Raw genomic sequence first — 42,968 nt, 5'->3', positions numbered from 1 at the left:
CACGGTGGAGCAGGGACTGGACACGGCCGGAAAGAAACTGAGGAACCTGGCCAAGAACAACAAAGACATCGACCTAGGTGCTGGCAGAGGACTCTGCGCTGTCCTTGTAGTAGTGGCCGCGACCGCCGTGACAACCGCGGTCACTGTTACATCGGTAGTAGTTAAATCGAAGGCGACGTTCTGGGTATCGCCAGCCGGCAGTTCGATGGGCAAGGACGAGGTGGTGGCGGATCTGGCGAAGCAACTGCGCATCTCCTGAACTTCCCCGTGAGCGCAAAGCGGGCCTCCGAACGGTGGTCCGCTTCCCACCTGATCGATGATGAGTGGAGTAATACTGTGATTGGGGTAGATCGCAGGAGATGGAGCCTGCCTTTGAGGAGTGGCCGACAGCGTAGTGTTTCAGTACCTCGTTCGTGGATTTTGATCAGCTGCACATTCTGGGCCTTGGTCGTTCTGTACGTGGCACAAACCCATCTCCCTAAGAATGTCTTGGAGCTACCCGGCCAGGAAGAGGCGACTCCCGCCATTAGGTCTCTCGCGGCGCAGGGATGGAGTTTTTTCACGAAGTCACCACGGGACGTCGAGTTATTTCCTTACGTGTTGCACAACGGAGAATGGAAAAGCGCCTCACTAGCTCCCCACTCGGAGCCGCGAAATGCGTTCGGTCTGAACCGGCGATCTCGTTCGCAAGGAATCGAGATTGCGCTTCTAATGACTAAAGCATCGAAAACATCTTCGAGGAAGTGTGAAAGCTCACTGGGCGATTGTTTGCACTCCGCCTTGCCAAAGGTGAAAATTTCCAACCCCTCACCTGATCCGACTCTGTGCGGAACGATCGCCATCGTGCAGCAAAAGCCAGTTCCATGGGCGTGGCGCGATTTAATGACCGAGCGACATTTTCCGACGCAGGTGACTTCCTGGGAGGTCGTATGCTGACCCACCGAATTCCCGTCCCATGGACGAATGTGTACGGCCTCGCCAGAACACTTATGGCTCTTGGAACCGCTGCCACACTGGCCCTGAGCAGCACAACAACGCTATTCCGTCCAGTTGCGACTTTAGGTGATTATCCCACATGTAAAGGAATTTCCTCTGCAGGCGCCTTCTGTCTTGTACCTGAAGATCACATCGGATGGGTTCAGTGGCTGTGTGTCAGTTTTCTGATACTTGCTGCTTCCGGATGGCGGCCCCAGCTTACTGCCCTGCCGCACGCCTACATCAATTTTAGCGTCTTCACCGGCATCGCCATCGGCGACGGAGGAGACCAACTAGCAGCGAACCTTTCCTTGCTCCTCGTACTTACTGCGCTGGGCGATCGCCGCAAGTGGCACTGGGATGTCGCGGCGGAAGCGCCAGTCACGTCAAGTACTACTCGTGTTTGGGCGCTTATCGGAGTCACTTCCCTGGCCGTGGCACGGCTGCAGATGTGCTTCGTATACTTCCAGGCATCCATCGCGAAGTTGCCACACGCTGAATGGGCGGATGGCTCCGCTATGTATTACTGGATGAACGATTCCGCCTTCGGCGCCCCTGGATGGCTACGCCCCTTAGTAGAGCCCCTCGTAAGTAACCCAATGGGTGTCGCGATACTGACATGGGTGCCCCTGGCTATCGAAATTTCCCTCGCTGCCGCATTGTTACTTCCCCAGCAGATTCGATGGATTTTACTCGCCGCGGGAGTAACCTTCCACCTATCGATCGCCCTCATCATGGGCCTGTGGAGTTTCGCCCTATCTATGTGGGGCGGACTTGTCCTGCTATGTATGCCGTTGGGGGGAACCATTCGTCGACGTTACTCACCAACCCGAAAGTTAGAAGAATCTGGCGAGCCCTCGGACAAGCAAGATCGCACAAGCTCAACAGTTTCATCCGAAGACAATCCCATTTCCCTTGCCAAAACGGTTAGGTGACGGCATATCTGCAACAGGTCTGCTCGTTTCTCAGACGCGTTGGATGCCACCACTGCTCCGCGCCCCCGGCGCAGGTCAATCAGACCGTCCCTCCGAAGTAACTGGTACCCCCGTAGCACAGTGTGCATGTTGACGCCGAGCGACTCAGCCAACTCTCGGGCGGCAGGCAACCGGTCACCTATTTGCAAAGATCCCTCGACAAGAGCCCGGCGTATCGCTGAAGCGATCTGGTCAGCAATCGGTTGAGCGGTGTTCGGATCGATCTGTATCCGCACGCCAATCTCCGTCTCTCCGGTTCGCAACGCAGGTCGGCTGCCTGCCCTGTCTATCGACTGCAGCGATCATGTCGCCACAACTGTGCCATCCGACGCTGAGTGGGCAGTGCAGAATGAGCCAGCCCCGCTCGCTCCAGTGCCTAGTTGTATTGACCTGGAGGATTGTTAACGCGACTGATGGGTGGCTTGCCTCCGAGTGCGGTGTGGCACCTGTGATGGTTGTAGCTGTGCAGGAAGGTGGCCAGTGCGGCGGTTCGGTGAAGGTCTGGCACCTGGCTTGCCTAAAGCGTGTTGCAGAAGGCCGCGGTGCAGGCATTTTCCCTGACGAGTGGGGCGTTGAGGCTGAAGTCGTTGTGGGTTGAGACGTTCACAGGTCTGCGGTGCGGCAGTTTCAGTGGCTGTTGAAGTCGTGCGGGAGCGTGGCGGCGATGGCCTGGTGGCGGGCAGCCGTGGTGCTTGCCGCTGGCGGGCCGTGTGCTTCTGGGGCCGTCCGCTATCGCACGAACTTGCGATGCGTCAGCTCGCGCCGCTCTTTGGCTCTGAATCCGCGACGGTCTGCCGGGTCATCCAGCGACTGCGGCCCCTCCTGGCCATCGAACCGGTCCATCAGCACGCGGACGCAGTGGAAATACTGTGGTCGTGGAGGGCACCCTGATTCCCGTCCGGGACCGCGGGGACGGCTCCTCAAGTCGTAGCTACCGGTTCTCAGCAATCGTGCCGGACCAGGCATGGACGCCCGCACCCCCGCCCTCACCTACGCCGACGGCACGCCCCGCACGCTGTCCCTGCTGCTCGCCGAACTCCACCCCAACGCCCTCCCGGCTCCCACCGGCAACCCAATGGGCGGGGCCAGCGAGATGCCCGGAGCCATGGAAGACGGCTGGCCCGGCTTCTTCCACCGGGCCCACCGCCTCCTGCCCGCCGACGGCCTCCTGCTCCTGGTCACCCGCCAACGCCGGGACGACGGCATCCTCACCGACCCGCTCGGCTCTCTCATCGCCTGCGCCCGCACCGCCGGGTTCCGCTACCTCCAGCACGTCGTCGTCGCCCACGCCCACCCCGCCGACGACCGTCTCGTCCCGCTCCTCCCGCCGACGCCAGCCCCGGCGTCATCCACAGCGACCTGATCGCCCTCACCGCAATCCACCACACGTGAACGCGAGGAGCCCAGTCGTGACGCTTCCCCTCTCGGTGTGGAACACCGCCCCCACCTCAGCTCCCGCCCAGCGCAAGGGCCGCTACGTTCCCGGTTCGGCCGCCCACCCGGCCAAAATGCTCCCGGCCATCGCCGCGCACGCCATCAAGACCTACACACAACCCGGCGACCTTGTCCTCGACCCGATGTGCGGCATCGGCACCACCCTCGTCGAAGCCCTCCACCTCGGCCGCAATGCCCTCGGCATCGAATACGAACCGAAGTGGGCCACCCTCGCCTCACTCAACGCACGCTCCGCCGCACAACAAAGCAGCACCGGCACCGGCACCGTCCGCTGCGGCGACGCCCGCCACCTCATCGACCTCGCCCCCACTCATACCCGCGGCGAAGTGGCACTCGTAGTCACCTCACCCCCCTACGGGCCCAGCGTCCACGGCCAGGTCCGCTCCACCCGGGACACCGGCGAACGCGGCGTCGTCAAGAAGCACTTCCGCTACGGCCACGACCGCTCCAACCTTGCCCACGTCTCCACCACCCACCTCCTGGAGGCGTTCACCCAGATCCTCACCCAGTGCAGAACCATGCTGCGCCCCGGCGGCACCGCGGTGGTCACCACCCGCCCCTGGCGCGAACGCGGCGAACTCATCGATCTGCCCTCCGCCGTCCTCGCCGCCGGCAAAGCCGCCGGCCTCACCCCCGCCGAACGCTGCGTCGCCCTCCTCACGGGCATCCGCGAGAGCCAGCTCGTTTCCCGCCCGTCTTTCTTCCAGATGAAGAACGTCCGCGAGGCCCGCCGCCAGGGCATCCCCCTGTCAGTGATCCAGCATGAGGACGTCCTGATCTTCACCCGGCCGGGACAACACGACGCACCCACCACGACGACGCAGCACTGCCGCGGCGCAACGGTGCGCGGGTCCAGAACTGACCACACCTCGCCCTCCACCGCAGCCGTCCGATCCCGCACCTGCGCCCCGAGGGACGGCCGTGGCGGTCACTGATCGTCCACTCGGCAGCCCGTTCTCCGGTGCCAGCGGCCTGGGCCTCAGGGCCCAGGCCGCACCCGTCACCCGGCACGCGGAGACCACCCCGCACGCCGCTACGGCCCCATCCCCTCCCCGCCACTTGCCCCCCCAGCGATGTCATCACGGCACTCAACTCAGGTTGGTTCAGAATGCCCGCAGCCTCCTCTCCCTCTGCGCCGGAACCCACCCCTTCGCCACAGGCAAAGACACACGACCGCGGGCTTGACGACGCCCCCGATACCGAGCGTCCATGGTCGACGCCCGGCACGGCAGCCGGGCCGGCACGGCCGGCACCTCGCCATACGCCGCCACCCGGAGAACCGAGAACGCGGGAAGAACCCCGGTTCTCGTACGAGGCGGTGCGCCCATGACGCGAGGCGGAAGCAACCGGCTGCTAACCGTGGAAGAGGTCGCGGCGTGGCTCAGGGTCAGCGAGGCCACCGTCAGGAACAAGTACCGCGCCTGGGGCATCAAACCCCAGAAGGTCGGACGCCTCCTGCGGTTCCGCGAGCGTGACATCGCCAACTACCTGGAGGAGCACTACGGGTGAGGCCGGGTGCCCGAAGCGAGCGAGCAAGGAGTCAGGCTCGATGGCCACCGTCTATCAGAGGTGCAAGAACGACAAACGCAACGTGAACTACCCCTGCGAGAAGTCCCGATGCGGGCACCCGTGGACGGTCCGCTACCGCGAACCGGGCGGCGCTGAACGGCAGCCCAGCTTCGAGAAGAAGTCTCAAGCCGACGCATTCGCCGACAGATTGCAGCACGATAAGTACCAGGGCCTCTACCTCGACCCCAAACGCGGAGAGATCACCCTGCGCACCTACGCCAAGGAGTGGCTTGAGCGCCAGGTCATCAGCGACTCCACCTACCGCAACTACGAAAGCTTCCTGCGGATTCATCTACTCCCTTGCCTGGGCGACAAGACGATCGCGGGTGTGGAGCGAAAGGACATCGAGGCTTTCGTCGCGGCGCTGGGGAAGAAGCTCGCCGCGAGTACCGTGTGCGACCGCATGAAGATGGTCACCAGCCTCTTCCAAACCGCGATCAAGGAGAAGAGACGGGCGGATGACCCAACTCAGGACATGAAACTGCCCCGCAGCGACGCACGCGGTCGACGAGGACGACATCCCGACCTTGTACGAGGTCGATCTCATGGCCAAGCAGATTTCCCCCCAGTACCGCCTGACCGTGTACCTGCAGGCCGGGGCGGGCCTGCGCATCAGCGAGACCCTGGCCTTCACCCCTAACTGTGTCCGCTCCGACTTCCTGCGCGTGCGCCGACAGGTCAGCTCGAAGGCGCACCGCGACGACTGTAAGACCCGCTTCATCCCGCTTAAGCACCGAGCCGAGGGGGAGTACCGGGACGTTCCCCTACCGACCTTCCTCTCCGAGGAAATCGATATGCACCTACGGGAGTGGGGAACGGTGATGACGGCGGGGATGGACGTCCTGTTCACCCCGCGCGACCGGGGCAAGGGCGCCATGCCCACGGCGAACACCTACGCCTACCACTTCAGGAAGGCACTGAAGGCCGCGGGCATCGTCAAGCCGGACGGGAGCCCGAAGTACACGCCGCACGGTCTGCGCCACTTCTTCGCCTCCACCGCCCTCGCCCACGGCATCCCCATCCACGAGGTCTCCCGCTGGCTGGGCCACAAATCGATCAAGACCACCGTAGACGTCTACGGCCATCTCGTCCCCGCCTCCTGGGACCGCTGCCGGACCGTGATGCAGACCGCACTACGCCCCGGATCGCCCACGGCCTGATCGGGCACGAACGGACTCAACTTGTCGTCGCAGTCGGCGGGCAATGGCGCTGCGAGTAGATCGTCAGCGTGCGGCCAGACGTTCAAGGACAGTGAGCCAAGGTAGGAACCACGTGCGCGGATCCGGTGCTCGTCCCAGGTGGTGGCCCACTCGCTGATGTCGGTATTCGGTGGTGCGCTGAGCAGGGTGCCGTGGGTGAGACGCAGCAGGCTGTGCGCGCTGAGCCATTGCCGCTTGTCCTCCCATGCCATGTTTCCCAGGGTGGGGTTCAGGCGGGCGGTGACCAGGGTCAGGTTGCCGAGAGTGTGGACCAGTTCGTCGCGGTCGGAGCCTTCGGACTGATCGTTTTCGAGGGGCGGCCAGTTATCGCGCCAGCTCTGCGGCATGACATGCTCGATAGTCAACTTCGCGCCCACCTGCTGGCCGAGGGGGACGACGAGTTGTTCGGTGTGGTCGGTGCGAAGCTCGTCTTCCAGCGCTTCCAGGAGGATGCGTACGCCGCGGCGGTACAGACGGGTGTAGATGGGGTCTTGTTCCAACGAGGCACGGAACTCATGGTCGCTCGGCCAATGGCGGTGGGCTCCTTGCATCGCCGAGAGGGCTTCGATAACCGCTTCGTCTGCGTGGTCGGGCTGCCGGGCTGCAGCTGCGACCAGGTCACGGAAGACGTTGTTGTGGTCGCGGTTGCTGAGATTGAGCAACGCCCGGCGAACGAGGTAGCTGTCGATAGCGCGGATCGCCCGTAGACGACGCTCCAGTGGCAGCACGGTCTCGTCCAGGCCGTAGAGGAGAAGAAGCAGGGGCATCGGAGTGGAGGTCTGAAGGACCTTCATCCGGTACAGGAAACGGCCCTCGACGCCGTGCTGCGGGTAATCGTCGATCAGGTCATAGATCTCGGCATATCGCGCCAGTTCGGCGAAGACGTCCTCCGTAGGGACGGCCGCCGAGAGCAGTCAGCGCTCGAACTCCTTGAACAGGGTGGAGGAGGTGAACTCCCGCTGTGTTCGCATAGTGAGCCAATACGTCAGGAACACGTCGAGGCGGCTTCGCGTAATGCGGCCAGTCGTCTGCTCCGTGCGCCATTCGTCCTGGTCGAAGGGCGCCCAGTACGTTTTGTAGAGCCGGTCGACGTCTACTCCGGCACGTTCCGCATTACGGAATAGAAGGTTCTTGATCAGATCCGCGTGCTCCAACGGTGTACCGCGGCTGTTCAGCGTCTCGAAGACGACCTGCGCGTCGTCGTGCTCTTCCAGGTCGATGATGACCAGACGCAGCTGTTCCCGCAGGGTCTGCACCAGCGTCCCCAGCCGCTCCTCAGGTTCGGCGGCTTCTGCCAGCCAGGCATCGATCTCCTGCTGAAAGTAGGTGACGGCTTCGGCGAGCCGTCCTGCCCCGCCCTGACCGAGCATGACGGTGCGGAACTCGTCGCGGTCCGCGTTGGTCGGCCACACCTTGTAGAGGTGATCGGGGTGCTGGGCGCGGTCGAACAGATCCTCGTCGTTCTCCAGGAACTTGCTCAGCAGCCGCACGGACCGCTCGTGGTTGAGAGCCGCCGCCGACAGACGGGCCGCGAACAGGAACAACTGCAGAGTTGTCAGACGCTGCTGGCCGTCAATGACCTGCCGAGTCTCCAGACTTGACGACAGGTACGGCGTCTCGTCGAAGACAACCGCGCCGAGAAAGTGCGGAGCCGCCGTATCGCCGGTCAGGGCCGCCTGCTCGGCCCGCTCGACGGTGCGGCGAATGTCCTCCCACAGAGCTGACCAGTTGTCGTCCCGGTTCCACACGTACGGCCTCTGGAACAGCGGCACCGTGTAACGGATGTCCCTGCCGAAGATCCGACGCAGGTCGACTGTGTCTGCTCTCATGGATCGAGGTCCCCTCTTCGCTCTGCGGTTAACACCGTAGCGATCACCACCACAGTCGGCTGGCCTGATGCATGAAATTCGGTGGCAAGACAGCAGAGGGCACAAACGGAGAACGGAGTGCCGTCGAGTCTCCCGCCGGGTGTCTTGGTGACATAAGCGGTGCAAGGAGAATCCGGGCCTTGCATACACTGATTCCGGTCCAGCTCGGCTCTGGTCCGCAGCGGCGCGTACAGGCCACAAGGGGAGGCACAGCACTGTGGAACCACTGAGCGACGAGGACCCGAAGGAGATCGGGGGCTTTGCCCTCGTCTGCCGGATTGGGGCCGGCGGCATGGGGCAGGTGTTTCTCGGCGAGTCCGCAGCCGGCCATCAGGCTGCCGTGAAAGTCATCAAGCCCTCCGTCCTAGACGAGGACACCCGCGCGCGCTTTCTGTCCGAAGTGGACAGCCTGCGCACCGTATACGGGCCGTTCGTCGCGGCTTTCGTCGGAGCCGACGCAGACGCGGACCAGCCCTGGCTCGCCGTGGAATACGTCCCCGGTCCGGATCTGCGCACTTTCATCACCGAGCACGGCCCCCTGCCGCTCGCCGAGACCGCCAGCCTCGGTGCGCTGCTGGCGGAGGGCCTCGGCACGGTGCACGACGCGGGGCTGCTTCACCGTGACCTGAAGCCGCAGAACATCCTGCTGTCCCCCTACGGGCCCAAGGTGATCGACTTCGGTCTTGCCGTTCTCGCGGAGCGGCGCACCACGCTGACGGCAACCGGTTTTGTCGTCGGCAGCGTGCTGTGCATGCCGCCGGAGCAGGCCCGGGGCGAACATCAGCTGGGCCGGGCGGCCGACGTCTACGCGCTAGGTGCGGTGCTGTTGTTCGCCGCGACCGGACACTACCCCTACGAGGGGCCGACCTGGCAGGCCGTCGCTCTGCAGATCGAAGACCCGACGACTCCGCCCGACCTGACGGGCCTGTCCCCGGAGCTCGAACCCCTGATCACGGACATGCTCGCACTCGGCCCCGGCGCTCGGCCGACTCTGCCCGAGGTCATCGAGCGCCTTGTGCGCGTCATCCACGATCAGGGCCTGACCGCTCTCCAGGCCAAGCGCCGTCTCACAGACCTGACACCCGAGATCGTCGTTCCCCAGCTCCCCGCACCGGGCGTCGAGCTCGTGCCTGGTGTCGGCATTCCCCCTTACACGCCCACGGCCGTCGATGTGGCGGCGGTGGAGGACGATGAGCAGGCGGGCGCGTCGGTATCGGCCGGCTCCGGGGAGCACGCCGTTGACGACGAGTTTGGCAGGGAATCCCGGAGCACCGGTTCCACCGCACTGCAGGACATAGTCCCCGGACCGGGTGGAAACCCGGCCCGGGGCGACAGGGCCACCGGCGTCCGCCCCTCGGCACCCCTGCGGATCGCCGAGCGGATCCGCGCCGCGTATGCACGCGAGGCACGCTTCTGAGCTGCTCGGGTTCGCTTGCCGAGGCCCGAGCGGCCCACTTCGCCTCCGTGACAGACTTGCGGTCGCAGGACCGCGCGACGAACGGGAAGAGGAAGGGGCCGCGGGTGACCGACCAGGGGGCGACGCAGAACGGAACACGGTTCCCGCCGGGGGCGCAGATCCTCGTACGGGACGAGGAGTGGCTGGTCCGCAACACCACCACGACTGACCACGACGGGGAGCGGATCGAAGCGGTCGGCGTCTCCGAGTTCGTCCGGGACGAGGAGGCCGTCTTCTTCAGCGGGATCGACTGCGTGGAGCTGCTCGACCCGGAGAAGACCCGCCTGGTCCCCGACACCTCCTCCTACTTCCGGCGCAGCCGCCTGTTCCTCGAAGCCGTCCTGCGCAAGACGCCGCTGCCCCAGTCGGAGCGGGGGCTCGCCCTCGCCGACCGTTTCCTGCTGGACCCGCTCGTTTACCAGCAGCGCCCCGCCGAGCTCGCCCTGTCCATGCGCAACCTCCGTCCGCGGGTGCTGATCGCCGACGTCGTGGGTCTCGGCAAGACGCTGGAGATCGGCCTGACCCTCGCGGAGCTGATCCGCCGCGGCCGGGGCGAGCGCATCCTGATCGTGACCCCGCAGAGCATCCTGGAGCAGTTCCAGCACGAGCTGTGGACCCGGTTCTCGATCCCCCTCGTGCGGCTCGACTCCCTCGGCATCCAGCGCATCCAGCGGGAGATCCCGGCGGGCCGGAACCCGTTCACGCACTACAAGCGCGTGATCATCTCCGTGGACACGCTCAAGAACATCGGCCAGTACCGGCACCACCTGGAGCGCATCCGCTGGGACGCCGTCGTCATTGACGAATCGCACAACCTGATCAACCCCGGCAGCCAGCGCCGCGCCCTCGCCGAGATCCTCGCTCCGCGCACGGACGCCCTGCTGCTCGCCAGCGCCACCCCGCACAACGGTGACAAGCGCTCCTTCGCCGACCTGATCTCGCTGCTGGACCCGGCCGCCATCGCCGACCGCGACCACTACGATCCGGCGGAGGACCTCGGCCATCTCTACATCCGGCGAACCAAGATCAGCCCCGAGGTGCGCGACGAGATGGGCACCGAGTGGCCCGATCGCGGCCCCACCGTCTCCCTGCACTGCGCCGCCACCGAGGCGGAGGAGCGGATCTTCGCCGAGCTGGCCGAGCACTGGCTTCCCGCCCCGCCGACGAGTACGGAGTTCGGGACGGCCGACCAGGACCGTACGTCGGTCGCCACCGAGCAGCTCTTCGCCTACCAGCTGCTCAAGACGTTCCTCTCCTCCCACTTGGCACTCGGGGAGACGGTCGACAAGCGTCTCGCCACCCTCGGTGAACGGGTCAGCAGGGCGGAAAAGAGGGGGCTGCGGCCCGACCCGGGCATCGCCCCGGAGCAGGCAGCCCTGACCCGGCTGCGGGACATCGTCGCCGGCATGGGCGACGGCACCGCCCCCGGTGACTCCGCGAAACTCGACGCGCTCGTCGAGCAGTTGAAGGAGATCGGCGTCGGTCCCCGGTCCACCACCCGGGCCGTGGTCTTCTCCGAACGCGTCCGCACGCTCACCTGGCTGGCTGAGGTCATCCCCGCCCGTCTGGGCTTCCCGGTGGGGGCCGACGGCACGGCGAAGGCCGTCACCGTCATGCACGGCGGCCTCAGCGACGACGAACAGGCCAAGGTCCTGGAGGCGTTCGGCCTCGCCGACAACCCGGTCCGGCTGCTGTTCACCGGGGACGTGGCCTCCGAGGGCGTCAACCTGCACCGCCAGTGCCACCACCTGATCCACTACGACATCCCGTGGTCGCTGATCCGCATCGAGCAGCGCAACGGCCGTATCGACCGGTACGGGCAGAAGCACGAGCCCCAGTTCCGGGCGCTGATCCTGACCTCGGCCGTTCCCGGCGCCAAGGACGACCGCACGGTCGCCGAGAAGCTGCTCCGCCGCGAGGAGGAGGCGCACAAGCTGGACGGCACGGCCGAGGCCGTGTCCGGTCTCTACCGGGCCGAGGAGGAGGAGCGCCGGCTCATCAAGGAGCTGGTCCGGGGCGGCACGGTCGAGGACTTCCTGGAGGCAGGCCCGGCCGACGACACCGCCCTCGCCGACCTGTTCGGCCAGGTGGACACGATCACCGAGCAGGAGCTGCCCGCCCGCGCCGAGCTGATCTCGCTCTTCGAGGGTGACACGGCCGCCTTCGTCGACACCGCCCTCGACGTGGTCTACGAGGAGCGCGCCGAGGACCTGATCGGCCTGTCGTCCGGCACCGACGCCAAGGGCGGCGCGTACTTCTCGCTCTCCCCAGCCAAGGCCCCCGACCTGCTCCACCGCCTCAAGGCCCTGCCACCCTCCTATCTGAAGGAGCAGCGCGTCGCCGAGCGCATGCTGGTCACCTTCGACCGCGCCCTCGCGCAGCGCAAGCTCACCGAGGCCAGGGACAGCAGCACCACCATGTGGCCGGAGGTCTCCTACCTCACCGACATCCACCCGGTGGTGGAGTGGCTGACGGACAAGGTCCTCGTCGAGTTCGGTCCCCAGGAGGCCCCGGTCATCACCACACCCCACGTCGACGGGCCGGTGTTCCTCGTCCAGGGCATCCACTCCAACGCCCTCGGCCGCCCCACGGTGGTGCGCTGGATGGCCGTGACCGGGCTCGGTACCGACGGCGCGGGGACGCCAGAGGTGCGTCCCATGGCGGACGCGCTGCGTGACGCGAAGGTTGGTCCGCGGCTCGCCCGCACCGGCGGGCCGCGTGACCGGGACGGGCTCCAGGCCCTCGTCCCGGCCGCCGTCGCCGCCGCCCGCGCACACCTGGAGGCGGGAAGGGCCCAGTGGGAGGAGCGGATCAGCGAGCCGCTGGCCGCCTACCGCGCCCATGTGGCCCAGTGGCGCACCGAATCCTTGCTGCCCGGCATCACGGGCCGCCGGGAGCGCCTCGTCGAGGAGACCGCCGACGAACTGGCCCGACTGCTGGACCAGTTGCACACCACCGGCCGCCCGTTGCTCCGCGTCCTGGCCGTCCTCGACCGCCCCGGCGACCCGGATGCTCCCGGCCCGGACGACGACACCGGCTCCTCGGGCGGGCCCTTCGCATCCGACGCCCACTCGTCCGACGCCCAGGCGGAGAACTGACGTGACGTACGACTCGCTGGTCAACCACGGCGACTACCTCTCGGCCCACTATCTCGCTGAAGTCCTCCCCAAGGATCTCAAGGCCAAGGACGGCCTTCTCGCTCGCTGGGCCGCCTTCGAGGAGCAGGAACGCCGCCAGCACGCCGACGCCCTCGCCGAGGCCAGGCGCCAGGGACTGGGCCCCGACTCCGTGACCCCGCGCGCCCGTACACCCCGCGAGGGACTGCGCGCCCTGCACGGTCCGTACTTCGCGGGCCGCGCCGCCCTCGCCCAGGACGCGGAAGCGCTCGCCGACCCCGGCGCGCCCGAACCCGAGGGTTGGCGGAAGCGCTTCACCGAGAGCCACCTGGACACCCTGCACGCCCTCGGCTACACCGACGCCCACGAGCAGACCGTCACCGTCCACCGCGCCGACCGGGCGTACACCCTCCAGGTCGCCCACGCCGAACCCGGCCTGTACGCCGTCTCCTGCGGCTGGACCACCGAGCCGGACGCCGCGCTCGACCCGGACGGCGCCGGACGCCTGCTCCACCCGGTGGACCTGGAGACGTCGGCTGCTCCTCTCGAGGACGCCAAGGCCCTCACTGACTTCCTCTTCGCCTGCGACACACCCCCGCGCTACGTCCTCCTGCTCGTCGGAGGCGTCGTCGTCCTCGCCGACCGCCTCGCCTGGCCCGAGGGCCGCTACCTGGCGGCCGACCTCGACGCGGCGCTCAACCGGCGCGACGACCGCCACGGCGGCGAACTCGACACGCTGGCCGTCCTGTTCGGCGCCGACTCGCTGCGTGTGCCCGCCGAGGGCGGCACGGCTCCGCTCGCCGGCTTCCTCGACAAGTCGAGCAAGCACGCCGTCGGCGTCTCCACCGAGCTGCGCGAGGGCCTGCGCCTGAGCGTCGAGTGGATCGCGAACGCGGTCCTGGAGCGCCTACGCGATCCGGAGAACGGCGTCACCCCGGCCGACCTCGACGACCCGGCCCGCCTGGCCAAGGAACTCAGCCGCGAGTCGCTGCGCTACCTGTACCGCATCCTGTTCCTCCTCTACGCGGAGGCTAGCCCCGCCCTCGGCATCCTGCCCTCGGACTACCCCGAGTACGAGCAGGGCTACGGCCTTCAGCGCCTCGGCGACCTCGTCCTGCGCGACCTCGTCGGCGAGCGCTCCCGGCGCGGTTTCCACCTGTACGAGTCGCTGGAGCTGCTCTTCGGCAAGGTCGAGCACGGCCACCGCCGCTACGGCACCGAGTCCGAGGACCTGGCGGCCGAGGCGGCCGCCCGCGAGGCCGCCGAGGCGGAGCGGGAGGCGGACCGGCTGCTCACCGACGGCGCGATCACCCGCGCCGAGCACACCGAGCGCGTTCGCGAGGCCGACCGCACTCGCCGCGCCGCCGCCCGCAGCACGAGCGCGGGCCTGCGCTTCGAGGCCCTGCGCTCCGAGCTGTTCACCAAGGAGGCGGTCCGCCTCATCGCGGACGACCAGATCGAGAACCCCGCTTACCGGGGCGGCGAGGGCGAGAAGCGCCGCCCGTGCCTGGACACCCGGCTGCGCAACGAGACCCTGCACAAGGTGCTGCGCCGCCTGATGCTCACCCAGGGCCGAGGCAGGGAGCGCGGCGGGTTCATCTCGTACGCCCAGCTCGGCATCAACCAGCTCGGCGCGGTGTACGAGGGCCTGATGTCCTACACCGGCTTCATCGCGGAGGAGGAGCTGTACGAGGTCGCCAAGGGGGGGGACCCCTCGGGCGGCAGCTGGATGGTGCCCGCCTCACGCGTCCAGGATTACGCGGACGACGTCTTCGTACAGCGGACGAACCCGGAGACCGGCCGCCGCGAGCGGGTCGTCCACCCCAAGGACACGTTCGTCTACCGCCTGGCCGGCCGCGAGCGCCAGACCTCCGCCTCCTACTACACGCCGAAGTCCCTCACCGAGGTCACGGTCGAACTGGCCCTCAAGCACCGGCTCGACCAGGACGGCACCGTCACCCCGGCCAGGGAACTCCTGGAGTGGAAGATCTGCGAACCGGCCCTCGGCTCGGGCGCGTTCCTCAACGAGGCCATTGACCAGGTCGCCGCCGAGTACCTGCGGCGGCGCGAGCACGAGCTGGGCCGCCGGGTGGACCCCGAGCTGCGGCAGATCGAACTCCAGAAGACCAAGGCGTACATCGCCCTGCACAACGCCTACGGCGTCGACCTCAACGCCACGGCGGTGGAGCTGGCGGAGGTCTCCCTCTGGCTCAACTCCATGCACCCCGGCATGCGGGCCCCCTGGTTCGGCCTGCACCTGCGGCGCGGCAACTCGCTCATCGGCGCGGGCCGGAAGGTCTACAAGGCCGAGGCTTTGACGGGCGGCCAGTGGCTGGCGAAGAAGAACGCCCTCCCGCCGACCGACCTCCCGTTCCGGGAGGGCCCGCTGCCCGAGGGCGCGGTGCACCAGTTCCTGCTGCCCGCGATCGGCTGGGGCGCGGTCGCCGGTGAATCGGAGGCGAAGAAGCTCGCGGCGGACGAGGCCAAGGCGCTGACCACATGGCGCAAGGGCGTGCAGAAGGCACCAAAGGGACCGAAGCCGTTCCAGGAGCGCGGCGACGAGACCGACGAGGCACGGCAGAAGCGTTACGACCGTTGGCGCAAGGCGGCCGAGAAGACCGAGTTGGGCCGCTTGCAGGGCCTGGCCCGCCGCGCCGAGTTCCTGTGGTCACTGGTCGCGATTCGGCTGGAACTCTCCGAACGGACGGTCGCCCGACGCGTCGACGTGTGGGGCGCGGACTGGCTGGAGCAGTCCGCGGAGGCGGAGGACAAGCAGAAGGTCCTCGACGACCTGACCCGGTACGGCACCCCGTACTGGCGGCTGAAGACCGTGATGGACGCGTGGTGCGCGCTGTGGTTCTGGCCGCTGGACAAGGTCGGCGAACTCGACGGCAGCGGTGTGGTGTACGAGACGGGTGGGGCCCTCGTTGACGAGGAGTCGGTGGCGGGGCTGCTGGGCGGGGGGCGCGCGGTGGCCGCCGCGGAGCAGCCGATGGACCCGGTGACGCCGGTGGAGTCGGCCGGCCCCGCTCCCGGCGATCAACTGTGGCAGATGGCCGGACTGTTCGACGACCCCGACGGCGAGCAGCAGGAACTGGGCACGGGCTCCGACTCTGGGGCTAGGCCGAAGCGGAGCACGTCGCGCCCTCGCAGGAGTGGTGGCGGGGAGCAGGAGCGGAAGACCGTCCCGCTCCAGAGCCTCGGCGACTGGCTGGACTTCCTGGAGAGCGTCCTCGGCAAGGTCGACATGCCCGAGAACTCGCTGCTCTCCGGTATCGAGAACCTCAGTCCCGATGAGGCGCTGGAGCTGCTGGCCGATGTCGAGGACCGCCTGGAGGGCTTCCTAGGCATGCGACCGGCCCGACTGCTGCCGTTCCGCTACCCGTGGCTGAACACGGTCGAGGACATCGCCGGCACGACGGAGAAGGACATAAAGGCGGAGGACGGGCACGGCTTCTTCCACTGGGAGCTGCACTTCGCGCATGTGTTCCGGGGGCCGGGGGGAGGGTTCGACCTTCAGGTGGGGAATCCGCCTTGGGTGCGGCCCCGGTGGGAGGAGAACCCGGTTCTCGCCGAGTACGAGCCGTGGTTCATGCTCACCGAGAAGCCGACCAAGGCGGATCGGACGCGGCGCCGTGACCAACTGCTGGAGTCGCGGCGCGCCCGCGCGTATGTGCTCGCCGAGCTCGCGTCGACGAGCGGCATGGGCGAGATGCTGGGTTCGGGCCCTGTGTACCCCCTGCTCGCGGGGACCCAGCCGGACCTGTACCGGGCCTTCATGTGCCAGACGTGGCAGCACATGGCGGCCAAGGGCTCTGTGGGCTTGGTCCACCCGGACTCGCACTTCAGCGGTAAAGAGGAAGGGCGACTGCGTGAGGCCGCTTACACCAGGCTGCGGGTGCACGGCGACTTCGTGAACCAGGGCAACCGATTCTTTCCGCCCCCTGTCGGCCACGCCAGTCACTTCGGCGTGCACGTCTATGGACAGGAAGGCGAGATCGGCTTCGACCATCTGTCCTGGCTCGTTTCCGTGGATGCCCTGCGACTGTCGGCCGAGGATGACGGAACGGCTCCGGACCCTGGGATCAAATACGGCGCGAGCTGGGATGAACGCCCGCATCGAAAGCGGATCGTCCGAGTGGACGAGGCGATGCTCACCTGGTGGCAGAAGCTCACCGGCGACGAGTCACAGCCTGTACGCCAGGCTCGGCTGCTGTCGCCGGTGAGTACGGCGGAGGCGCAGGCGATCGAGGCGCTCGCGGGCTACTCACTGCGGCTCGCGGAGTACGAGCCGCAGATCAGCAGCGGCTACCACGAGAGCGGAGCCAAGGCGGCCGACCTCATCGACTACAACACACCAGACGACTCGGGTGTGGTCCGGCGGCCCGACGACTGGTCCGAGGTGATCCTCAAGGGCCCGCAGATCGGCCTGGCCAACCCCATGTTCAAGCAGCCGAGTCAGGGCAGCGGTGACCTCCTGGGCCTCAACCCGATGACGCTGGCGGACGACGCGGTGCCCGAGTCCGAGTACGTGCACGTCGCCAAGCCCGAGGTGTACCGCGCCGCACAGGATGTGTGGAGCGACGGCAGGACGCTGGAGCAGCTCAAGGAGTCCGAGCGTGAGGTGACGCGGGCGCGGAACACGGCAGCCGGGCGCTTCGGTGTGGCGGCGTCGGACGTCACCGAGGAGCAGCTGGAGGCGGAGCTGTTGCGGCGGCTGCGGAGGCCGTATACGGAGTTCTATCGGGTGGCGTGGCGCGAGTTCATTGCTCCGGATACCGAGCGGAGCTTGTACACGGTGATTGCTCCCCCGGGGCCCGCGCACATCCACGCGATCAGAAGCGCCACGTTGAGCGACTCCCGGACCACTGCTCTTATGGCTGGGTTCTGGTCCGGCATCCCGGTCGACTATCTGCTACGTACTACGCGTGTCAGGCATCTCGATGTCGCACAGGCTCGACGGCTTCCCGTCCCGAGTAGTGACCACCCGCTGGCATCTCCATTGCTTCTCCGAACGTTGAGGCTGAATTGCCTGACCTCCGCCTACGCGGAGTTGTGGGAGGAGCTCTACGAGCCGACCTGGCCCGGCTACGAACCCTGGGTAGTGGAGTGGCCGGATATGCAGTCTCTCCACGCGGTCGGTCCAAGGTGGGAACGGGCAACGCCGCTCCGGAGCGAGCGGGCGCGAAGGGCCGCCCTGGTGGAGATCGACGCCTTGGTCGCTGTTTGGCTCGGGGTGAGTGCAGACGCGCTCGTGGCCATGTACAAGTCCCGGTTCCCGATCATGCAGGACTTCGACGCCGTCACTTGGTTCGACGCGAATGAGCGCAAGATCGCCGGTGGCCGTCACACGTTCGGCTTCGGCCAGACCAAGGAGCACTACGAGCACTTCGTCGCCTACCAGAAGAAGGAGCGGCACGAGCCGCCCGAGGGCTACACCGCCCCCTTCTACAAGGCTGACCGCGAGAAGGAGATGCGCGAGGCACATGCCCACTTCTCCGCGCGGCTTCAGGAAGCCGTCGACAAGGGCACATGGACGCCGCCTGCCCGGTGAAAGACAGAGCCCGCACCGGAGTTCCGGCGCGGGGCGTTCGCCGTGAAGGTCAGCCCTGGGCGGCGTAAGTGATGAAGTCGCTCCACGCGGCGGGGGAGAGGGTGAGCTCGGGGCTCCGCTGGTCCTTGGAGTCCCGGATGTGGATCGTCTGCGTGCCCGTCGCCACCTCGACGCAGGCGTCACCGTCGGAACCGCTGTAGCTGCTCTTGAACCAGGCTCGTTCGTCGGTGCTGCTCATAGCGCTCCTCGCAGTTGCTTCAGCAGCGCTCGCCCACCGGTGGGCCGTCCTCGACCGCGTCCCCGTCGGCAAGACGGTCGTCGCCGAGCTGGAGCTACGAGGGTGACGGCGCCGACAGCCCCGGACGATCTCGCTGACAGGCCACGACGCCGTCTATAGGCTTTGCCGGGCACGGCATCGGGCGGCGGAGGGCAGCGGGGAGCATGGCGGACCTGGAAGACAGCGGCGGCGGCCGGGATCGGTCGGCGGGGTCCCGGGGGTACGCCGTACCGGAGGATGTTGACGGCGGGCCCGGCACGTCGTTCCTGCCGCTGGGGCCGGCCTTGGAGATTGGGTCCGACGGCCGGCCGACCGGCGTCGAGCTGGAGCTCCCCTCCGACGAGGAGGACACGGAGGAAGGCCCCTACAGCGACGCCGACGGCATCTCCGCCCCGTTCCGGCCCGATAGCATCAAGATCCACACGGAGACCACCACCGTGGACCTGCTGCTGTCCCGGCTGCGGGAGGGCATGATCGACCTCGCGCCGGACTTCCAGCGCCGGGCCGGGATCTGGAGCGACCGGGATCAGAGCCGTCTGATCGAGTCGCTGCTGCTGCGCATCCCGATCTCCAACTTCCACATGGCCCAGGACGACGAGGACAGGTGGGCCGTGGTGGACGGCGTCCAGCGGCTCACCGCCATCGCCCGGTTCATCGCACCAGAGGTCACCGATGGCCTGGGCCCGCTGACCCTCCGGGGCCTGGACTACCTCTGGAACTTCCATGGCAACACGTACCGGGACCTGACCGGTCGGCTGAAGATCCGGCTGCGCGAGACCCAGCTCACCGTCCACATCATGCAGCAGGGCACTCCAGACGCCGTCAAGCACAACGTGTTCTCCCGGATCAACACCACCGGCATGCCGCTGACGCAGCAGGAGCTGCGGCACGCGCTGGTACGGGGGCCGGTCCGGGAGTTCCTCGCGGACCTCGCCGAGGACCCGTGGTTCGGGGAGGCCACCCGGTGGAGCGTGTCCAACGAGCGAATGGCCGACCGGGAGATGGTGCTGCGTTTCCTCGCCTTCCGCCTGACCAATCCGGCCGAGCACACGGAGAAGGACTTCGACCGCTTCCTCACCGACGTGATGTACCGGGTCAACAACCTCACCGAGGAGCGGCGGGAGCAGCTGACACGGGAGTTCCGGGTGGCCATGCGGTGCGCGCGGGACCTGTTCGAGGAGCACGCCTTCCGCAAGTGGCATGGGGGGAAGCGCAGTTCCCCCGTCATCAACAAGGCTCTCTTCGAGACGATCTCCGTCCATCTCGCGCTGCTCGACGATCAGGAGCGGGACAGACTGGTAGCGTCGCGGGGGATCTTGCTCGACCGGTTCGTCGAGCTGCTGGAGGACTGGGACTTCGACCGGTCGATCTCCATCGGCACCGGGGATCCGGCGAAGATCCGCACGAGGTTCCAGTACGTGGCACGGTTGTTCCGGGGGGTAGCCGAACAGTGATTGACCGTCTGACACTGCACAACTTCAAAGCGTTCCGCGACGCGTCCTTACCGCTGGGCCCGCTCACCCTCCTCACCGGGCTCAATTCGTCCGGCAAGAGCAGCGTCCTCCAGGCGATCGCGCTGCTGCGCCAGTCGTACGAAGCGGGCGACCTAGCGGTCTCTGAGTACCTGCGCGAGGCGCAACGAGCCGGACTCCGGCACAGCGTCGTAAACCAGGGCTTCCTGCTCAACGGCGAACTCGTGGGCCTCGGCACCGGTGACGACGTCCTGCACGAGGACTTCGCGGAGGAGGAGGCCCGGATCGGCCTCACCGTCGACGAGGGGCCGTACCGCTACGGCTGGACCGTCGAGTGGGCCGCCGAGCAGAACCTGCTACCGCTGCTCGACGTGGACCTGCCGGCTACCTCCGAGGGATCCGCCGCACCGACCGGTCCCGAGTCCGTGGCCCCGTCGTTCCTCACCGGCCCCTTCCAGTACCTGCACGCCGACCGGATCTCGCCCGCCGAGTTCTACCCGCGCGACCACCACGCGGCCATCGGTCGGGGCTTTCTCGGCGTACGCGGCGAGCACACCGTCAACTTCCTCCGCCACCACGCCCGGGACGAGGTCCCCAAGGGCTCGCTGCACCATCCACGTGCCGAGTCCGACCTCCTGCGCGACCAGGCCGCCGCCTGGATGGGCGACCTGTGCCCCGGAGTGGACATCCAGGCCGACCCCATCGAGGGCGCCGACGCCGTGCGCCTCTCATACGGGTTTCAGGGCGCGCTCGGCCCCACCCGGCGCCGCCGGCCCAGCCACGTCGGCTTCGGCCTCACCTACGTCCTGCCGGTCGTGGTGGCCTGCCTCACCGCCCGTCCCGGCTCCCTGGTCCTCCTGGAGAACCCGGAGGCGCACCTCCACCCGCAGGGCCAGACGCAGATGGCGACGCTCGCCGCCGCGGCCGCCGCACAGGGCGCGCAGGTGATCATGGAGACGCACAGCGACCACGTCATCAACGGCGTGCGGCTCGCCGTCAAGCAGGGACGGATCACCCCCGGACAGGCGGTGTTCCACTACTTCCGCGGCGACGGCACCGGTGTGGAGGTCGTCAGCCCGCGGGTCGACGCGGACGGGATGCTCGACCAGTGGCCCACCGGGTTCTTCGACGAGCTGGAGAACACGCTCGACCAGCTCATCGGCTGACACCCGCCTGGGGAGGGCGGGGCAAGGCCCCACACATCGTCGCGGAGGGGGAGACGTGCCGCAGCTGTTCCTGAACGAGAAGTCCTGCGAGTCGAAGGCAGATCCGGAGCGGGTCAACCGCGCCATGACCGAGATGGTCAGGGCCGTGCTCGCGGTGGCCAGGGAGGACCGGGCAGGGACCCGGCTCTTCTCCCGGGAGCCCGTCAACGCGTTACAGCTGGCCCAGGGCCATGCCATCGGCAAGTGGATCGGCACCCCGGGTGCCAGGGACCTGTGGGTGCGCCTGCTCCAGATGCAGACCAAGTGGCCCCACCGGGAGGCCTTCCCCGAGGGGGAGACCCACTCCGACGTGGAGTACCGGCATGACGGACAGGCGGTCGAGGGGCTCGGGTCGGCGCACCTGACCGGTGGTCTCGGGGTGTCCCTGCCCGTGGAGCCGTGCTGGGACGCCGACCGGCTCACCCTCGTACGGGAGGAACTCCTCGACGACGAGGACGGCGGCTCCGCCCTCACGGACGTCGAGGTGGAGCACGCCGCCAGGCGGGAGCACGTCGCCACGCACCTGTCGTGGATCCGGCGCGGCGCGGACAGCGTCCGGCAGAAGGCCGTCGAAGGCCTGCGGTCCGGCACCGAGCTGTGGCGCCTGAAGGCGGAGCTGTTCCCGCACCTCCAGTTCACACGGCTCGCCGAGCAGTACTTCGTCGAACTGCCCGAGGTGTGGGTGCAGCCGGTGGGGGAGCGGCTCGGAGAGCTCCAGGATGCGGTCAGCGACTGGAACCCGGACCGGCAGCCCATCGCGCCCCAGTGGCGTTCCTACGTGCGGACCGAGTTCGAGGCCCGCCGGCGCCTGTGCTGGTTCACCGACGACGACGGCGAGAACCGCCTGTTCGACTGGCATTGCGACTTCCTGCCTTCGCCGGGCCGGATGCACTTCCGGCTGCTCCACGAGGAACGCACCCTGCGCATCGCGTACGTCGGGCGGAAACTCGGCAAGTGAGCCGGGCCCGGGTTCGCCCCACCTCCCCCGATACCGTGGGCGGTGAACGGGCGCCCCCGGCATGCCCGTCCCGGCACGACCAGCACCAAGGAGGACAGCGCGTGCGTCCCACCCTCGCCGCCGACCAGGTACGGGCCAGCCTGAGCCAGTACCTCGCGACGACGTACGCGCTGGCCGACGAGAGCACCCGCCGCGCGCTGGAGAACTTCCTCGGCGACGCCGACGACGGCATCTTCCGCGGTCCTTACCTCCGGGTGCGCACGCCGTTCCGGACCGCCGAGGGCGAGAACTGGAAGCGGCACCTGACCTGGCACCCCGAGCTGACCCCGTACCGGCACCAGGAGGCCGCCTGGGAACGGCTGTCGACGCTGCACGGTCCGGCGCGACCCACCCTCGTCACCACCGGCACCGGATCCGGCAAGACCGAGTCGTTCCTGGTCCCGCTGCTCGACCACTGCTACCGGGAGCGGCTGGCCGGTCGGGAGGGCGTCAAGGCGATCCTGCTCTACCCCATGAACGCGCTCGCCACCGACCAGGCTCACCGCATCGGCGAGCGGCTCGCCGACGTCAAGGACACCCGGCTGCACGACGCCGGGGTGCGGGCGGCGCTCTACATCGGCGACACACCGTCCCAGGACTTCAAGCAGGCCAACCCTGCGATCGCCGTCGACCGCGATGAGATCCGGCGCACCCGGCCGGACATCCTGATCACCAACTACAAGATGCTCGACCTGCTCCTCCAGCGGCCCGAGGACCAGCGGCTGTGGCAGGACTCCGCGCTCGCGTACGTCGTCCTCGACGAGTTCCACACCTACGACGGCGCCCAGGGCACGGACGTGGCCATGCTGCTGCGCCGGCTCGGATCCGTCACCGGGCTCGCGCAGCCTGGCCGGCCGCTCGGGCCGGTCTGCCCCGTCGCCACGTCGGCCACCCTCGGCGCGAACGGCCCCGGCACAGACGGGCGGGGCACGGGCGAGCGGGGCGGGACCGGGCGGCCGGGCGGCGGTCCCGGCATGCTGGAGGTCGCCGAGCAGGTCTTCGGCGTGCCGTTCCCGTCCGACTCGGTCGTCGGCGAGGACCGGCGCTCCACCAAGGACTTCACCGGCGAGTGCGACTTCACCCTCCCGTTCCCCCCGCCCGAGGAGGTCGCCGGCCTCGGCGACCCGACCCGGGACCCGAGCGCCATGGACGACCTCGTCGCCGCCTTCACCGGCCTGAACGGACCGAGCCCCGAGGAGCTCGGGGCGGTGCTGCGCCGCCACCGGCTCACGGCCGCCGTCCTGGAGATCCTCGACGGCACCCCCAAGACCCTCGCCGAGATCACCGAGGTGCTGCCCCGCTACGCCTACCACTGGGGCATGGCCGTGCAGCAGCGGCCACGGATCGCCGCCCAGGCCCTCGCCCGCTACGTCGCCCTCCTGTCGTACGCCCGCGATCCCGAGCACCCCGGACGGCCGCTGCTGTCCATCGAGGTCCACCACTGGGTGCGCTCGGTCTCCCGCGTGCTGCGGGGCATCAGCGCGGCCCGCGCCGAGTTCCGCTGGGACGACGAGCGCGTGACCTCCGGCGGCGCACTGGCCCGCAAGGACCAGCGCACCGCCGCCCGGCCGTCCCCGTACGACGGAGAGGGCCCCGCCGTACCGCTCGACGCCGCCGAGCAGGTCGCCGTACCGGCCGGCGACAGCGCCCCGCCGCCCGCCGAGATCTTCCTGCCCGCCGTGTTCTGCCGCGAGTGCGGGCGCTCCGGCTGGGCCGCGTACTCACCGGAGGTCGACCCGGCCGAGCTCGACCTGACCGCCACGAAGATCCGCCGTGCCTCCGTGAGCCGCGACAAGCGCCGGGTGCGCAACATGATTGCCGCGACTCCCCAGGAGGTGCACGAGGCCGCCTTCGCGGCCGGGGCGGAACAGCGGCGCGGCGGGCCCGCCGTGCTGGTCCTGGAAGGCAGCGGCGGACGGCTGCGCCCCCTCTCGCCCGAAGCCGACTTCACCAGCCCGGCGGACGGCGGAGGACCCCGCCGGCCCGCGCCCCTGCACAACGCCGCGTTCGTCCACGTCGACCTCGACGGTGACCGGGCCGCAGAACGCGACCAGTGCCCCGCCTGCCGCACCTTCAACTCCATCCGCTACCTCGGCACCGGCCTCGCCGCGCTCGCCGCCGCAGCCATCACCCAGCTCTTCACCGGCGGCGAACTGGACAAGAACCTGGGCGAGAACAAGACCCTCCTCTTCAACGACTCCGTCCAGGACGCCGCCCACCGCGCCGGATACGTCGCCAGCCGCTCGTACACGTTCTCGCTGCGCGCACTCCTCGCCAGCCGCATCGGCGAGGACGAACCCACCACCCTGAACGACCTGGCCGCCGACCTGGTCGCGGACGTCGTCGACAGCAAGGCGGTGCAGGCCGCCGTCATCCCGCCGGACCTGCACCTGATCCGCGGCGTGGACACCCTGCTCACCGGCCGCAGTCGCGGCTCGCGGCCCACCTGGGAACTGATCGCGCAACGCCTGGCGTTCGCCACCGTCATGGAGTTCGGACTGCGGTCCCGGCAGGGCCGCACCCTCGAACTCACCCGCACCGTCGCCGCCGACGTACCCCTGACGGACCCCGACGCCGTAGCGGACCTCGTACACGAGATCCTCCTCACCACACCGGGAGAGATCGCATTCCCCGACGGATCGGCGCCCGGCCCCGACCAGTACCTCGGTTTCGTCCGGGGCCTGCTCGAACGGCTGCGCATCCGGGGCGCCGTCCGGCACGCCTGGCTGGACCCCTGGCTCGACCAGGCCGGAGTGCGCCGGTGGGCGATCTGGGGCGGACGCGAACCCGGCATGCCGGCCTTCCCCCGCGGCGTCTCCGCGCCCGCCTTCCTGCTCGGCTCACCCAAGCAGGGCAGCGAGGACTTCGACGTGCTCACCGGCCGGCTCGGCTGGTACCAGGACTGGGCCGTGCGCGCCCTCGGCCTGCGCCGGGAGGCTGCCGCCGGCTTCCTCGCCCGGCTGCTGCCCGCGCTCGCCGACGCCGGCGTCCTCTCCGCACGCACCGCGCTCGACGGCGCCACCCGCGTCTACGGACTCCAGCCCGGCCACATCCAGGTCCGCCGACTCGCCGACGACGTCCTGCCCGACGCCACCGCGCACTGCCCGCGCTGCTTCTGGGAACAGACCATCCACCCCGACCTCGCCGACCGGTGGCACGGACAGCCGTGCCCCCGCTACCGCTGCGGGGGGACCCTCGGCACCGGCCGTGACCTGGACAGCGGCCTGCGGCAAAGGGACTTCACCGACGACTTCTATCGGCGCATGTACCGCGACGCCGGGGTCTTCACCATCAACACCGCCGAGCACACCGGCACCCTCAGCCGCGCCAAGCGCGAAGCGGTCGAGAGGGCCTTCCGCGAGGGCACTGACGTCCACTACGCCAACCCGCAGGTACTGTCCTGCACCCCCACCCTCGAACTCGGCATCGACATCGGCGATCTGTCGGCCGTCGTCCTCGCCTCACTTCCGAAGGGACCGGCCAACTACATCCAGCGCGTCGGCCGGGCGGGCCGCTCCACCGGCAACGCCTACCTGCTCACCATGGTCGACCGCGGCCCGCGCGACCGCTACTACCTCGAAGAACCCCGGATGATGATCGCCGGGGACGTCATGCCGCCCGGCTGCTACCTGTCCGCGGCCGAGATCCTGCGCCGCCAGTACCTGGCCCACCTCCTCGACCTCGCGGGCGCCGGACGGCTGACTGCTCCCGACGGGACACCCCTGCGGCCGCTGCCCGGGCGCGCCACCGATTTGTTCGGGGCCTCGGCCTGGCAGGCCGAGTTCGCCGAGGCCGCGCTCGCCGACGGCGGGCGGCTCGTACAACGCTTCCTGGACCTGTTCCCCCCGTACGACGAGAGCCGCGGCACCGGCGTCAGCCCGCAGGCCCGCGCCGCCCTCGTCACCTTTGCGACCGACCCCGGCGAGGAGGGACTGGCAGGCGCCCTGCGAGCCGCGTGCCGGCGCTGGGAGGACCGCCGGGCCGACCTGCAGCGCCGCAGCGAGGCCATCGACCGGGCCCACGGACTGCTCGTCGCCGGTGACCCCGACCACGAACGGCAGGGGCGCGAACTGCGTGCCGAACGCCGGGACATGGCACGCGTCTCCCGCGAGATCAGCCGCACCACCGCGCACGGCGCCCTCGTCGATCTCGGCCTGCTGCCGAACTACAGCCTGATCGACTCGGCCACCGAGCTGGAGGCCACCCTCACCTGGACCGAGAAGACCACCGACGGCACCGGCGAGAAACGCAGCAAGACCCTCCGCCACAGCCGTCCCGCGCGCTTCGCGCTCTCCGAATTCGCCCCCGGCAACCACTACTACGCCCAGGGCTACAAGCACCGGGTCACCGGACTGGACATCGGCAGCCCCGACCGCCCGGCCTGGCTCTGGTGGCGTGTCTGCCCCGACTGCGGACACGTGCGCACCCACCGTGCCGAACAGGACGCCTCACCCTGCCCCCGCTGCCGGTCCGCGGCCATCGGAGACGTCGGCTGCCTGCACAAGGTCCTCGTGCCGCGCCGCGTCACCTCCCGGGACGAACGCGACGACGTCCGGGTGCGCGACGACAGGGACGAGCGGGACGAGCGGCACTACACCGTCGTCCCGGCCGTGGACATCGACGCGGGCGACGTCGAACAGGCGTGGAAGCACGAACACGCCACCTTCGGATGGGAGTTCACCCGCGAGGCGCACATCCGCCACATCAACGTCGGAGCGACCCGGGTCGACGGCGGGGCCGACACGGCCTTCGCCGGACAGGAGGTCCGCCTCAACCCCTTCTGGGTCTGCGACGCGTGCGGCTTCGCCGACCCCGACGGCGGGCCCGCCGCTCACGACGCCGGCGACCCGTCTGCGTACGGCAAGTACCACCGGCCCTGGTGCCGCAGACGGCGCGCCGGAGCCGACACCGCACGACGGGGCGAGAGGATCCTGCTCGCCCACGAACTGCGCACCGACGCACTGCGCATCCTCATCCCCGCCGTCACCGCGCACACCCGGGAACGGCTCGCGTCCTTCAAGGCGCTGCTGCTGGCCGGCATCGCCCGCAGCTACGGCGGCGACCCCGACCACCTCGCGGTCGTCACCGACTCCATGCCCGAGGAACGCGGCGAGAGCGCGCACCGCCGTCATTTCCTCGTGCTGTACGACACGCTTCCCGGCGGCACCGGCTACCTGCACCGCCTCGCCGGCCAGGGCGGCCTCAAGAACGTCCTGGAGGCCGCTCGCCAGGTGATCGAGACCTGCGTGTGCGTGGGACAGGGCCGCCCAGCCTGCCACCGCTGCCTGCTGCGGCACGTCACCGACAACGAGTACGCACTCGTCTCTCGTGAGCACGCCCTCGACATGCTGGGCGACCTGTTCGGCCGCACCGCCGACCGGTGGAGCGTCGTACCGGTAGCCACCACCCGGGACATCACACTGGTGCCCCAGGTGGAGAGCGAACTGGAGGCGCTCTTCCGCCGCGGACTCCTGGAATGGGCCGAGCGGATGGACGAGGTCAGCGTCCGCACCGCGCTCACCGCGGACGGCACCAGGGACACGACCCTGCGCTTCACCGCACCCGACGGGACCGTCCGCGGCTGGCAGATGGAAACCCAGACCCCACTCGGCTTCACCCGGCCGGACGTGGTCTTCCGCAGCACCGACGAGGACCGTCGCGTGGCCGTCTACCTCGACGGATACCGCTACCACGCGAGCCCGGAGCACCTCATCGCCGAGACGGACGCGGTGAAACGCACCCGGCTGCGCGCGGAGGGCTGGCAGGTCTTCCAGCTCACCTGGGACGACGTGCAGGCCTGGACGGGACAGACCAGACCGCAGGCGGATCCCGTGTGGAAGCCGTACCCGAACACCGCGCAGAAGACGGCCATGGACGTCCACCGGCGCATGCACGCCGGGGACACCCGTGACCTGCCGCGCCTGGTGTGGGCCAATCCGGTCGAGACACTGATCGGCTACCTCACCGACCCCGACCCCGACGTGTGGCGGCGCCGCGCCCAGAGCGCGCTCGCGGGCTTCGCCGCCGTGTCGGCGACCAGCAGAGCCCTGGCCGACGGCGAGGAGATCGGTCACCGCATCGGTGAGGCGCTGCAGGGGCGGCGGCTGGCCAAGGGACAGGGCGCCGTGCAGGTCATGGCGACCCGGGACGCGTCGGGGTGCCCGCTCACCATCGCGCTCGACCTGCGCAGGGGGCAGACCGGGGCGATCTGGACGGCCTTGAGTGTCCTCGACGCCAGCGCGGACAAGATCGCGGCCGACGAGGCCGCCCACCGTAGGCGCTGGCAGGCATGGCTCTATTGGAGCAATCTGCTCCAGTTCCTCGACGCAGGCGAGGGGGACGGGGTCCAGCTCACCACTGGCATGCTGCCCGGATTTGACCCGGCAGAGCTGGCGGTCACCGGCGGAGCCGGATGGCTCACCTCCCAGCGGCGCAAGCATGAACCCGCGGTGGTGGCAAGCGCGGCGAACGGACAGCAGCCGCAGGCGGGGCGGCGACACGGCGAGGAGGCTCCCGCGGCCGTACGCGATCCCGCGTGGGACGAGGTCATCGAGTTCCTCGTGGAGGATCCCAGTCTGCCCGCTCTGGCCCGGACCCTCGCCGACCGGGGCCTGCCCGCGCCGGAGGCCGGTTATGAGCTGGGGGCGGCCGCCTGGCCCGCCGAACTTGCCTGGCCGGCCCGGCGCGTGGGCGTCGTCCTCGCCCACCGGCCGGACCCGGTCACCAGGCGGGACATCGACGCCGAACGACGGGACCGCGCCTACCAGGAGGCGGGCTGGCAGGTCCGCACCGCGACGGAATGGGACGCCGACGAACTCGCCGGGCTGGTGAGCGGCGAAGCGGACGAACCTGCCGAAACGGTGAGCGGCGACGCGGACACGGACGCCGACAGGGCGACGAACGATCACGAGGAGAACGAACGATGACGGTCACCGGCGCGCCCAGGACGGGCGTGACCCTCCGCCTGCTCGACAAGGCCGACAAGGAGATCGTCAGACTGGACCGCGCGGTCCTCGGGGCGTTCTACAAGTTCCAGCACGACTTCCGCCGCAACCCGCACGCCGGCGGGCTCGATCTCAAACAACTCGAAGGCCACGACCGGCTCTGGTCGGCACGGGTCAACCGCGAGTGGCGGGCTCTGATGATTCGCCTCGGCGGTGACGACTGGCTCCTCGTCTCGGTCAAGCACCGCAGTCACGTCCACAAGAATCTGGGCAGGTTCAACTACGGCATCAACCACGTCACCGGCGCCATCGAGTACGTCGACCTTCAGGTCGTCGAGGAGAGCGTGCTCCGCCGTGAACTCACGACGCCCGCCGCTCCTGCCGTCCCGGCTCCGAGGCCCACGCCTGCTCTTGCTGCGGAACCGGACCGGGCGGAGCGGCTGGAGAAGCCCCTCTTCGCCGCGTACACCGATGAGCAGCTCGCGGACCTCGGCGTCGCCGAACCGCTCATCCCGGTCGTCCGGAAACTCACCACGGACGACGAACTGCTCGGCCTCGCCGAGTACGCGCCCCGCCACACGGGGGAAGTGCTCCTGCGGCTGCGCGACGGCGTTCCGTACGACGCGGTCATGGAACAGGTCACCGCGCCCGTCGCCGTGACCGAGCCGGAGAAGAACCTCGACACCGGCGACTGGCAGGCGGCCGTCGACCGCTCCCAGACCGTGGTGATCACCGACGACGAATCCCTGCAGAGCATCCTGGAGGAGGGCGACTTCGGACGGTGGAAGATCTTCCTCCACCCCACTCAGGAGAAGCTGGTCCACCGGCGCTACTCCGGCCCCGCCCGGGTCGGAGGGGGGCCGGGGACGGGCAAGACGATCGTCGCTCTGCACCGCGTGTGCCACCTGGTGCGAGAGCTCCCTCCCGGTCACAGCAAGCCGGTTCTGCTCACCACGTTCAACAAGAACCTCGCAGCCGACCTGCGGGCCCGGCTCCTCTCGCTCGGCGGCCCTGACGTACTGGCCCGGGTCGACATCGCCCATGTCGACCTGCTCGCGACCCGCGTCGTCAGTGAGGCCGACCCGGGCAACGCGAAGCGGCGGATCGACGACACGGCCGCGCTCCGGGAGTGGCGGGAACTGCTGGTGGAATCTGGAGAGACCCGCTGGAGCGCCGAGTTCCTCAGCGACGAGTGGAACCAGGTCATCCTCGGCCAAGCCGTGACCTCCCGGAGCGACTACTTCACCGTCCGGCGCGCCGGACGGGGACGCAGCGTCACCCGCGCCGAGCGCGCCGGCATTTGGCAGCTCGCCGAACGCTTCACCCAGCGGCTCGAGACCAAGGGGCTGGAGACCCACCGCCAAGTCGCGGAGCGGGCCGCGCGGCTGGAAACGGCCCGCAAGGCCAGGATCGACAAAAGGTCGGAGGAACGCGAGGAACGGGGCGGTCTGAACAACCTCCACGTCGAGGCCGGCTCGGGCGCCTGGCTGCGCTACCGGTACCGGCACATCGTGGTCGACGAGGCCCAAGACCTCAGCGCCGCCCACTGGAAGATGCTGCGGGCCATGGTGCCCTCCAAGGCGGACGACATCTTCCTCGTCGGCGACACCCATCAGCGGATCTACGACAACCAGGTCACTCTCGGCAGCCTGGGCGTGCACATCCGCGGCCGGTCCTCCCGGCTGACCCTCAGCTACCGCACGACCAGGGAGATCCTCCGCAACGCGATCCAGGTCCTCGGCGACGCCGACTACGACGACCTCGACGGCGGCGACGACACCCTCGCCGGGTACCGCTCAATCCTCCACGGCCAGACCCCGTCGCTGCGCGGCGCGCGGAGCTGGGACGAGGAGATGGACCTTGTCGTGGAGCAGCTGCGCGCCTGGCACGACGTGCCCCGCGAGTCCACGGCCGTCTGTGTCCCGACCAACGACATGGTCACCCAGCTCGCCGACCGCCTGGCCCGGCGCGGCATCACGCCGACGGAGATCACGCAGGACGGGCCGCGCAGCGACCAGGGCGTGCACATCGGCACCATGTACCGGTTCAAGGGACTGGAGTACCGCTGTCTAATCATCGCAGGGGTGGCCGAGGGGCTCGTCCCGCGCACCTCCGTGGACGCCTGGGAACACACAGATCCGAGCCGCCAACAGCGAGAACTGCACCGGGCGCGATCGCTGCTCTTCGTCGCGGCGACCCGCGCCCGTGACGCACTCGCCATCACCTGGCACGGTGAGCCCAGCCGCTTCCTGGCGCCGTTGCTTCCGCCCCGGTGAGAAGGTCACTCTTATCAACGCCGGAGTGCCACGTGGCAAGCGTCTACAGTGTCAGGCGTCCTCGGACGCCCCGTCGTTGCCAGCGGTGCCAGCCTCGGGTCCGTAAAAGATTCCCTCGGCGCATGCTGGTCAGCCGAGCCCTGGGCTTGGGAATCACCGGCCCGAATGGGCTGATTGGGGCCGTGACCTGTGTCAAGAGTTGTGTAGCTGATAGCGGGAGGCGATGCCCTCCCGCGCGACCCATGTTCAGCCCAAGCCGGGCACTGCCGATACAGGCGTATGGCCTCGGTGTTCCAGCGTTGTAGGACCGACAAGCGCAGCAAGCTCTATCCGTGTGACAAGCCGCGCTGCGGGCACCCGTGACGGTCCGGTACCGGGAACCGGGGGGACAGACGGGCCGTCAGCGCGAGGTGAGCTTCCCGATGAAGACCCAGGCCCGGCAGTTCGCCGCGCGGGCCGAGCACCTCAAGAACCAAGGACTCTTCCTGGACCCCAAGCGCGGTGCCGTCACCGTCCGCGCATACGCCGCGGACTGGCTGGGGCGCCGGCTCGTGGGGGTGAACACCCACCGCAACTACGACAGCTTCCTGCGCCTCCACCTCCTGCCGGAGCTGGGCCGCAAGACGCTCGCCGGCGTGGAGCGGGCGGACATCGACCGGTTCGTCGCCGCCCTCAGCACCAAGCTTTCGGCGAGCACGGTGCACGACCGCATGACGCTGGTCCGCAACCTGTTCCAGACCGCGGTGGACGAACGGCGCATCCCCCGCACGCCCGGTGGACGGCGCCAAACTCCCACGGGTCGGCTCCGGTGCGCTCGACGAGGACGCGATCCCGACCCGGGAAGAGGTCGACCTCATCGCCCGGCACATCGAGCCGCACTACCGACTGTCGGTCTACCTTCAGGCCGGCGCGGGCCTGCGGGTCAGCGAGGCCCTCGCCTTCGCCACCCAGTGCCGTCGCTCCGGTGCTCTCCGGGTACGGGAACAGGTGAGCCGCACAGCGCACCGAGCCGACTGCTCGGAACGCTTCGGCCCCCTCAAACACCGCACCCCCGGCGCGTACCGCGACGTCCCGCTGGCCGCCTTCCTGGAGCAGGAGATCGACGCGCATCTACGACGCTGGGGCGCCACCCCTGTGGGCTGCCGGGATGTGCTCTTCGCCCGGCGTGGAGCGGCGGCGGGCACCATGCCGACGGCGACCACCTACGGCCCCGACTTCCGGCGGGCGGTGCGGGCGGCCTGCTACCTTGGTCGGGACCGGACTCCCCAGTACACCCCGCATACCCTGCGCCACTTCTTCGCCTCCACCGCGCTGGCGCACGGGGTCCCCGTCCACGAGGTCTCCCGGTGGCTCGGGCACACGTCGATCAAGACGACGGTCGACATCTACGGGCAGCTGGTGCCCGCCGCGTGGGAGCGCTGCCGGCGGGCCCTGCAACAGGCGCTGGGCCCGGCGCCGGCCGATGTGCCCGCGGTGGCGCCGCCCGGGTCCGCCCACCGGTGCGCCCCGGTTGCTGGATCGACGCTGGATCGCGCGCGGAATCGGGCGATCACCGCAGGTCATAGCAGAGTCGCCGACATTCCGGTTCAACGTGTGACGCGTTCCTCAGCATCGACGTAGCGATCTGGCAAACGCGTAGGTCGGGAGGGGTCGGCCCTGGATGGGGCCGGCCCCGTTGTCGTTCCCGTTGCTGGATCCGTGCTGGATTTTCTGACGTCTCGTCATCAAAATGCTGTACCGAAGTCCTCGGCCTGGCCCTGGCTCGGCTCTACCTGGGCTACCAGGGAGTGCTGCACACCCAGGTCGTCGCCCCGCTGGACGCCCACCCGCAGCTGTACGAGGAGGCACGGCGGCAGGCGAAGGAGCTGGGCGAGGTGATGTCCTTCCGCCGCACCGACCTGGCGCTCTTCCACCTCGACGAGCACGCCCGGAAGATCACCTGCAACCTCGTCGAGGTCAAGTGCTACACCGCGCTACAGGACATCGGCGCCTACCAGCAGCTCAAGGCCAAGGCGGCCCAGCAGATCCAGCGCAGCCAGGAGGTCCTCGCCGCAGCCTTCGACCCGAACCACTCCGCCCCGACCGGGTGGACCGAAGCGTGAAGAAGCTGACCTTCGCCACCATGCTCCGCTTCTACATGGAGCGCGCACGCCGCCACGGCACCATGGAGAAGGAACCGCACCAGGCCGCGCACCACCTGTTGGAACGGCTCGACGACGGCTTCACCTTGGATTTCAGCCGCAGCAGCCTGGTCTTCGACCTTGCACGGGCCGGCACCGAGAGCGATCTCGACCACGGCGTCGAGTTCCACCGCATCGGCCGGGACCTGATCAAAGAACTCGTCGATGCGATCCCCACCGCCCCGGCTCAGCCTCGGCCCGGGGACTGTTGTGCTGCCCCGGGACGTGGGTGACAGGCGGCAGTGCCGCCGTCGGTGGCAGGCCGGGCCGGCTGCCGGAGGAGCACCTGTAACTTCCTCCAGCGGGCAGACCGACCCTGCCCGGCGCCCAGCGCGCGATACGGATCACAGCGTTCTGCGGCATTTTCGTGAACCGTCTGATCGCACTGACCGGCAGTCATAAACTGGCAGTCGTAAGGCACAGCAGCAGGAGCAGGACGAAAGAAACCATGCGCGGCCTCTCCGAGACGAACCTCAAGATGTTGGCCGGTGCCCGTTCCTTCGAGCGCGGGCGCGGGTACCTGGATGCGGTGTCCGGGGTCGAGGTCGGTGACGGATGGATCACCGCCAGCGTCCACGGCACGGAACGGTACGAGGTGGAGCTGGTCCTGGAGGGGCCCGGCGGGCTGTCCGGCGAGTGCGACTGCCCGTACGGCCTTCAGGGCAACTTCTGCAAGCACTTGGTCGCCCTCGGCCTGACGGTGCTCGCCCGGCCGGAGAGCCTGCCGCGGCAGCGGAAGGCAGCGCGGGAGCGGGCACAGGACCTCGATGGGTGGTTGTCCGCCCTGGCCAAGGAAGAGTTGCTCACTGTGGTGCGGGAACAGGTCGGCGCGGACCGGCAGTTGCGGCGCCGCTTGGAACTGCGGGCCGCGAGCGCGCGCGGGGATCTCGCCGCGGTCCGGTCCCGTATCCGTGAACTGCTCGACATCGGCCCGTGCGCACAGTACGGGTACGTCGAGTACGCCGATGCCCGCGCCTACGCGGACCAGGCCGGGCAGGCGGTGTCCGCGATCGGCGCGCTCACCGGCTCGGGACGGGCGGCCGACGCGGTCATCCTGGCGCGGGAGGCGATGAAGCTGCTGGCCCAGGCGGCGGAGAGCGTCGACGACTCCGACGGCTGGCTCGGCCAGGTGGGCGCAGGCCTCGCCGACGCCCATCTCGACGCGTGCCGTGCGGCGCGTCCCGACCCGGGGGAGCTCGCGCGCTGGCTCGTCGGCCAAGTACTCGGCGAGTGGGACGACGGTCTCACCGACATCGATCCGCTCGACTACGAGGACGTTCTCGGCGAAGCGGGGATGGCCGTCCTGCGGAAGCTGGCGGTCGAGGCGTGGCAGGGGAACCGCCGCGGCTGGGCGGAGAAGGACCTGGTGGGGCGGCTGGCCAAGGCGGGAGGCGACGTCGACGCGGTGATTGCGGTGCATGCGGCCGACCTCGCACCGGACGGCCACACGTACCTGGTCATCGCTCGCGAGCTGGACACCGCCCGGCGTCCCGACGAGGCTCTGCACTGGGCGGAACGTGGCGTTCGGGAGGACCGGGACCTCACTGCCGTCGACACCGCCCTCGTCGACTACCTCTGCGACCGCTACGCGCAGGCCGATCGGCTCGTCGACGCCCTCGCCCTGCGCCGCGAACACTTCGGCGCCCGCCGCACCCTGCTCAAGTACCAGCAGCTGCGATCCGCTGCCCGGGCCGCGGACCGCTGGCCGGCTGAGCGCGAGGGCGCGCTGGCCCTCCTGCGTGCCGACGCGGGGCTACGGCAACCGGGCATGTACGCCGGCCCAGTCCTGGTCGACGCCCTGCTCGACGACAAGGACGTTGATGCTGCCTGGCAGGCCGCCACCGAGACCGGCGCCCATGACCGGCAGTGGCTCACCCTCGCCGACCAGGCCCGTGCCACCTGCCCCGCCGACGCGCTCGACGTCTACCTGCGCCTGGCGGAGCCGTTGACCGGGCAGACCGGCAACGCGGTCTACGAGCAGCTTGTCAGCCTGCTGCTGAGCATCCGGGACTGTCACCGCCGCCTGGGATCGCCCGAGGAGTTCACCGAGTACGTCACCGCCCTGCGTACCGCCCAGAAGCGCAAGCGGAACCTGATGCGCTTGATGGACGAGCACGGTCTGTGAGCCGGACGACGTCTCGGAGGTGCACCCGCGCCGCATGCCGCCGCCTCCGGATGGTGCTCCGTGAGCCGCGCGACGACGGCGATCGCCGCTTGCTGGATACGCGCTGGATCGGACGCCGCTACGGAGCGTTCCCGCAGGTCACAGCCGAGTCACCGACATTCTGGTAGCACCTCTCCCAGGACGAAGTCGACGCCCGCTTCTTCGCCATCGCCACCGACCTCACCGGTATGCCGACGGAGCTCATCAGCGAGGACGGCGACCTCGCATGGCAAGCCCGCACCACCTCCTGGGGCTCCACCGCCTGGAACCGCAACGCCACCGCGTACACACCCCTGCGCTACCCCGGTGGCCGCTTGCAGGCTGCGGGCTTCGAGGCCGTCGAACTGGAGCTCACTTTGGCAGCGGCGCAAACCAGGCTCGACGAAACTCCTGCCAGCGCCAAGCCGGCGACACCGCGAGTCGACTGCGCATTGTTTGCGGCAGACGGTGACCCACGCGTGCTGGGGGTGGAATTCTCGGCACCGGCCGGCCGGCTGGCCTTCGAACAAGACAACGTGGCGGCAGCCGAGGCAGAGATCCACTCGTACACGGCGTCACGAGTGGGGCCAGCGGGAAGCCGGGTTCCCTGCTGAGATGGCTATTTGCTGTCCTCGTTGTAGTGGCTGGCTGACGGGGGCGGTGCCGGGTCAGTTCCGAACGGTGCCGGTGGTGGGCCGGCCCGGGTGCTGGATCGACGCTGGATCGTGTCCTGAATCGGATGCTCACCGGCGGCCGTAGCCCCGAGCCGTCGATGTTCCGGTTCAACGTATAGCCGGTGACCCAACGCCGCGCAGCTGACACAACGTCACCCCGCTGATCCGGCACACCCACACCTCACAGAGGCCCGGCCCTTCGGGGCGGGCCTCTGGTTTTCGGGGCTCTGGGTTTTCAGGGTGGCCGCGGCGACGCGATCCAGCCGAGGGAGCGCTCGACCGCGCGTTTCCAGTCCTCGTACTCGGCCTCGCGCCGTTCGGGGGCCATGTCCGGCAGCCACTGGGCGGCCCGGTGCCAGTTGCGGCGCAGGACCTCCAGGTCGGGCCAGTAGCCGGCGGCGAGGCCGGCGGCGTAGGCGGCGCCCAGGGAGACCGTTTCGACGGCCATGGGGCGCACCACGGGCACGTCGAGCACGTCGGCCAGGAACTGCATGAGCAGGTTGTCCGACGTCATCCCGCCGTCCACCTTGAGCACTTTCAGGGCGAGGGAGGAGTCGGCGTTCATGGCGTCGACCACCTCGCGGGTCTGCCAGCCGGTGGCCTCCAGTACGGCCCGGGCCAGGTGCCCCTTGGTGATGTACGAGGTGAGGCCGACGATGACCCCGCGGGCGTCGCTGCGCCAGTGCGGCGCGTACAGGCCGGAGAACGCCGGGACGATGTAGCAGCCGCCGTTGTTCTCGACCGTGCGCGCGAGCGTCTCGATCTCGGGGGCGGTGCTGATCAGCCCCAGCCGGTCGCGGAACCACTGGACCAGCGCGCCCGTGACGGCGATGGGGCCTTCGAGCGCGTAGACCGCGGGCTGGTCGTCGACCTTGTAGGCGACGGTGGTGAGCAGGCCGTGCCGGGACCGTACGAGGTCGGTGCCGGTGTTGAGCAGCAGGAAGCTGCCGGTTCCGTAGGTGCACTTCGCCTCGCCGGGGGCGAAGCAGGTCTGTCCGAACAGCGCCGCCTGCTGGTCACCGAGGGCCGCGGTGATGGGGACGCCCGGGATGACGGCACGGGCGGCTCCGTAGCTCTCGGCCGAGGCGCGGATCTCCGGGAGCATCGGCCGGGGAACCCCGAAGAACTCCAGCAGCTCCTCGTCCCAGTCGAGGGTGCTGATGTTCATGAGCATGGTGCGGCTGGCGTTGGTGACGTCGGTGAGGTGCACGCCGCCGGACGGCCCGCCGGTGAGGTTCCAGATCAGCCAGCTCTCCATCGTGCCGAACAGCACCTCGCCGTCCTCGGCGCGCTGCCGCAACCCCTCGACATGGTCGAACAGCCAGCGGATCCGGGGCGCGGAGAAGTACGTGGAAGGAGGCAGGCAACAGCGCCGGAGGAAGAACTCGTCCCCGGGCCGGCTTCTGAGGTCCTCGACCAGCGGAGCCGTACGGGTGTCCTGCCAGACGATCGCCCTCCCCAGCGGGGTGCCCGTACGCGGGTCCCACAGCACGGTCGTCTCGCGCTGGTTGGCGATTCCGACGGCGGCGACCTCGTCGGCACTGACATCCGCATGGGAGAGCGCCTGCGGCACCACACGCTCCAGGGTGTGCCAGATCTCGACGGCGTCGTGCTCGACCCACCCGGGCCGGGGGAAGTACTGCTGGTGCTCCCGCTGGGCGACCGACACCAGCCGCCCCTGGTGGTCGAACAGGATGCATCGGGTGGAGGTGGTGCCCTGGTCGATGGACATCACATACCGCTTAACCATGATCAACCCTCCGTTGCGGTGCACGAGAGCGGTGGCTCACCAGCGGGCGGCCCCAAGATCTCTGGAGATCGCCCGGGCGGCGTGGCGGACCTGGGTGACCAGGGCCGGCTGCGGGACCCCTTTGGCGTCGCAGATCCGCTCGACCGTGCCGGAGACGCCGATGGCGCCCACCACGAGGCCGCCGTGGCCCCGGACCGGCGCGGCGATGCCGGCCTCGCCCGTGATCATCTCCTGTACCTCGGCCGCCCACCCGAGCTCGCGGACCTCGGTGAGCGCCCGGGTGAGGTGCTCGCGGTCGACCAGGGTGTGCCGGGTGTACGCCTCCAGCCCGGCCTCCACGGCCGGCTCCAGCGGCACGCTGCCGAAGGCCAGCAGCACCTTGCCGAGCGAGGAGGCGTGCAGCGGCAGCAGCGCGCCCACGTCGAGGGTCTGGAGGGTGTCGTCGGGGCGGAAGACGTGGTGGACGATGAGCACCTTGCCCTCCAGGGGCGCGCCCAGGCGGACCGCCTCCCCGCTGCGGGCGGCCAGGGCGTCGGCCCAGTTGATGGAGCGGGAGCGCAGCTCGTTCACGTCGAGGTAGCTGGTGCCCAGGTGCAGCAGTGCGGCCCCGAGCTGGTACTTTCCGGTCGCCGGGTCCTGCTCGACGAAGTCGATGTTCTGCAGGGTGCGCAGAATGCCGTGGGTGGTGCCCTTCGCCAGCGCGAGGGACGCGGCCACCTCACCCAGCCCGAGCCGACGGGGCCCACTGGCGAGCAGACGCAGGATTGCCGCCGCCCGTTCGATCGACTGGACCGGGCCGGCCATGAGGCAATCGTAGTCCCGCGGTCGGCATCTGCCCGGAGGGAAGGCCCTTCGCGGGGAGCGTTCGGTAATGCCGACCGCTGTTCATTGACCGCCTCCACCGTCCCCCATAGCGTCCTTTCAAAGCCCGGCATCCAGCCGGTAGAGGGGCCTCGGAGGAGGCGGCATGACGGCACAGCTTGATCCGGTGGTGGGGGAGGCGGTCGAACACGTCTGTCCGCTGCCCCACATCCCCGAAGCCGTCTCGGTCGTACGCCGGCGGGTGCGTACGGTCCTGGCCGGCTGGAACCTGACCCCGGACCTCGCCGAGGACGCGCTCCTCGTGGTCTCGGAGCTCGTCACCAACGCGGTCGTCCACGCCCGGCCCCCGGCGGTGCTGCGGCTGTCACGGATCGTCGACGGACGCGACGCCCTGCGCGTCGAGGTCACCGACACCGGGCCCGCGACAGCGGACGGGCAGCCGGTCGTCGAGCGCTGCACGGGCGAGCACGGCCGCGGGCTCGGCATCGTCACCGCCCTGGCGGCCGAGTGCGGCACACGGGTCCACGCGGGCGGCACCACCCGGTGGGCGGAGCTCCTCGCCGCGTGAGCCGTGAATCGCCGTCGAGAACCAGAAACCGTGCTGCCTCCGGGGCCGTGCCCTCTCCGGAGACGTTTCGGCCCCGGGCATGTGTCGGCACCGGGGACGCATCGGCACCAGGGACGTACCGCTTCCGGGACCGGCGCCGCGGGAGGGGGATGATCCATTCTCTCCCGGAAAAGGGGCCCAGCGCATCGACTTCGCGGATGATCTTGGACGCCTTCGGCGGCCCTAGCGTGGACGCATGACACGAAGCGCGCGGGATGCGGGCCGGGACCTGGTGTGCGAGGCCGGCGACGGGGTGGAACTGGCGGTGCGGGATCACGGCGGGGCGGGGACGGCGGTGCTGTTGCTGCACGGGGCCGGGCGGACGCTCATGGACTGGGAGCGGGTGGCGCCCCTGCTGGCCGCCGGGCACCGGGTGCTGGCGATGGACCTGCGCGGCCACGGGCGGTCGGGAGACGGTGTGGTGCCGTGGACGTTCGAGGTGGCCGTCGAGGACGTACGGGCGGTGCTGACGGCGTGCGGGATACCGCGGGCCGTGGTGGTCGGGCACTCCCTGGGCGGAATGGTGGCCGTACGGTGCCTGGAGGCCCTGGCGGACGTCGTACCCGCGGCGGTGAACCTCGACGGGCACGGGATGGGACGGCCCGAGCAGTACGTGGGGCTGGACCCGGAGTGGGTGCGGGAACGGTTCGCCGAGGTGCGGCAGTTCGCCGAGGAGGCGGGCGGACGGCCTTTCGAGGCCGAGGCGTTGGCGGGCGTGATCGGTTACCAGACGGGCATGGCCGCCGAGTTGGGCATTCCCGCCGACGTGATGGAGGCGGGGGTGCGGCGGTCGCTGGCGGAGGCCGGGGACGGGCGGCTCTTCCTGCGGCCCGGGCGGCAGCAGGCCCGGGAGCTGCAGGAGGCGATGGCCGGGATCGACCTGTTCGGGCGCTACCGGAACGTTTCCCGGCCGCTGCTGATCGCCCGGGCGCTGCGCCCCAACCCGCCGGTGCCGGGCGTGCCGTCGTGGTTCGAGGAGCTGATGGCGGCCTATACGGAGGGCCTGCGGCGCGATCTGGCGGAGCTGGCCCGGACCCGGCCGTATGTGACCGTCGCCGGGGTGGACGCCACCCACGCGATGGTGCTGGAACGGCCGGAGGAGATCACGGAGCTGGTGGCCACGTTCGTGGCGGGCGCGGTGAACGTGGGTGGGCGCGGTGAACGGAGATGAGGCGCGGTGAACGGGGGGTGAGGCGCGGTGAACGGGGGTGCGGGGCCCGGGACTTGAGGTTTCTGGCCGTACGGTGGGGCTAGCGCGGGAACAGCTCGAACAGGGTTGCCGGGCGGCCCCGGTGACGTTCCCCGCCGGTGCGGAGGGCCTGCTCGATGAAGGTGCGGGCGTAGGACTGCGCGTTCTGTCCGTGGCCGCGCAGGCCGTTGATGTACGTACTGTGCGCCGCCAAGGAGGCCACCGCGCGGTCGACGCCTGGGCCGACCTCGGCGGCGTGCGTGGGGTACGGCGAGCCGGCCACGGCCACCCAGCGGACACCGTTCCAGGGGGCGAGGCCGAGCGCGTCGGCGAGCTCCGGGAAGATCCAGCGGTTGCCGGCGTCGCCCGCCGCGTCCAGGACCGCCCGGCCGACCACCCGGTGGTCCGGGGTGTTCCAGTGCACCCCGGCCCATGTGTCGTGGTGGTTGAGGGTGATCAGGAGCTCCGGGCGGTGGCGGCGGATGGCCGCGGAGAGGTCGCGGCGCAGCGCCGGCCCGCCCTCGATCGTGCCGTCCCGGTGGTGGTCGAGGAATTCCACGGTCTGGACGCCGACGAGCGCGGCGCCGGCCCGCTGTTCGGCCTCGCGCACCCGGGCGCATTCATCGGGGGCCAGCCCGTCGATACCGGCCTCGCCGCGGGTGACCAGGAGGTAGCTCACCTCCCGCCCGGCGTCGGTCCATTCGGCGATGGCTGCCGCGGCGCCGTATTCGAGGTCGTCCGGGTGGGCGGCGACGGCGAGGGCCCGCTGCCAGTCCTCGGGCATGGGGGAGAGGGGGGACTCGGCGGGCATGGGCGCCTTCCTTCCTGCTCCGGGTGGTCGCTTCCGTTCCGAAGTGGCCGCTTCCGTTCCGAAGCGGTCGCTTCCGTTCCGGGGGTGTCCGGCACGGTCGCTGTTCGGTCGATTTTCGGTCACTTTTGCGGGCGGTCGCCCGGACGTTCCGTCGGAGCGGCCGTCGGGTCGTCCCGTTTGTCGTGGTCGTCGTCGGCCCCCCGTCTTGGGGGCGTGTGGACGATCGTGACATGACGAGGTGGTGCGTGCGGGTGTGACGCCGGAGGTGGGCGAGGCGGAAGATGCGGAATGCCGGTGCGGGCACCGAGGGCCCCCAGGTGGCTGAGCTGGGTTTCATCACAACAGGTGAATATCTGGCCTGAGGTTGCGGTCGACCACGCGCGGTTGCCACGCTGTTGCTGACTGTCAAGCTGTTGGGAGGGGCACGTGCCTTTCGGTGAGCAGCCCGCGTACCTCCGCGTCGCCGGCGACCTGCGCCAGAAGATCGTCGACGGGGTGCTGCCGCCGCATACCCGCCTCCCCTCCCAGGCCCGGATCCGCGAGGAGTACGGCGTCTCGGACACCGTCGCCCTGGAGGCCCGCAAGGTCCTGATGGCGGAGGGGCTCGTCGAGGGCCGCTCGGGGTCGGGGACGTACGTGCGCGAGCAGCCCGTTCCGCGGCGCATCGCGCGGGTCGGGTTCCATGCGGCGGGTGGGTGTACGCCCTTCCGGCAGGAGCAGACGGACGAGCGGGTGCGCGGCACCTGGGAGTCCAGCAGCGAGCAGGAGGCGGCCAGTTCGGCGGTGGCCGGCCGGCTGCGTATTCCGCCGGGCGGCAGGGTCATGCGGACCCGCTACCTCTTCCGCGCGGAGGGCGAGCCGGCGATGCTCTCGACATCCTGGGAGCCGCTGGACGTGACGGGCCGGACGCCGGTGATGCTGCCCGAGGAAGGGCCACTGGCCGGGCGCGGGGTCGTCGAGCGGATGGCGGCCATCGATGTGGTGGTGGACAACGTCATCGAGGAGGTCGGCGCGCGGGCCGCGCTGGCCGAGGAGGCCATGGCGCTGGGCGGGGTCCCGGGCCATGCGGTGCTGGTGATCTCGCGGACGTACTTCGCGGGCGGCCGCCCGGTCGAGACGGCCGACATCGTCACGCTCGCGGACCGCTACCGGGTCGCGTACCACCTGCCGGTGAAGTAGGCGGCGGGGCGAGGGCCGGAGGCCGGGGGCGGGCGCTGGGTCAGGGTGGGCGGCCCTCGCTGGGCACCGGTGCGCCCCATAAAGCTGCTGTCCCCTGAAGGCGCTGTCCCCTAAAGCCGCTGTCCCGTAAGGCTGCTGCCCCTCTGGCAGCTGGCCCCCGGCCCGTAGAGCCGCTGTCCCCTAGTACTGCAACCGCATGTGGTGTGACCGTGTGGGCTGGGGCTCGTTGGTGTGACTGTGTGAGAAGTCGCTGACGGTTGAGCAGATCGAGTCGTG

The 42,968-nt window shown here is 69.5% G+C and carries 30 protein-coding genes and 3 pseudogenes; 26 read left to right on the top strand and 7 right to left on the bottom strand.

Annotated features, from left to right (window positions below; translation table 11 throughout):
• The 3 genes from IG62_RS47460 to IG62_RS45470 all read left to right on the top strand — a co-directional run.
• The coding region (locus tag IG62_RS47460; protein WP_158795146.1) for a hypothetical protein at positions 1 to 259 on the top strand (259 nt) is incomplete at its 5' end.
• 8 nt (positions 260 to 267) lie between these two features.
• Entirely contained in the window at positions 268 to 936 is a 669-nt protein-coding gene (locus IG62_RS45475; RefSeq protein WP_324604660.1) for an SdpA family antimicrobial peptide system protein, read from the top strand.
• On the top strand, positions 930 to 1,910 hold the full coding sequence (locus IG62_RS45470) for a sporulation-delaying protein SdpB family protein (RefSeq protein WP_078872344.1): 981 nt from the start codon (positions 930 to 932) through the stop codon (positions 1,908 to 1,910). The genes IG62_RS45475 and IG62_RS45470 overlap by 7 nt, the downstream gene beginning before the upstream one ends.
• Here the strand turns inward: IG62_RS45470 and IG62_RS45465 are convergent.
• Positions 1,793 to 2,185: a GntR family transcriptional regulator gene (locus IG62_RS45465; RefSeq protein ID WP_158795145.1), complete on the bottom strand. Its 393-nt coding sequence runs from the start codon at positions 2,183 to 2,185 to the stop codon at positions 1,793 to 1,795. The genes IG62_RS45470 and IG62_RS45465 overlap by 118 nt on opposite strands.
• Positions 2,186 to 2,506: 321 nt before the next feature.
• On the opposite strand from IG62_RS45465, the pseudogene IG62_RS50300 reads away from it, so the two are divergent.
• The 6 genes and pseudogenes from IG62_RS50300 to IG62_RS45450 all read left to right on the top strand — a co-directional run.
• A pseudogene (locus IG62_RS50300) lies at positions 2,507 to 2,902 on the top strand (helix-turn-helix domain-containing protein); the annotation flags it as partial.
• Between the two features lie 11 nt (positions 2,903 to 2,913).
• Positions 2,914 to 3,312: a hypothetical protein gene (locus IG62_RS42500; protein WP_234326812.1), complete on the top strand. Its 399-nt coding sequence runs from the start codon at positions 2,914 to 2,916 to the stop codon at positions 3,310 to 3,312.
• 46 nt (positions 3,313 to 3,358) lie between these two features.
• Positions 3,359 to 4,339: a TRM11 family SAM-dependent methyltransferase gene (locus IG62_RS0130780; RefSeq protein ID WP_030810672.1), complete on the top strand. Its 981-nt coding sequence runs from the start codon at positions 3,359 to 3,361 to the stop codon at positions 4,337 to 4,339.
• Between the two features lie 391 nt (positions 4,340 to 4,730).
• Positions 4,731 to 4,913: a helix-turn-helix domain-containing protein gene (locus tag IG62_RS0130775; protein ID WP_030810669.1), complete on the top strand. Its 183-nt coding sequence runs from the start codon at positions 4,731 to 4,733 to the stop codon at positions 4,911 to 4,913.
• A gap of 40 nt (positions 4,914 to 4,953) precedes the next feature.
• Positions 4,954 to 5,613: a phage integrase central domain-containing protein gene (locus IG62_RS45455; RefSeq protein WP_078872343.1), complete on the top strand. Its 660-nt coding sequence runs from the start codon at positions 4,954 to 4,956 to the stop codon at positions 5,611 to 5,613.
• Positions 5,519 to 6,133 (top strand): site-specific integrase, encoded by a 615-nt coding sequence (locus tag IG62_RS45450; RefSeq protein WP_078872342.1) that lies wholly within the window; start codon positions 5,519 to 5,521, stop codon positions 6,131 to 6,133. Before IG62_RS45455 ends, IG62_RS45450 begins: the two co-directional genes overlap by 95 nt.
• Here the strand turns inward: IG62_RS45450 and IG62_RS0130765 are convergent.
• Entirely contained in the window at positions 6,049 to 6,966 is a 918-nt protein-coding gene (locus IG62_RS0130765) for an HNH endonuclease family protein (protein WP_078872341.1), read from the bottom strand. The two genes, IG62_RS45450 and IG62_RS0130765, sit on opposite strands and share 85 nt — an antisense overlap.
• Before the next feature lie 120 nt (positions 6,967 to 7,086).
• Positions 7,087 to 8,001, bottom strand: a complete 915-nt coding sequence (locus tag IG62_RS0130760) for a DUF262 domain-containing protein (protein WP_030810662.1) — start codon at positions 7,999 to 8,001, stop codon at positions 7,087 to 7,089.
• Between the two features lie 256 nt (positions 8,002 to 8,257).
• Between IG62_RS0130760 and IG62_RS0130755 the strand changes: the two genes are divergently transcribed.
• The 3 genes from IG62_RS0130755 to IG62_RS0130745 all read left to right on the top strand — a co-directional run bounded on the left by IG62_RS0130755 (position 8,258) and on the right by IG62_RS0130745 (position 18,166).
• On the top strand, positions 8,258 to 9,457 hold the full coding sequence (locus IG62_RS0130755; protein ID WP_030810659.1) for a serine/threonine-protein kinase: 1,200 nt from the start codon (positions 8,258 to 8,260) through the stop codon (positions 9,455 to 9,457).
• Positions 9,458 to 9,561: 104 nt separating this feature from the next.
• Positions 9,562 to 12,594, top strand: coding sequence for an SNF2-related protein (locus tag IG62_RS0130750; RefSeq protein WP_078872340.1), 3,033 nt, complete (start codon positions 9,562 to 9,564; stop codon positions 12,592 to 12,594).
• A 1-nt stretch (position 12,595) separates the two neighbouring features.
• The gene (locus tag IG62_RS0130745) at positions 12,596 to 18,166 is read left to right on the top strand and encodes a DNA methyltransferase (protein WP_030810653.1); all 5,571 of its coding nucleotides are present in this window, start codon (positions 12,596 to 12,598) and stop codon (positions 18,164 to 18,166) included.
• Between the two features lie 49 nt (positions 18,167 to 18,215).
• Here IG62_RS0130745 and IG62_RS0130740 read toward each other — a convergent pair whose 3' ends face one another.
• Positions 18,216 to 18,404 carry a DUF397 domain-containing protein gene (locus IG62_RS0130740; RefSeq protein WP_030810650.1) on the bottom strand — a complete coding sequence of 63 codons (189 nt, stop codon included), beginning with the start codon at positions 18,402 to 18,404 and terminating at the stop codon, positions 18,216 to 18,218.
• A gap of 22 nt (positions 18,405 to 18,426) precedes the next feature.
• Here IG62_RS0130740 and IG62_RS47455 point away from each other — a divergent pair.
• The 11 genes and pseudogenes from IG62_RS47455 to IG62_RS50295 form a co-directional block, all read left to right on the top strand.
• Positions 18,427 to 18,510 (top strand): annotated as a pseudogene (locus tag IG62_RS47455) (ATP-binding protein); the annotation flags it as partial.
• Between the two features lie 97 nt (positions 18,511 to 18,607).
• Positions 18,608 to 19,897, top strand: a complete 1,290-nt coding sequence (locus tag IG62_RS0130735; RefSeq protein WP_051798820.1) for a DUF262 domain-containing protein — start codon at positions 18,608 to 18,610, stop codon at positions 19,895 to 19,897.
• Positions 19,894 to 21,081, top strand: coding sequence for an AAA family ATPase (locus IG62_RS0130730; RefSeq protein ID WP_030810637.1), 1,188 nt, complete (start codon positions 19,894 to 19,896; stop codon positions 21,079 to 21,081). Before IG62_RS0130735 ends, IG62_RS0130730 begins: the two co-directional genes overlap by 4 nt.
• Positions 21,082 to 21,136: 55 nt before the next feature.
• Positions 21,137 to 22,078, top strand: coding sequence for a hypothetical protein (locus IG62_RS0130725; protein WP_030810634.1), 942 nt, complete (start codon positions 21,137 to 21,139; stop codon positions 22,076 to 22,078).
• A 101-nt stretch (positions 22,079 to 22,179) separates the two neighbouring features.
• Positions 22,180 to 29,043 carry a DEAD/DEAH box helicase gene (locus IG62_RS0130720; RefSeq protein ID WP_030810631.1) on the top strand — a complete coding sequence of 2,288 codons (6,864 nt, stop codon included), beginning with the start codon at positions 22,180 to 22,182 and terminating at the stop codon, positions 29,041 to 29,043.
• The gene (locus tag IG62_RS0130715) at positions 29,040 to 31,337 is read left to right on the top strand and encodes a UvrD-helicase domain-containing protein (protein ID WP_030810628.1); all 2,298 of its coding nucleotides are present in this window, start codon (positions 29,040 to 29,042) and stop codon (positions 31,335 to 31,337) included. The genes IG62_RS0130720 and IG62_RS0130715 overlap by 4 nt, the downstream gene beginning before the upstream one ends.
• A gap of 774 nt (positions 31,338 to 32,111) precedes the next feature.
• Positions 32,112 to 32,957, top strand: a complete 846-nt coding sequence (locus tag IG62_RS43815) for a site-specific integrase (RefSeq protein WP_063755411.1) — start codon at positions 32,112 to 32,114, stop codon at positions 32,955 to 32,957.
• Between the two features lie 167 nt (positions 32,958 to 33,124).
• Positions 33,125 to 33,439, top strand: coding sequence for a hypothetical protein (locus IG62_RS0130700; RefSeq protein ID WP_030810620.1), 315 nt, complete (start codon positions 33,125 to 33,127; stop codon positions 33,437 to 33,439).
• Complete coding sequence (locus tag IG62_RS0130695) at positions 33,436 to 33,750, top strand: hypothetical protein (RefSeq protein ID WP_030810618.1); 315 nt, start codon at positions 33,436 to 33,438, stop codon at positions 33,748 to 33,750. The genes IG62_RS0130700 and IG62_RS0130695 overlap by 4 nt, the downstream gene beginning before the upstream one ends.
• A 215-nt stretch (positions 33,751 to 33,965) precedes the next feature.
• Positions 33,966 to 35,642: an SWIM zinc finger family protein gene (locus IG62_RS0130690; protein WP_030810615.1), complete on the top strand. Its 1,677-nt coding sequence runs from the start codon at positions 33,966 to 33,968 to the stop codon at positions 35,640 to 35,642.
• Positions 35,643 to 35,815: 173 nt separating this feature from the next.
• Positions 35,816 to 35,989 (top strand): annotated as a pseudogene (locus IG62_RS50295) (RHS domain-containing protein); the annotation flags it as partial.
• 580 nt (positions 35,990 to 36,569) lie between these two features.
• Here the strand turns inward: IG62_RS50295 and glpK are convergent.
• Together glpK and IG62_RS0130675 are read right to left on the bottom strand one after the other, a co-directional pair.
• Complete coding sequence (glpK, locus tag IG62_RS0130680; protein WP_030810609.1) at positions 36,570 to 38,084, bottom strand: glycerol kinase GlpK; 1,515 nt, start codon at positions 38,082 to 38,084, stop codon at positions 36,570 to 36,572.
• Between the two features lie 36 nt (positions 38,085 to 38,120).
• On the bottom strand, positions 38,121 to 38,888 hold the full coding sequence (locus IG62_RS0130675; protein WP_030810605.1) for an IclR family transcriptional regulator: 768 nt from the start codon (positions 38,886 to 38,888) through the stop codon (positions 38,121 to 38,123).
• A 163-nt stretch (positions 38,889 to 39,051) separates the two neighbouring features.
• On the opposite strand from IG62_RS0130675, the gene IG62_RS0130670 reads away from it, so the two are divergent.
• Both IG62_RS0130670 and IG62_RS0130665 read left to right on the top strand, forming a co-directional pair.
• Positions 39,052 to 39,474 (top strand): ATP-binding protein, encoded by a 423-nt coding sequence (locus IG62_RS0130670; RefSeq protein WP_030810603.1) that lies wholly within the window; start codon positions 39,052 to 39,054, stop codon positions 39,472 to 39,474.
• 235 nt (positions 39,475 to 39,709) lie between these two features.
• Positions 39,710 to 40,684, top strand: a complete 975-nt coding sequence (locus IG62_RS0130665) for an alpha/beta fold hydrolase (protein WP_030810599.1) — start codon at positions 39,710 to 39,712, stop codon at positions 40,682 to 40,684.
• A gap of 79 nt (positions 40,685 to 40,763) precedes the next feature.
• Here IG62_RS0130665 and IG62_RS0130660 read toward each other — a convergent pair whose 3' ends face one another.
• Complete coding sequence (locus tag IG62_RS0130660; protein WP_030810596.1) at positions 40,764 to 41,513, bottom strand: PIG-L deacetylase family protein; 750 nt, start codon at positions 41,511 to 41,513, stop codon at positions 40,764 to 40,766.
• Between the two features lie 426 nt (positions 41,514 to 41,939).
• On the opposite strand from IG62_RS0130660, the gene IG62_RS0130655 reads away from it, so the two are divergent.
• Complete coding sequence (locus IG62_RS0130655; protein WP_030810593.1) at positions 41,940 to 42,692, top strand: GntR family transcriptional regulator; 753 nt, start codon at positions 41,940 to 41,942, stop codon at positions 42,690 to 42,692.
• Positions 42,693 to 42,968: the final 276 nt, after the last annotated feature.

This window comes from Streptomyces sp. NRRL S-337, from assembly GCF_000720175.1.
Lineage (GTDB): Bacteria > Actinomycetota > Actinomycetes > Streptomycetales > Streptomycetaceae > Streptomyces > Streptomyces siderophoricus.
The sequence above is the reverse complement of the archived record's forward strand: the minus strand, read 5'-3'. Positions and strand labels throughout refer to the sequence as shown.

What these genes read in the sequence shown, in the direction of transcription:
- IG62_RS45470 (WP_078872344.1), top strand. Translation starts at nt 930, where the DNA reads ATGCTGACCCACCGAATTCCCGTCCCATGGACGAATGTGTACGGCCTC.
- IG62_RS42500 (WP_234326812.1), top strand. Translation starts at nt 2,914, where the DNA reads ATGGACGCCCGCACCCCCGCCCTCACCTACGCCGACGGCACGCCCCGC.
- IG62_RS0130775 (WP_030810669.1), top strand. Translation starts at nt 4,731, where the DNA reads ATGACGCGAGGCGGAAGCAACCGGCTGCTAACCGTGGAAGAGGTCGCG.
- IG62_RS45455 (WP_078872343.1), top strand. Translation starts at nt 4,954, where the DNA reads ATGGCCACCGTCTATCAGAGGTGCAAGAACGACAAACGCAACGTGAAC.
- IG62_RS45450 (WP_078872342.1), top strand. Translation starts at nt 5,519, where the DNA reads ATGGCCAAGCAGATTTCCCCCCAGTACCGCCTGACCGTGTACCTGCAG.
- IG62_RS0130765 (WP_078872341.1), bottom strand. Translation starts at nt 6,966, where the DNA reads ATGAAGGTCCTTCAGACCTCCACTCCGATGCCCCTGCTTCTTCTCCTC.
- IG62_RS0130760 (WP_030810662.1), bottom strand. Translation starts at nt 8,001, where the DNA reads ATGAGAGCAGACACAGTCGACCTGCGTCGGATCTTCGGCAGGGACATC.
- IG62_RS0130740 (WP_030810650.1), bottom strand. Translation starts at nt 18,404, where the DNA reads ATGAGCAGCACCGACGAACGAGCCTGGTTCAAGAGCAGCTACAGCGGT.
- IG62_RS0130735 (WP_051798820.1), top strand. Translation starts at nt 18,608, where the DNA reads ATGGCGGACCTGGAAGACAGCGGCGGCGGCCGGGATCGGTCGGCGGGG.
- IG62_RS0130715 (WP_030810628.1), top strand. Translation starts at nt 29,040, where the DNA reads ATGACGGTCACCGGCGCGCCCAGGACGGGCGTGACCCTCCGCCTGCTC.
- IG62_RS0130690 (WP_030810615.1), top strand. Translation starts at nt 33,966, where the DNA reads ATGCGCGGCCTCTCCGAGACGAACCTCAAGATGTTGGCCGGTGCCCGT.
- glpK (WP_030810609.1), bottom strand. Translation starts at nt 38,084, where the DNA reads ATGGTTAAGCGGTATGTGATGTCCATCGACCAGGGCACCACCTCCACC.
- IG62_RS0130675 (WP_030810605.1), bottom strand. Translation starts at nt 38,888, where the DNA reads ATGGCCGGCCCGGTCCAGTCGATCGAACGGGCGGCGGCAATCCTGCGT.
- IG62_RS0130670 (WP_030810603.1), top strand. Translation starts at nt 39,052, where the DNA reads ATGACGGCACAGCTTGATCCGGTGGTGGGGGAGGCGGTCGAACACGTC.
- IG62_RS0130665 (WP_030810599.1), top strand. Translation starts at nt 39,710, where the DNA reads ATGACACGAAGCGCGCGGGATGCGGGCCGGGACCTGGTGTGCGAGGCC.
- IG62_RS0130660 (WP_030810596.1), bottom strand. Translation starts at nt 41,513, where the DNA reads ATGCCCGCCGAGTCCCCCCTCTCCCCCATGCCCGAGGACTGGCAGCGG.